Source organism: Streptomyces sp. NPDC005004 (genome assembly GCF_053600675.1).
On record NZ_JBSGAH010000003.1, the window covers coordinates 115,344 to 170,702 of the forward strand.

53 protein-coding genes (2 of these 53 running past the window's edge) are annotated in these 55,359 nt (G+C 71.9%); 28 read left to right on the forward strand and 25 right to left on the reverse strand.

What is annotated here, in order from left to right; translation table 11 throughout:
• Positions 1–325 carry the 5' portion of a hypothetical protein gene (locus tag ACWEEU_RS04885; protein ID WP_451728525.1) on the reverse strand. The gene continues 353 nt to the left of window position 1, outside the view, so the window shows 325 of its 678 coding nt (coding positions 1–325); it begins with the start codon at positions 323–325; the stop codon falls past the left edge of the window.
• 116 nt (positions 326–441) lie between these two features.
• Between ACWEEU_RS04885 and ACWEEU_RS04890 the strand changes: the two genes are divergently transcribed.
• On the forward strand, positions 442–1,086 hold the full coding sequence (locus tag ACWEEU_RS04890; protein ID WP_451728528.1) for a LysE family translocator: 645 nt from the start codon (positions 442–444) through the stop codon (positions 1,084–1,086).
• 21 nt (positions 1,087–1,107) lie between these two features.
• Here ACWEEU_RS04890 and ACWEEU_RS04895 read toward each other — a convergent pair whose 3' ends face one another.
• From ACWEEU_RS04895 to ACWEEU_RS04915, 5 genes are all read right to left on the reverse strand, one after another.
• On the reverse strand, positions 1,108–1,548 hold the full coding sequence (locus tag ACWEEU_RS04895; protein ID WP_385740357.1) for an SRPBCC family protein: 441 nt from the start codon (positions 1,546–1,548) through the stop codon (positions 1,108–1,110).
• A gap of 304 nt (positions 1,549–1,852) precedes the next feature.
• Complete coding sequence (locus ACWEEU_RS04900) at positions 1,853–2,644, reverse strand: S1 family peptidase (protein WP_385740354.1); 792 nt, start codon at positions 2,642–2,644, stop codon at positions 1,853–1,855.
• A gap of 234 nt (positions 2,645–2,878) precedes the next feature.
• On the reverse strand, positions 2,879–5,710 hold the full coding sequence (locus ACWEEU_RS04905) for an ATP-binding protein (RefSeq protein ID WP_451728533.1): 2,832 nt from the start codon (positions 5,708–5,710) through the stop codon (positions 2,879–2,881).
• A gap of 157 nt (positions 5,711–5,867) precedes the next feature.
• Positions 5,868–6,716 carry a response regulator transcription factor gene (locus ACWEEU_RS04910; protein ID WP_451728536.1) on the reverse strand — a complete coding sequence of 283 codons (849 nt, stop codon included), beginning with the start codon at positions 6,714–6,716 and terminating at the stop codon, positions 5,868–5,870.
• A 183-nt stretch (positions 6,717–6,899) separates the two neighbouring features.
• The gene (locus ACWEEU_RS04915) at positions 6,900–8,108 is read right to left on the reverse strand and encodes an RNA-guided endonuclease InsQ/TnpB family protein (RefSeq protein WP_451728539.1); all 1,209 of its coding nucleotides are present in this window, start codon (positions 8,106–8,108) and stop codon (positions 6,900–6,902) included.
• 161 nt (positions 8,109–8,269) lie between these two features.
• Between ACWEEU_RS04915 and ACWEEU_RS04920 the strand changes: the two genes are divergently transcribed.
• The 4 genes from ACWEEU_RS04920 (at position 8,270) to ACWEEU_RS04935 (ending at position 12,305) form a co-directional block, all read left to right on the forward strand.
• Positions 8,270–9,943, forward strand: a complete 1,674-nt coding sequence (locus ACWEEU_RS04920; RefSeq protein WP_451728543.1) for an AMP-binding protein — start codon at positions 8,270–8,272, stop codon at positions 9,941–9,943.
• A complete protein-coding gene (locus ACWEEU_RS04925; protein WP_451728546.1) occupies positions 9,940–11,562 on the forward strand; it encodes an AMP-binding protein in 1,623 nt (540 codons plus the stop codon). Before ACWEEU_RS04920 ends, ACWEEU_RS04925 begins: the two co-directional genes overlap by 4 nt.
• 291 nt (positions 11,563–11,853) lie before the next feature.
• Positions 11,854–12,036: a hypothetical protein gene (locus ACWEEU_RS04930; protein WP_451728549.1), complete on the forward strand. Its 183-nt coding sequence runs from the start codon at positions 11,854–11,856 to the stop codon at positions 12,034–12,036.
• A complete protein-coding gene (locus ACWEEU_RS04935; RefSeq protein WP_451728552.1) occupies positions 12,027–12,305 on the forward strand; it encodes a hypothetical protein in 279 nt (92 codons plus the stop codon). Before ACWEEU_RS04930 ends, ACWEEU_RS04935 begins: the two co-directional genes overlap by 10 nt.
• Positions 12,306–12,456: 151 nt before the next feature.
• Here ACWEEU_RS04935 and ACWEEU_RS04940 read toward each other — a convergent pair whose 3' ends face one another.
• Positions 12,457–12,693, reverse strand: a complete 237-nt coding sequence (locus tag ACWEEU_RS04940) for a hypothetical protein (protein WP_385740332.1) — start codon at positions 12,691–12,693, stop codon at positions 12,457–12,459.
• Between the two features lie 389 nt (positions 12,694–13,082).
• Between ACWEEU_RS04940 and ACWEEU_RS04945 the strand changes: the two genes are divergently transcribed.
• The 7 genes from ACWEEU_RS04945 to ACWEEU_RS04975 all read left to right on the forward strand — a co-directional run bounded on the left by ACWEEU_RS04945 (position 13,083) and on the right by ACWEEU_RS04975 (position 19,678).
• Positions 13,083–15,497 (forward strand): GH92 family glycosyl hydrolase, encoded by a 2,415-nt coding sequence (locus ACWEEU_RS04945; protein WP_451728556.1) that lies wholly within the window; start codon positions 13,083–13,085, stop codon positions 15,495–15,497.
• A 168-nt stretch (positions 15,498–15,665) separates the two neighbouring features.
• Entirely contained in the window at positions 15,666–15,923 is a 258-nt protein-coding gene (locus tag ACWEEU_RS04950) for a hypothetical protein (RefSeq protein ID WP_199584663.1), read from the forward strand.
• Positions 15,920–16,288 (forward strand): helix-turn-helix domain-containing protein, encoded by a 369-nt coding sequence (locus tag ACWEEU_RS04955; RefSeq protein WP_451728559.1) that lies wholly within the window; start codon positions 15,920–15,922, stop codon positions 16,286–16,288. The genes ACWEEU_RS04950 and ACWEEU_RS04955 overlap by 4 nt, the downstream gene beginning before the upstream one ends.
• A gap of 148 nt (positions 16,289–16,436) precedes the next feature.
• Positions 16,437–16,949, forward strand: a complete 513-nt coding sequence (uraD, locus tag ACWEEU_RS04960) for a 2-oxo-4-hydroxy-4-carboxy-5-ureidoimidazoline decarboxylase (RefSeq protein ID WP_451728562.1) — start codon at positions 16,437–16,439, stop codon at positions 16,947–16,949.
• A gap of 3 nt (positions 16,950–16,952) precedes the next feature.
• Positions 16,953–17,303, forward strand: a complete 351-nt coding sequence (gene uraH / locus ACWEEU_RS04965) for a hydroxyisourate hydrolase (protein ID WP_385740319.1) — start codon at positions 16,953–16,955, stop codon at positions 17,301–17,303.
• Between the two features lie 4 nt (positions 17,304–17,307).
• Complete coding sequence (pucL, locus tag ACWEEU_RS04970) at positions 17,308–18,231, forward strand: factor-independent urate hydroxylase (protein WP_385740316.1); 924 nt, start codon at positions 17,308–17,310, stop codon at positions 18,229–18,231.
• 67 nt (positions 18,232–18,298) lie between these two features.
• A complete protein-coding gene (locus ACWEEU_RS04975; protein ID WP_451728567.1) occupies positions 18,299–19,678 on the forward strand; it encodes an 8-oxoguanine deaminase in 1,380 nt (459 codons plus the stop codon).
• A 30-nt stretch (positions 19,679–19,708) separates the two neighbouring features.
• Here ACWEEU_RS04975 and ACWEEU_RS04980 read toward each other — a convergent pair whose 3' ends face one another.
• From ACWEEU_RS04980 to ACWEEU_RS04990, 3 genes are all read right to left on the reverse strand, one after another.
• On the reverse strand, positions 19,709–20,131 hold the full coding sequence (locus ACWEEU_RS04980) for an acyl-CoA thioesterase (RefSeq protein WP_451728570.1): 423 nt from the start codon (positions 20,129–20,131) through the stop codon (positions 19,709–19,711).
• Positions 20,132–20,184: 53 nt separating this feature from the next.
• Positions 20,185–20,802, reverse strand: a complete 618-nt coding sequence (locus tag ACWEEU_RS04985) for a hypothetical protein (protein WP_451728573.1) — start codon at positions 20,800–20,802, stop codon at positions 20,185–20,187.
• A gap of 107 nt (positions 20,803–20,909) precedes the next feature.
• Positions 20,910–22,118 (reverse strand): pyridoxal phosphate-dependent aminotransferase, encoded by a 1,209-nt coding sequence (locus tag ACWEEU_RS04990; protein ID WP_385740304.1) that lies wholly within the window; start codon positions 22,116–22,118, stop codon positions 20,910–20,912.
• Between the two features lie 86 nt (positions 22,119–22,204).
• Here ACWEEU_RS04990 and ACWEEU_RS04995 point away from each other — a divergent pair, with 86 nt between their 5' ends.
• Positions 22,205–22,843 (forward strand): winged helix-turn-helix transcriptional regulator, encoded by a 639-nt coding sequence (locus ACWEEU_RS04995; protein WP_451728577.1) that lies wholly within the window; start codon positions 22,205–22,207, stop codon positions 22,841–22,843.
• Positions 22,844–22,909: 66 nt separating this feature from the next.
• Here the strand turns inward: ACWEEU_RS04995 and ACWEEU_RS05000 are convergent, their stop codons facing one another.
• The 3 genes from ACWEEU_RS05000 to ACWEEU_RS05010 are packed head-to-tail and all read right to left on the reverse strand — an operon-like array spanning position 22,910 to position 26,502.
• On the reverse strand, positions 22,910–23,710 hold the full coding sequence (locus ACWEEU_RS05000) for a hypothetical protein (protein WP_385740298.1): 801 nt from the start codon (positions 23,708–23,710) through the stop codon (positions 22,910–22,912).
• On the reverse strand, positions 23,710–24,978 hold the full coding sequence (locus ACWEEU_RS05005) for a VWA domain-containing protein (protein WP_385740295.1): 1,269 nt from the start codon (positions 24,976–24,978) through the stop codon (positions 23,710–23,712). The genes ACWEEU_RS05000 and ACWEEU_RS05005 overlap by 1 nt, the downstream gene beginning before the upstream one ends.
• Positions 24,979–24,987: 9 nt before the next feature.
• On the reverse strand, positions 24,988–26,502 hold the full coding sequence (locus ACWEEU_RS05010) for an IucA/IucC family protein (protein ID WP_451728581.1): 1,515 nt from the start codon (positions 26,500–26,502) through the stop codon (positions 24,988–24,990).
• 171 nt (positions 26,503–26,673) lie between these two features.
• On the opposite strand from ACWEEU_RS05010, the gene ACWEEU_RS05015 reads away from it, so the two are divergent.
• The 5 genes from ACWEEU_RS05015 (at position 26,674) to ACWEEU_RS05035 (ending at position 33,395) form a co-directional block, all read left to right on the forward strand.
• On the forward strand, positions 26,674–28,188 hold the full coding sequence (locus tag ACWEEU_RS05015; RefSeq protein WP_451728584.1) for an IucA/IucC family protein: 1,515 nt from the start codon (positions 26,674–26,676) through the stop codon (positions 28,186–28,188).
• 699 nt (positions 28,189–28,887) lie between these two features.
• A complete protein-coding gene (locus ACWEEU_RS05020) occupies positions 28,888–29,949 on the forward strand; it encodes a sodium-dependent transporter (RefSeq protein WP_451728587.1) in 1,062 nt (353 codons plus the stop codon).
• Between the two features lie 220 nt (positions 29,950–30,169).
• Positions 30,170–30,823, forward strand: coding sequence for a response regulator transcription factor (locus ACWEEU_RS05025; RefSeq protein ID WP_451728590.1), 654 nt, complete (start codon positions 30,170–30,172; stop codon positions 30,821–30,823).
• Positions 30,814–32,082, forward strand: coding sequence for a sensor histidine kinase (locus ACWEEU_RS05030; protein WP_451728593.1), 1,269 nt, complete (start codon positions 30,814–30,816; stop codon positions 32,080–32,082). Before ACWEEU_RS05025 ends, ACWEEU_RS05030 begins: the two co-directional genes overlap by 10 nt.
• 38 nt (positions 32,083–32,120) lie before the next feature.
• The gene (locus tag ACWEEU_RS05035; RefSeq protein WP_451728596.1) at positions 32,121–33,395 is read left to right on the forward strand and encodes a COG4705 family protein; all 1,275 of its coding nucleotides are present in this window, start codon (positions 32,121–32,123) and stop codon (positions 33,393–33,395) included.
• A gap of 48 nt (positions 33,396–33,443) precedes the next feature.
• Here the strand turns inward: ACWEEU_RS05035 and ACWEEU_RS05040 are convergent, their stop codons facing one another.
• The 4 genes from ACWEEU_RS05040 to ACWEEU_RS05055 all read right to left on the reverse strand — a co-directional run bounded on the left by ACWEEU_RS05040 (position 33,444) and on the right by ACWEEU_RS05055 (position 36,548).
• Positions 33,444–33,815 carry a DoxX family protein gene (locus ACWEEU_RS05040; RefSeq protein ID WP_385740283.1) on the reverse strand — a complete coding sequence of 124 codons (372 nt, stop codon included), beginning with the start codon at positions 33,813–33,815 and terminating at the stop codon, positions 33,444–33,446.
• 71 nt (positions 33,816–33,886) lie between these two features.
• On the reverse strand, positions 33,887–34,738 hold the full coding sequence (locus ACWEEU_RS05045) for an alpha/beta fold hydrolase (protein ID WP_451728600.1): 852 nt from the start codon (positions 34,736–34,738) through the stop codon (positions 33,887–33,889).
• A gap of 136 nt (positions 34,739–34,874) precedes the next feature.
• Positions 34,875–35,783, reverse strand: coding sequence for an NAD-dependent epimerase/dehydratase family protein (locus ACWEEU_RS05050; protein WP_385740277.1), 909 nt, complete (start codon positions 35,781–35,783; stop codon positions 34,875–34,877).
• A gap of 12 nt (positions 35,784–35,795) precedes the next feature.
• Entirely contained in the window at positions 35,796–36,548 is a 753-nt protein-coding gene (locus ACWEEU_RS05055; RefSeq protein ID WP_385740274.1) for an SDR family NAD(P)-dependent oxidoreductase, read from the reverse strand.
• A 135-nt stretch (positions 36,549–36,683) separates the two neighbouring features.
• Between ACWEEU_RS05055 and ACWEEU_RS05060 the strand changes: the two genes are divergently transcribed.
• Entirely contained in the window at positions 36,684–37,190 is a 507-nt protein-coding gene (locus tag ACWEEU_RS05060; protein ID WP_385740270.1) for a MarR family winged helix-turn-helix transcriptional regulator, read from the forward strand.
• 270 nt (positions 37,191–37,460) lie between these two features.
• Here ACWEEU_RS05060 and ACWEEU_RS05065 read toward each other — a convergent pair whose 3' ends face one another.
• Positions 37,461–38,195 (reverse strand): flavodoxin family protein, encoded by a 735-nt coding sequence (locus tag ACWEEU_RS05065; protein WP_385740267.1) that lies wholly within the window; start codon positions 38,193–38,195, stop codon positions 37,461–37,463.
• Positions 38,196–38,414: 219 nt separating this feature from the next.
• Between ACWEEU_RS05065 and ACWEEU_RS05070 the strand changes: the two genes are divergently transcribed.
• A complete protein-coding gene (locus tag ACWEEU_RS05070; RefSeq protein WP_451728606.1) occupies positions 38,415–40,112 on the forward strand; it encodes an acetolactate synthase large subunit in 1,698 nt (565 codons plus the stop codon).
• 172 nt (positions 40,113–40,284) lie between these two features.
• Positions 40,285–41,208: a restriction endonuclease gene (locus ACWEEU_RS05075; protein WP_451728609.1), complete on the forward strand. Its 924-nt coding sequence runs from the start codon at positions 40,285–40,287 to the stop codon at positions 41,206–41,208.
• Positions 41,209–41,374: 166 nt separating this feature from the next.
• Here the strand turns inward: ACWEEU_RS05075 and ACWEEU_RS05080 are convergent, their stop codons facing one another.
• Positions 41,375–42,304, reverse strand: coding sequence for an NADP-dependent oxidoreductase (locus tag ACWEEU_RS05080; protein WP_385751381.1), 930 nt, complete (start codon positions 42,302–42,304; stop codon positions 41,375–41,377).
• Between the two features lie 74 nt (positions 42,305–42,378).
• Here ACWEEU_RS05080 and ACWEEU_RS05085 point away from each other — a divergent pair, with 74 nt between their 5' ends.
• Both ACWEEU_RS05085 and ACWEEU_RS05090 read left to right on the forward strand, forming a co-directional pair.
• Positions 42,379–42,759: a winged helix-turn-helix transcriptional regulator gene (locus tag ACWEEU_RS05085; RefSeq protein ID WP_451728612.1), complete on the forward strand. Its 381-nt coding sequence runs from the start codon at positions 42,379–42,381 to the stop codon at positions 42,757–42,759.
• A 249-nt stretch (positions 42,760–43,008) separates the two neighbouring features.
• Positions 43,009–44,013 carry a hypothetical protein gene (locus ACWEEU_RS05090; RefSeq protein ID WP_451728615.1) on the forward strand — a complete coding sequence of 335 codons (1,005 nt, stop codon included), beginning with the start codon at positions 43,009–43,011 and terminating at the stop codon, positions 44,011–44,013.
• Between the two features lie 79 nt (positions 44,014–44,092).
• Here ACWEEU_RS05090 and ACWEEU_RS05095 read toward each other — a convergent pair whose 3' ends face one another.
• The 3 genes from ACWEEU_RS05095 to ACWEEU_RS05105 form a co-directional block, all read right to left on the reverse strand.
• A complete protein-coding gene (locus ACWEEU_RS05095; protein WP_451728618.1) occupies positions 44,093–45,043 on the reverse strand; it encodes an NADP-dependent oxidoreductase in 951 nt (316 codons plus the stop codon).
• Positions 45,044–45,333: 290 nt separating this feature from the next.
• Positions 45,334–46,278: an SDR family oxidoreductase gene (locus ACWEEU_RS05100; RefSeq protein ID WP_451728621.1), complete on the reverse strand. Its 945-nt coding sequence runs from the start codon at positions 46,276–46,278 to the stop codon at positions 45,334–45,336.
• Between the two features lie 274 nt (positions 46,279–46,552).
• Positions 46,553–47,392, reverse strand: coding sequence for a helix-turn-helix transcriptional regulator (locus tag ACWEEU_RS05105; protein ID WP_451728624.1), 840 nt, complete (start codon positions 47,390–47,392; stop codon positions 46,553–46,555).
• A 461-nt stretch (positions 47,393–47,853) separates the two neighbouring features.
• Between ACWEEU_RS05105 and ACWEEU_RS05110 the strand changes: the two genes are divergently transcribed.
• The gene (locus ACWEEU_RS05110; RefSeq protein ID WP_385750720.1) at positions 47,854–48,768 is read left to right on the forward strand and encodes a HipA family kinase; all 915 of its coding nucleotides are present in this window, start codon (positions 47,854–47,856) and stop codon (positions 48,766–48,768) included.
• 49 nt (positions 48,769–48,817) lie between these two features.
• Complete coding sequence (locus tag ACWEEU_RS05115; protein ID WP_385750717.1) at positions 48,818–49,117, forward strand: SelT/SelW/SelH family protein; 300 nt, start codon at positions 48,818–48,820, stop codon at positions 49,115–49,117.
• Here the strand turns inward: ACWEEU_RS05115 and aceB are convergent.
• Both aceB and ACWEEU_RS05125 read right to left on the reverse strand, forming a co-directional pair.
• Complete coding sequence (gene aceB / locus ACWEEU_RS05120; protein ID WP_451728629.1) at positions 49,107–50,732, reverse strand: malate synthase A; 1,626 nt, start codon at positions 50,730–50,732, stop codon at positions 49,107–49,109. The genes ACWEEU_RS05115 and aceB overlap by 11 nt on opposite strands.
• Positions 50,733–50,860: 128 nt before the next feature.
• Positions 50,861–51,472 (reverse strand): nucleotidyltransferase family protein, encoded by a 612-nt coding sequence (locus ACWEEU_RS05125; RefSeq protein WP_451728632.1) that lies wholly within the window; start codon positions 51,470–51,472, stop codon positions 50,861–50,863.
• Between the two features lie 160 nt (positions 51,473–51,632).
• Between ACWEEU_RS05125 and allB the strand changes: the two genes are divergently transcribed.
• Both allB and alc read left to right on the forward strand, forming a co-directional pair.
• Positions 51,633–52,964 (forward strand): allantoinase AllB, encoded by a 1,332-nt coding sequence (allB, locus tag ACWEEU_RS05130; protein ID WP_451728635.1) that lies wholly within the window; start codon positions 51,633–51,635, stop codon positions 52,962–52,964.
• A 27-nt stretch (positions 52,965–52,991) separates the two neighbouring features.
• Positions 52,992–54,110, forward strand: a complete 1,119-nt coding sequence (gene alc / locus ACWEEU_RS05135) for an allantoicase (RefSeq protein ID WP_451728638.1) — start codon at positions 52,992–52,994, stop codon at positions 54,108–54,110.
• 42 nt (positions 54,111–54,152) lie between these two features.
• Here alc and ACWEEU_RS05140 read toward each other — a convergent pair whose 3' ends face one another.
• On the reverse strand, positions 54,153–54,800 hold the full coding sequence (locus ACWEEU_RS05140) for a TetR/AcrR family transcriptional regulator (protein WP_385750705.1): 648 nt from the start codon (positions 54,798–54,800) through the stop codon (positions 54,153–54,155).
• Between the two features lie 136 nt (positions 54,801–54,936).
• Here ACWEEU_RS05140 and ACWEEU_RS05145 point away from each other — a divergent pair, with 136 nt between their 5' ends.
• A protein-coding gene (locus ACWEEU_RS05145) for an MDR family MFS transporter (protein ID WP_385750703.1) crosses the window boundary here: on the forward strand, positions 54,937–55,359 show its 5' end (the start). It continues 1,080 nt past the right edge of the window; 423 of the gene's 1,503 nt are visible here — the first part of the coding sequence; the start codon lies at positions 54,937–54,939; its stop codon lies beyond the right edge, outside the window.

The window sequence follows — 55,359 nt, forward strand, 5'->3', positions numbered from 1 at the left end:
CTCTGCCGTTCACCCCGGACGGGGTGATGGCCGAGGTCAGTGTGCGAAGGGGGGTGAGACGGTAGGTCCAGCTCTCCGTCCTCCCCGCCGGTATCTCCTCGTGGTGGGCGTCGGACACGGCCACCAGCGTGTCCCTTCGACGCACCGGCCCCCAGTGGAGATCTCCGCCCCGGCAGGTCCGCCTCTTCGAGAGCGTGCGGTCGGTGGTCGCCTTGCCGTCGGACGCCTGCTTCGCGGGCGGCGCCGTGGATGCCGTACGAGCCGTGCAGGAGGAGACGGCCAGGATGGCCAGTGCCGCGGCGACGCAGCGAAGTGCCGTGTTCATCAGGGGGATTCCTTGCTGGTGTGATCACCGGACGGGGCCCGGTGTCCCGTAATTCCGGTGATCGTAAGGGCATAATCGCTTGCCGTCCCTCGGTGCCCCCGTGCTTGCATGGGCCCATGGTCTCCACCGACCGGCTGCTGGCGTTCGCGGCCCTCTCCCTCGTGCTCATCGTCGTGCCCGGCCCGAGCGTGCTCTTCGTCGTCGGGCGGGCCCTCGCGCACGGGCGCCGGGCCGCGCTGACGACCGTCGCGGGCAACACCCTCGGGGCCTATGTGCTCGTCGCCGCCGTCGCCCTCGGGATCGGCTCGGTGGTGGAGCGCTCGGTCCTCGCGTTCACGGTGCTCAAACTGGCGGGCGCCGCCTATCTCGTGTATCTGGGGGTCACGGCCTGGCGGCGGCGCGGCTCGCTGCGGGACGCGGTCACCGCCGCCGAGCCAGGTCCTGAGCGCGGCGCGCTGCGCACGCTGGGGGAGGGGTTCGCGGTGGGTGTGGCGAACCCCAAGACGATCGTGTTCTTCGCCGCCGTACTGCCCCAGTTCGCCGACCCGGGCCAGGGGCACGTCCCGGCCCAGATGCTGCTGCTCGGCCTGGTCTTCAACGCCATCGCGCTGGCCTCGGACAGCGTGTGGGGGCTGGTCGCCTCCGCCGCCCGGGACTGGTTCGCCCGCTCGCCCCGGCGGCTCGCGGCGGTCGGCGGCGCGGGCGGCCTCGCGATGATCGGCCTGGGAGTGACCGTCGCGGTCACCGGCCGCAAGGACTGACCGGGCCCCGCCCGGGCGGGATCACTCCCGCCGCAGCAGCCCGTTGATCGCGCGCCCGAACATCGACTGCGCCGCGCTCGTCGTCACCCCGTCGAAGGACCGGGGCAGGAAACCGACCCGCAGCTCCTCCCGCCACACCACCCGGGCCCGCCCGCCAGGACCGGGCCGCACCTCGATCTCGGCCCAGCCCAGCACCACACGGCCGCGCTTCTCCAGTCGGCACAGCCCGGGTTCGTCGTCCACCGGCGGGCGCCAGACGGTGACTTCCATCGGGTCGTCGAAGGTCAGCGGACCGACACCGGTACGGGCGACGAAGCGGGTGCCCACCCCGGTCGGCGGGGGCGTGGCCACCGTGACCCGGGTCAGCGGTACCACGTCGGCGTGGCGGGGCCAGTCGGTGAGCCGGCGCCACGCCTCCGCGAGGGGAAGGGGGACCGTGCGTTCGAGCGTGAAGAGAGGCACGCCACGATCGTAGGGAATCACCGGCGCCCACCGGCCCGCCGGCTCCCGCACTCACCTGCCCGGCGCAGCGTCCGCAGCGACGACGGCGCCCCGGCGCGTCCGCCGGGTGGTCCCGCGCCCTCGGTCACCACCTTCGGTGGGCCGTACACGCGCCTTCGTCCGGCGGGCGCTCCGGGGCGCCCTCACCGGTCCTTCCCCCGCGGGAGGGACCGTAGTGGACAGGGGGACGCTGCGGGCCGCTCGTGGTCGCTCGCAGCGTCCCCCTGGTTTCGCACCCGGGGCAACCCCCGGGAAGTTCCCCGGGTTACGAGTTGACCTGAGCGGTCACCAGGTTCGAGAAGGTGGTCAGCCGGGTGTAGACACCCGGGTAACCCGCCTCCGCGCACCCCTCGCCCCAGGAAGTGATCCCTGCCAGGACGCCCCCGATGATCAGGGGACCGCCGCTGTCGCCCTGGCAGGTGTCCACGCCACCGGAGCTGAGTCCGGCGCACACCATGTCGGACTGCACGTAGTCCGAGCCGTAGGAGGTACGGCAGCTCGAGTCGGACACGATCGGAACGGTCGCGGTCCGGAGCTGGTTGGAGGAGCTGCCGTTCTCCCGGGTCGTGCCCCAGCCGAGAATCCGCGCCGTCGTGCCGGCCGCGTAGACGCTGGTCTGGGAGGAGGAGACGTACGAGGCCGGGGAGTACGGCATCGACGTCGACAGGGTCAGCACGGCCACGTCGTCGCCGTTGGTCGCGTCGGTGTAGTCCGGGTTGATCCAGATCTTGCCGACCCGGCTCACCGTGCCGTCGGTGCCGTTCAGATAGGTCCGGCCGCCGACCACGCGCACGCTGCTCGTCGACTCGCCGACCATGCAGTGCGCCGCCGTCACGACCTTCTTGGCCGCGACCAGCGTGCCCCCGCAGAACTGACTGCCCGACGCGTCCGTGATCTGCATGACGTACGGGTACGCCGACGCGGTGGTCGTCGTGCCGCCCACGATGGGCTGGGGCGCGGCGCTCGCCGCGGGGGAGGCGATCAGCGCGGTGGCCGCGGCGGCGGCGGTCGCCACCAGGGTCGCGGCGGTCTTTCTGGCACGAGTGAGCCCGAACATGAGTCTCCTCAGTGGGGGTTGCCGGTGGGGGTCGCGCGGGTGTGGGGGTGAGGCACGGGACTGGGTACCCCCTGCTCCAGCGGAGCGGAGAGCGGGAGGGACCGACCCCGTGTGCCCGGGCGAGCGGCACGCCCTCACGCTAGGACCCGCAACTCCCGCCTCCCAATGAGGGAACCCCCTAGGGGGACAGGGGAGGGAAAACCCTCGGTCCGGCTCAGTTAACCTGGCGTGCCGTCACTTCGCGCGGCGACCTGCGGCCAATCGGACGATGTCCACCCGGGACCTGATGCCCAGCTTTCGGTAGACCCGGGTCAGGGTCGCCTCCACCGTCTTCACACTCACGAACAGCCGCGCGGCGATCTCCCGGTTCGTCGCCCCCTCCATGACCAGCGCGGCCACCTGACGCTCCATCGACGCCAGCCCCGCGAGCGCGTCCAGCGCCTCCGGCGCGGCGGGCGCCGACTCCGGCTCCGGCGCGGTGCGCGCCTCCTCCACCTGGCGCAGCCAGGGCAGCGCCCGGCAGCGCCGGAACAGCCGGGTCGCCTCGTCGTACGCCGCCTGCGGCCGCCTGCGCCCGCCCTCCGGGCGCCGGGCGCGCAGCCGGGCCAGCGCGAACGCGGCCCGCGCCTCCTCCAGGCCGTAGCCGAGCTTGGCCAGCCGGTCCTGAGCCGACGTCAGCCGGGCCACCGCCCCCTCGTGATCCCCGCGCGCCGCCCTGACCTGGGCCTCCGCCCGGTCCAGGACCGCGAGGACGCTCTCCCGGCCGAGCCGGAGGGCGTGTTCGCGGCTCGCGTCGATGACGTCCTGCGCCTCGTCGGGTTCACCGATCCGGACCAGCGCCTCCGCGAGGTCCCCCTGCCAGCGGCCGCGCGCCGGGTCGGTGATGCCGAGGTCCCGCTCCAGGGCGCGCACCCGGCGCAGCGAACGCACGGTGCCCGCCGGATCGCCCGCGACCAACTGGGCGTATCCGAGCGCGCCGAGCGCCCGGGAGAGGTACATCTGGTCACCGTCCCGCTCGGCCTGCTCCGCCGCCTCCCGGGCGAGCGCCAGCGCCCGCTCCACGTCGCCGCCGGACGCCTCCGCCAGCGACGTGAGCATCGCCGAGGCGGTCTCGCCGATCCCGGAGTCGCGGGCCAGCCGCAGCGCGTCCCGGGCCACTTCGAGGGCGCGTCCGCAGTGACCGGCGCGCAGCTCGGTCTCGGCCAGACCCCGCAGGAAGTGCACCTCGCTCTCCACCGAACCGCGCCGGCGCACCTCGCGCAGCAGCGCCGTCACCGTCGTACGTGCCTCGGCGAGGCGGTCGCCCATGACCAGCCAGCGGAATCGGGCGCTTCCCGCCCCGTTGTGATGGCAGGCCACCTCCGACAGCTGCGGCTCGGTCAGGGCCCGCTTGATGGTGCGGGGTGCCTCCGGATGGCCCATCAGGGTCTCGGTCTGCGCCTGGAAGGCCAGCGCCAGCAGCTCGGTGCGCCGGTCGCCGCCGCGCGCGGCCAGCTCGGCGGCGTGCGCGGCGGCGGTCCGCGCGTCGGTGAAGTCGCCCTCCACGATGAGCGCCCGCCAGGCGAGCTGGTAGTGGACCTGGGCCAGCAGCCGGGCGTCGTCGCCCGCGTCGGCCAGCGCCTGCGGGAAGACGGCCTCGACCTCGGCCATGGTGTGCCCGGCGGTGTCGATCACCACGATCCAGGCCCGCACCCGGTGCGCGGGCACGGTCGCCCGGGTCAGCACCTCGCGGGCGATGTCCCGCGCCAGGTCGACCTCGCCCGCCGTGATCGCGTCCTCGGCAGCCTGCAACCGCCGCTCGTCCGGCCCGGGGACGCTGTCGGCCGGGGTGCGCCGGGCGGCGAGCAGTCCGAGCTGGGCGGCGACGGACGGCGCGCCCCGGTCGCGGGCGAGCGCCGCCGCCTCCGCGAGCCGGGTGGCCACCTCGGGGTCGGCGCCCGTGGTGGCCAGCGCCAGATGACGGGCCCGCTCGATCGGGTCGGAGGCGGTCGTGGACAGCGCGGCGTGCGCGGCACGACGTTCGGGCGCCGGTGCCTCGGCGTAGAGCGCGGCGGAGATCAGCGGGTGCGCGAACCGTACGGCCGGGGCGTCCTGCTCGGTGGCGAGCAGCCCGAGTTCGCCCGCCTGGGCGCACTCCGCCTCGGCGTTCTCCCGCCCGGCCGCGTACAGCAGCGCCGTGGTGGGGCGGGCGCCGGCGCTCGCCACGAGCAGGGTGCGGCGCGCCTCCACCGAGAGCATGTCCAGCCGGCTGAGCACCAGCGCGCGCAGCGAGGTCGGCACCGGCAGCGGCTCGCCGGGACGCGGCGGGGTCGGGCTGTCGGCGAGCGCGCGGCCCAGCTCCAGGGCGAACAGCGGATTGCCGCCGCTGGTGCGGTGGATCTCGCGCACGGTGGAGCGGGGCAGCGCGCCGTAACCCCGGTGGTCGAGCAGCCGGGCGACCTGGGCGCGGCCGAGGGGGCCCAGCCGGAGCGCGGCGGTGCCCGGCGGACACGCGCGCAGATGACGGTCGTACTCCTGGGAGTCCGGGCCCTCCGTGCGCACCGCGCACAGCATCTGCACCGGCGTGCCCTCCAGCCGGCGGGCGGCGAAGCCGAGCAGTTCCGCGCTGGCCGGGTCGAGCCACTGGAGGTCGTCGGCGACGACCAGGACCGGGCCCTGCGCGGCGAGCGCGCGCAGCGCGGAGAGCACCGCGAGCCGCAGGGCGAGACCGTCGCGCTGGAGGCTGGACTCGCCGCGCCCGGTGAGCGCCGACTCCAGGGCGGTCAGCTGGGCCGCCGGCAGTCGCGGCGCGATCTCGTCGAGCACCAGTCCGAAGAGGTCGGCGAGCGCGAGGAAGGGCAGATGCGATTCGGACTCCGTCGCCGAGCAGCGCAACACGGTGCGCGCATGCGCCCCGTATTCCTCGGCCAATGCCCGCAGCACGGTCGATTTTCCTATTCCGGCGGGACCGTGCAGCAGCACACTGCCTCCGGCGCCGAGATGGTCCTTCGCGGCAGCGAACAGTTCCTCGTGGCCGATGACCAGGTCGGAGCGGCATCGGGCAGGCTCCTGGAAGTCCCGTCGCACGGTCGCCGCTCCCCTCGTGTCGTGTCCTGGCCAAATTCTAGGCAACAGAGCCCCGAATTCGGCCGGAAGTGGGGGTGAGGGAAATTACAACCGGCCGCGACCCGGAATTCAATCGGGTCCGGTAACTCCCCCAGGGGATGTTCCCCCGGGGAGCCCCCTACGGCAGCACCCCCGCCCGCCGGGCCGCCGTCACCGCCTCGCCCCTCGTGTGCGCGCCGAGTTTCCGCATGGCCGATCTCAGATAACCCTTCACCGTCTCCGTGCCGAGCCCCAGCCGCGCCGCCACCGCCGCGTTCGTCGCGCCCGTGGCGACCCAGGCCAAGACGTCCAGCTCGCGCGGCGCGAGCAGCGGACCGGCGGCCTGATCAGCGGCGGGACCGGGTGCGGACAGCAGATCACAGGCCGCGAGAAGCTCCGCGCGCAGACCCGGATCGGCCATGCGCGGCGCCAGCGCACGCAGCGCCGCGTGTGCCTCGCGCACCTGCTCCCACCCCGCCCCGGACTCCGCCCGCACGGCGGCCGGCAGCCCCCGCGCCTCCTGACCCGGCGCGGCCGCCGCCTCTCGTACGGCCAGCGCCCGCTCGACCTCCCGAGCCGCCGCCACCGCCCCGCCGAGCACCCGGTCGCCCAGCGGCTGTGCCGTGCGCAGCGCGCCGTAGAGCACCCCGCGCACCCGGCGCCGCACCACCACCGGCACCGCGAGCACCGAGCGCAGACCCTCGGCGGCCACCGGGGCGTCGTACTCGTGGCTGATACGGCGCGAGACGGAGTAGTCGGTCACGGCGCACACCCGGCCGAGCGCGACCGCCTTGCCGCCGAGCCCGGTCCCGGAGATCACCGCGAGCGAGCGCAGCGCGGCGGTCTCCGTCCCGCTCAGCTCGCTGATCCGGATGCGCGAGCCGCCCGGTTCGACCAGCCCGCCGAACGCGACGGGCAGGCCCGTGGTGTGCCGCAGCCGGTTCAGCGCAGCCCGGATCTCCGCCGTCGCCACCGCTTCTGCCGCCACTTCCCCTGCCCTTTCGGCCCGGCCTCCCGTGTCCGTCCACCCCCGTTCGGGGGTATCGGGACCCGCAACACGGATTAGACGATGGCAACGAGCCGCCCGGCAATGGCCCGGGACGCGGGAGTTCCGCCCGATTCGGCGGGCGACCGCAGCCGCGAGGAGGACACGGTTGACTTCATCCCCCGCCTAGAGGCAGGGGATTCCAGCGGTCGCCCGCTGGGTTTCCTGCTTCACCGACGACTGCCCCGTCCGGGAGGACTCCCGTTGAGGTCTTACACCGTCTCCACAGGCAGATGCCGCCAGCCCGGCGGCCAGGATGTTGCGTGCCGCGTTCACATCGCGGTCGTGCACGGTGCCGCAGTCGCACGTCCACTCGCGGACGTTCAGCGGAAGTTTCCCGCGGACCGTGCCGCACGCCCCGCACAGCTTGGAGCTGGGGAAGAAGCGGTCGATCACGACGAGTTCACGCCCGTACCAGGCGCACTTGTACTCCAGCATGGAGCGCAGTTCCGTCCACGACGTGTCCGAGATGGCACGCGCCAGTTTGCCGTTCTTCAGCAGGTTGCGGACGGTGAGATCCTCGATCACGACCGTTTGGTTCTCACGGACGAGCCGAGTGGTCAGTTTGTGCAGGAAGTCCCGGCGGCAGTCGGCGATCCGCGCGTGGACCTTCGCGACGCGGCGCCGGGCCTTCTCCCGATTCGCCGATCCCTTCGCCTTCCGCGACAGCTCCCGCTGCGCCTTGGCGAGCCGGGCGCGGTCGCGGCGCTCGTGGCGCGGGTTGGTGACCTTTTCTCCGGTCGACAAGGTCACGAGGCTTGTTATGCCTGCGTCGATGCCGACTGCGTCCGTCGTGGCGGGGGCCGGAGCGATGCGGTCGTCGCACAGCATCGAGACGAACCAGCGTCCGGCACTGTCGCGGGACACGGTCACCGTCGTCGGCTCCACCCCCTCGGGCAGGGGGCGCGACCGGCGGATGTCCAGCGGGGCAGCCATCTTCGCCAGGGTGAGGTGCCCGTCGCGCCACTTGAAGGCGGAACGGGTGTACTCGGCGGACGCGCGGGACTTCTTTCGGCTCTTGTACCGAGGGTACTCGGCGCGCTTGGCGAAGAAATTTACGAACGCCGTCTGAAGATGCCGCAGCGCCTGCTGAAGCGGAACGGAGGACACCTCCGCCAGGAAGGCGAGTTCCTCGGTCTTCTTCCATTCTGTCAGCGCCGCCGAGGACTGTGGGTACGAGATGCGCCGCTGCTCGCCGTACCAGGCGCGCGTACGTTCCTCCAGCGCCTTGTTGTACACGAGGCGGACGCAGCCGAACGTGCGCGACAGCTCAGTTGCCTGCTCGTCCGTGGGGTAGAAGCGGTACTTGAAAGCCGGCTTGACCTGCTCCGCCATGCCTCACATGCTATCGACTCCCATGTGAGCAGGAGTTGTTGGGCGGTGGTCGGTGGACACCGGTCCGCTCTGGAGGCAGACGGCCTTTCCCTGCCCTGCTCCGCAGGAGCTTCGTTTCCTCCCCGGCCTGAAGGCCGGGGTATCCCCGAAGGAGAACTCCGATGACGACGCCGACGGAGCTGTTCCGCAGCGCCCGCGATTTCCTGCTGGAGAACCGGGAGGACTACCAGGCCGCCTACGAGGGCTTCCGCTGGCCCCGGCCCGAGCACTTCAACTGGGCGCTGGACTGGTTCGACGTGATCGCGGACGGCAACGACCGCACCGCCCTGCACATCGTCGAGGAGGACGGCGGCGAGACCCGGCTCTCCTTCGCGGACCTGGCCACCCGCTCGTCCCGGGTCGCGAACCATCTGCGCGAGCGGGGCGTCGCCGCCGGTGACCGTGTCCTCGTCATGCTCGGCAACCAGGCCGAGCTGTGGGAGACCATGCTCGCCGCGATGAAGCTGCGCGCCGTGGTCATCCCCGCCACCCCGCTGCTCGGTCCCGCCGACCTGCGCGACCGGGTCGCGCGCGGCGACGTCAAGCACGTGGTCGTACGGGCCGCCGACACCGCCAAGTTCGACGAGGTGCCCGGGACTTACACCCGCATCTCGGTCGGCGGCCTGCCGGAGGAGGGCTGGGAGCCGTACGAGGACGCGTACGCGCTCGCGCCGGAGTTCCTGCCGGACGGCCCGACCCTCGCCGACGACCCGCTGATGCTGTACTTCACCTCGGGTACCACCGCCCAGCCCAAGCTGGTCGAGCACACCCACACCTCGTACCCGGTCGGCCACCTCGCGACCATGTACTGGATCGGCCTCAAGCCCGGGGACGTGCACCTCAACATCTCCTCGCCCGGCTGGGCCAAGCACGCCTGGTCGAACCTGTTCGCGCCGTGGAACGCCGAGGCGACCGTCTTCGTCGTCAACTACAGCCGCTTCGACGCCGGCCGGCTGATGGCCGAGATGGACCGGGCCGGGGTCACCACCTTCTGCGCGCCGCCCACCGTGTGGCGGATGCTCATCCAGGCAGACCTCACCCAGCTCGCCACGAAGCCCCGGGAGGCGGTCGCCGCGGGGGAGCCGCTCAACCCCGAGGTCATCGAGCAGGTGCGGCGCGCCTGGGGCGTCACCGTGCGGGACGGCTTCGGGCAGACCGAGACCGCCGTCCAGATCGCCAACAGCCCCGCACAGGAACTCCGTTCGGGATCCATGGGCCGTCCCGGACCCGGCTACCGCATCGAACTCCTCGACCCGGTGACGGGCGCGCCCGGCGCCGCCGAGGGTGAGATCGCGCTCGACCTGTCCGAGAGCCCGGTGGGCCTGATGACCGGTTACCACGGTGACCCGGAGCGCACGGAGGAGGCGATGGCCGGCGGCTATTACCGTACGGGGGACATCGGGTCGCGGGACGAAGACGGCTATCTTACGTATGTCGGGCGCGCGGACGATGTCTTCAAGGCGTCCGACTACAAGATCAGCCCCTTCGAGCTGGAGAGCGCGCTGCTGGAGCACGAGGCGGTGGCCGAGGCCGCCGTGGTGCCCGCGCCGGACGAACTGCGGCTCGCCGTGCCGAAGGCGTACGTCGTCCTCGCCGAGGGCTGGGAGCCCGGACCCGGCACCGCGAAGACCCTCTTCGAGCACTCCCGTGAGGTGCTCGCGCCCTACAAGCGGCTGCGCAGGCTGGAGTTCGGCCCGCTGCCCAAGACCATCTCCGGCAAGATCCGCCGCATCGAACTGCGCGAGGCCACGGCGGCGGGTTCGGACAACGAGTACCGCGAGGAGGACTTCCGGTGACCGCTGCCCTGTCGTACACGCACGGCACGGGCGGCACCGCCCTGCTCGGCGACACCATCGGCGCGAACCTCCCGCGCACGGCGGCCACTTGGCCCGACCGGGAGGCGCTGGTCGACGTGCCCTCGGGGCGGCGCTGGACCTACGCCGAATTCACCGCCGACGTCGACCGGTTGGCGTGCGCCCTGCTCGCGAGCGGGATGGCCAAGGGTGACCGCGTCGGCGTCTGGGCGGTCAACTGCCCCGAGTGGATGCTGGTGCAGTACGCCACCGCCCGCGTCGGCGCCGTGATGGTCAACATCAACCCGGCCTACCGCACCCACGAGGTCGAGTACGTCCTCAGGCAGGCGGGCGTCTCCCTGCTGTTCGCCACCCCGGCTCACAAGACCAGCGACTACCGCGCGATGGTGGAGGAAGTGCGCGGCAGGTGCCCGCAGTTGCGGGAGGCGGTGTACTTCGGGGAGCCGGGCTGGGAGGAGTTCGGCGCACGGGGTGAGCGGTTGGGCACCGTCGAACTGGACTCCCGTGACGCCGAGTTGTCCTGCGACGACCCGATCAACATCCAGTACACCTCGGGGACGACCGGTTTCCCGAAGGGGGCCACCCTCTCCCACCACAACATCCTCAACAACGGCTACTTCGTCGGGGAGTTGGTTTCTTACACGGAGCGGGACCGAGTCTGCGTTCCCGTCCCGTTCTACCATTGTTTCGGCATGGTGATGGGCAACCTGGCGGCCACCTCGCACGGCGCCTGCATCGTCATCCCCGCCCCGTCCTTCGAGCCGAAGGCGACCCTGGACGCGGTCCAGCGGGAGCGCTGCACCTCGCTGTACGGCGTACCCACCATGTTCATCGCGGAGTTGAACCTCCCCGACTTCGCGGAGTACGACCTCTCCACCCTGCGCACCGGCATCATGGCGGGCTCCCCCTGCCCCGTCGAGGTGATGAAGCGGGTCGTCGCCGAGATGCACATGGCGGAGGTCTCCATCTGCTACGGCATGACCGAGACCTCCCCGGTCTCCCTCCAGACCCGAGTGGACGACGACCTGGAACACCGCTGCGGCACCGTCGGCCGCGTCCTGCCCCACCTGGAAGTGAAGGTCGTCGACCCGGCCACGGGCGTCACCCAGCCCCGTGGGACGGCAGGCGAGTTGTGCACCCGTGGCTACAGCGTGATGCTGGGCTACTGGGACGAGCCCGAGCGCACCGCCGAGGCGATCGACGCGGGGCGCTGGATGCACACCGGGGACCTCGCGGTCATGCGCGAGGACGGGTACGTCGAGATCGTCGGGCGCATCAAGGACATGATCATCCGGGGTGGCGAGAACGTCTACCCGCGCGAGATCGAGGAGTTCCTCTACGGCCACCCCAAGATCCGCGACGTCCAGGTGGTCGGCGTCCCCCACGACCGCTACGGCGAGGAGGTCCTCGCCTGCGTCGTCCCGCACGACCCGGCCGATCCGCTCACCCTGGACGAGCTGCACGCCTACTGCCGCGACCGGCTCGCCCACTACAAGATCCCGAGCCGTCTCCAGATCCTGGAGGCGTTCCCGATGACCGTCTCGGGCAAGGTGCGGAAGGTGGAGCTGCGCGAGACGTACGGGGAGGTCCGCGGGGACTGATCGGGGCTTGCCCGGCCGGGGCCGCCGAGGGGTCAGGCATCCCGTGGGGCCGCCGAGGGCCCGGCATCCCGTGGGGCGCGGCCACCCCCGTGGCCCGACCGGCCGGGCCGCGCCCCACGAGTCCCCCGTGCGGGACCTCGCCGCCCCCGTCCCGGCGGGCCCCGCGTGGACGTAATCTGCCCGTCCCGGAGGGCGGTTGAAGCATTCTCGGGCGGGTTCAGAGGTTGATTTGAGGTTGGGTGGTCCGTCGTCGCGCCGGGCGTCGTCAGTGGCGTGTGTCACGCTCCGCGCATGGGATTCTTCGACGATCTGGTCCTGGCGGACGAGCCGGTCGAGGCGCGTGCCGTACTGGCCGCGCTGCGGCCGCCGCACCCGGACGACGGGCGGTACACCCCGCCCGTGGGCCGGTACGCGCCGGTGCGCGTTCCCCAGGCCGAACCGGCCGGGTCCGGACCGGGAGCCGTGTGCTGCTGACCGGCTGGTCCGTGTGGCCCCGGTCGGTCACCCTGCACCTGGCGGTCTTCCGCCGCACCCGTCGGCAGGACGCGCCGGCACGACGGCAGTCCGGCCTCCGCGTGGGTCTGCTCCTGTCCGACGGGCGCCGGGTGACCTCCCTGGACGGCACCATGACGGTCTGGCGGTATCAGGCCGCTCGCTCCATCCGTCTGGACCACTCGCGTCTCGCCCTGCGGACCCGTGTGGGTGATCCGCCGCCCGGGGAGACCGAGCTGGTGCTCGAGTGACCCTACGAGGCGATACCGGAGGCGTGCGTCGTCGTGTACACGCCTGCCCCCGGGGCCGTCGGCAATGGACTTCGACGTGGCCGCGAGCGTCTGATCAGGCGTGGCCAGGTGCGGTGACCGGCTGATGTGGAGCGACGTGTCGGGCCGCCCGTCAGGGCTCCGGCTCCGGCTCCGACAACCCCGGCCACTCGTCCGGCCCACCCCCCTGCCAGTCGATCAGGTCGCTCTCCTCGACCTCGACGCGGTCCAGGTCGGCCATGCGGAGGATCTCGATCACGTCGTCGAGGTGGGAGGCGAGGCCGAGGGTGACGTCGCCCTCGGTGACCCGGCGGGAGCCGTCGAGGGCGGGGGCGTGGACGACGATGTGGGGGTGGTGCGGTGCGGCCATGGGTCCAGCCTCCTGCCGACGACGGGGGCGCGCACGTCGGAGGGGTCCGTACCGCGCGCCTCGGCGCAGACCGGCCAGGGAGGGCGACCCGCAAGGGTTCGCCGCGCGCGTCGCGGCACTCCACGCCGTGCGCCGGTCACCTCCCACCCCGGGGGCCGCGAGAGTTCGCCACGTACCCGCCCGAGCAGTCCACGCCGTGCGCCCGGCGCACCCCACTCCGGGGAGGGCACGGAAGAGTTCGCCGCGCGCTCGGCGCAGACCACCCCCGGAGGGCCACCGCAAGAGTTCGCCCAGGCTTCATCGTCCGCAGCTCCCGCACCCTTCCCCCGCACCGGTCCCCCCTCTAGCCTCGCGACGCCCACTGTCCTTTCCCGAAAGGTGACTTGACGATGCGTCATCTGCTAGCGCGTGCGACGAGACGGCTCGGTACGCGCACAGCCGTAGCGGCGGTCACCACCGCCCTCGCCGCGGCGGCACCCTTCCCGGCCGTGGCGGCGACCGGCCAGGAACCGCTGTCACGGCTCGTGGACCCGCTCCTCGGCTCCGCCAACGGCGGCAACACCTTCCCCGGCGCCACTCTCCCCCAGGGCATGATCGCCTGGTCGCCTACCAGCACCGCCGGAGACCAGACCAACACCGCGGCGGCGAACGGCTACGCGTACAACACCACCCGGATACGCGGACTGAGCCTCACCCACGTCAACGGCGCCGGATGCCACCCCGGTGCGGCGGGGGACGTGCCGATCATGCCGTTCGTCGGGGACGTGACCTCCTCGCCGAGCGCCGACACCAGAGACGCGGTGTACGCCGCCGACTTCTCCCACGCCGACGAGAAGGCCGTACCCGGCCGCTACACCCTCGGCCTCGCCTCCGGCGCCTCCGCCGACCTGGCCGTGAGCGAGCGCGCGGGGGTCGCCGACTTCAGCTTCCCGGCGGACCGCCCGGCCAGTCTGCTGTTCCGCGTGTCCAACTCCCTCAACGGCAGCGAGGACGCGCACGTCGAGATCGACGCCGCCCACCGCAAGGTGACCGGCTGGGTGCTGACCGGCGCGTTCTGCGGCCGCCGGGCCAACGGCGGGACCAACAACCGCAAGAGCTACTACCGCCTCCACTTCAGCGCGACCTTCGACCGCGACTTCGCCACCACCGGCACCTGGCACGACGGCACGCTCTCCCCGGGCGGCACCTCGGCGGACGGCGGCGAGGGATACGCCACCGGCAACGACCGGGCGGGACGCGGCTCCGGCGGCTGGGTCGGCTTCGACACGCGCGCTGACAACGATGTCCACATGCGGATCGGCATCTCCTACGTCAGCCTCGCGGGCGCCGAGGCCAACCTCCGCCACGAGATCGTCCCGCACGCGAGCGTGTCCGACGTGGCAGCCGCCGGGGCGCGCGCCTGGGACCGCGAGCTGAGCACCGTGCGGGTGCAGGGCGGCAGTACGGCCCGCCGCACGACGTTCTACACCGCGCTCTACCACTCCCTGATGCAGCCCAACCTGATCAGCGACACCGACGGCCGCTACGTCGGCATGGACCAGGCCGTGCACCGGCTCGCGCGCGGACAGCGGGCGCAGTACGGCAACTTCTCCGGCTGGGACCAGTACCGCGCGCAGATCCAGTTGCTCGCCCTGCTACGGCCCACCGTCGCCGGCGACTTCGCGCAGTCGCTGTACAACTTCGCCCGGCAGAACGGGGGAGTGTGGGACCGCTGGGTCCACATCAGCGGCGCGACCCACGTGATGACCGGCGACCCCTCGGCCGCCACCCTGGCGACCTTCTACGCCATGGGAGTGCGCAACTTCGACTACGACGGCGCCTACGCCTCCCTCGTCCACCAGGCCACCGTCCCCACCCCCGCCGACCTCTCCGACGCGGGCTGCCCCGGCCAGTGCGAGGGGCAACGACCGAACCTCGCCCAGTACATGACCTCGCACTACGCCGCCCAGGACGTGTGCCACTGCTGGGGCGGCGCCGCCGAGACCCTGGAGGACTCGGTCGCGGACTTCGGACTCGCCCGGTGGGCGAAGCTGCTCGGCCGCACGCAGGACGCGGGGTCCTTCACCGAGCGCGCCGGTTACTGGCGCAACGTCTTCAACCCGGACACCGGCTACATCCAGGCCCGCCGCCTCGACGGCTCCTGGGTCACGCCGTTCAGCCCGGGCGGCGACCTCGGCTTCGCCCAGGGCACCAGCGCCACGTACACCTGGATGGTCCCGCAGGACGTCCAGGGTCTCGCCGAGGCGATGGGCGGCCGCGCGCAGGCCGAGGCCCGGCTGGACGGGTTCTTCCACAAGCCGGACGGCTCATGGTCGGTGCGCGGCGGCGACCCCCTGCGCTACGACCCCACCAACGAGCCCGGTATCCACGCCCCCTGGCTCTACAACGCCCTCGGCGCCCCCTGGAAGACCCAGGCCACCGTCCGCCAGATCCTCGACACCGTCTACACCACGGGCCCCGGCGGGCTGCCCGGCAACGACGACCTCGGCACCATGTCCGCCTGGTACGTCTTCTCCGCCCTCGGCGTCTACCCCGAGACCCCGGGCCGCGCCACCCTCCTGCTCGGCGCCCCGCTCTTCCCCAAGGCGACCGTCGCCCGCCCGCACCACCGCGACCTCGTCGTCACCGCCCCCGACGCCGACGACACCCACCTCTACATAGACGCCGTACGCCGCAACGGGCACCCGCTCACCCGCTCCTGGCTCGGCCCGGACGTCCTCCGCTCGGGCGGCAGGCTGGACTTCCGCCTGGCCACGGTGCCCGACACCACCTGGGCGACCGACGAGAGCGAGCTGCCGAAGTGACGTGGCCGGCCCCGCGGACCGCACTCCGCGGGGCCGGAGTTCCACCGGTCCTCGGTAACGGCCGCCGGCCCCCGCCCCCGCGCCCTCCGTTAAGGTCGTCACCGAACGGCAGGGGCACGCCACGCCGGCCGGGGCCCACTGCGCGATCCACCACGTCAGGGGGCGTACGTGAGACTGAGGGCGGAGTTCACCACCGAACCCTTCGACCTGGACGAGGCTCCCGCGCACGCGCTGGTGGCCCGCGAGGTCATCGAGGGCGCCGGGCTCGACGCCGTGGACGTGGGGCCGTTCGGCAACACGGTCGAGGGCAGCGCCGACGGGGTGCTCGCCGCCCTGGACGAGGTGCTGCGCCGCACTCTCGGCGCGGGCGCCACCCGGATCTCCCTCCAGGTCAACGTGATCGGCGCGGAGGAGGAGGGCAGATGACCGGCACACCGGACGAGCCCTTCATCGCGGCCGTGAAACCGCTGGTCGACGCCATGGGCGGCCGGCTCCTCCCGCCGGACGAGGCGGGTCCCGACGACGTGGTCCTCGCCTGGGCGGGCGCCGACGTCGTCGCCGTACGGCTGCCCCAGCTCGCGGACTCCCTGGACCACATCCTCGCCGCCATGGAGCGCGGACAGGGCCGTCCGCTGGCCGACCTGGACCGCAAGGCCAAGCAGGAGGTCGTACGGACGCTGGAGGCGCGGGGCGCCTTCTCCGTACGGCACGGGGTGGAGACCGTGGCCGGAGCGCTCGGCGTCAGCCGCTTCACCATCTACAACTACCTCAACCGGGAAAAGGGCCGCTGAGGGCGTCGTGAGCCGTGCGGGGACCGCGCCGCCTTCCGGGCTCTGTTAACCCGGAATTTTCAACAAAGTGTTGACGTGCCGTCGCCGCCGGGCGTTAGCTGACCGCACCTCGTCCGGCACGACGGCCCGAGCGGCCACGGAGGCGCCCGTGACTTCGCCAGCGACACCCCCGGGTCTGGCCCGGTTCAACGCCCTGGAGGAACCGGCGGCCCGCGCCGCCCTCCACGAGGTCTGCGCCGCCACCGAGTGGGTCCGCCGCCTGCTCGCCGCCCGGCCCTACGCCGGCCCGGACGAGCTGTACGCCGCCGCCGACACCGCCCTGGCCGAGCTGGACGAGACCGGCCTCACCGAGGCCGTCGCGGGCCACCCCCCGATCGGCCGCCCCAAGCCCGGCGACCCCGCCTCCGCCCGCGAGCAGCGCGGCATGGCGGGCGCCTCCGACGACCTGCGCGCCGAGATGCTGGAGCTGAACCTCGCCTACCAGGAACGGTTCGGCCACGTCTTCCTGATCTGCGCCACCGGACTGACCGCCGAGCGGATGCGCGACGCCCTGAAGGAGCGGATCGGCAACACACCGGAGCGCGAGAGGGAGATCGCCCGCGCCGAACTGGGCAGGATCAACCGCATCCGGCTGACCCGCCTCGTCGCCAAGGACGCGTGACCCATGCCCACGACCTCCGTCTCCACCCACGTCCTCGACACCGCCGCCGGGCGTCCCGCCGAGGGCATCGCCGTACGGCTCCTCGCCCGCGCCGCGCCCGACGCCCAGTGGCGGGAGGCGGGCACCGGGGCCACCGACGCCGACGGCCGCTGCCGCGACCTGCCCGATCCGCCCGAGGGCACGAGCGCGGTACGGCTCGACTTCGCCGTGGAGCCGTACCTCGCCAGGACCGGGGCGGGGGCGTCCGCCTTCTTCTCCGAGGTCACCGTCACCTTCGCCGTACGCCCCGGCGAGCACTACCACGTACCGCTGCTGCTCAGCCCGTTCGGCTACTCCGTATACCGAGGGAGTTAGCACCATGGCAGATGTGTCCCGCCCCGCCGGTCCCGCCCTGCTGGGGCAGAACCAGTACGGCAAGGCCGAGAACCGGGTCGTCCGGATCACCCGCGACGGCTCCACCCACCACATCAAGGACCTCAACGTCTCCGTCACGCTGAGCGGCGCGATGGACGAGGTCCACTACTCCGGCTCCAACGCCAGCGTCCTGCCGACCGACACCACCAAGAACACGGTGTACGCCTTCGCCAAGAAGCACGGCGTCGAGTCCGCCGAGGCGTTCGGCATCCTTCTCGCCCGGCACTTCGTCACCTCGCAGGAGGCGATCGGGCGCGCCCGTATCCGCATCGAGGAGTACGCCTGGGAGCGGATCGCGCTGCCCGGCGCCCCGGACGGCGGCCACTCCTTCGTCCGCAAGAACCAGGAGACCCGGCTCGCCCAGATCACCTACGACGGCTCGGCGTGGGAGGTCGTCTCGGGCCTCGCGGACCTGGTGGTGCTCAACTCGACCGACTCCGAGTTCTGGGGATACGCGAAGGACGAGTACACGACCCTCCCCGAGGCGTACGACCGCGTGCTGGCCACCGAGGTCACCGCCCGCTGGCGGTACGGCTGGACCGGCGAGGGCAAGGCACCCGACTGGGACGTCTCGTACGAGGAGACCCGGCGCCATCTGCTGACGGCCTTCGCGGGGACGTACTCGTACTCCCTCCAGCAGACCCTCTACGCGATGGGTTCCCAGGTGCTGAAGACGCGCGACGAGATCGACGAGATCCGGCTCTCGCTGCCGAACAAGCACCACTTCCTGGTCGACCTCGCACCCTTCGGGCTGACGAACGACAACGAGGTGTACCTCGCCGCCGACCGGCCCTACGGCCTCATCGAGGCGACCGTGCTCCGGGAGGGGCGCGAGGCCGCGATCCCGGTGGACCTCACCAACCTCTGAGCCAACCCGAGCCATCCCCGAGCCGTCTTCCGGCTCTCTCGGCTCTCCGAGCGCAAAGGACGCACCCGTGGCAGCAGCCGAGCGCATCGTCATCGAGAACTGCGCGATCGCGACCGTCGACGCCGACGACACCGAGTACGCCTCGGGGCATGTGGTCCTCGTGGGCGACCGGATCGAGTCGGTCGGCGCGGGACCGGCGCCCGAGGGGCTGAGCGACGTCGGCCGTCGCATCGACGCCACCGGGCACCTCGCGACCCCCGGCCTGGTCAACACCCACCACCACTTCTACCAGTGGCTCACCCGGGGTCTGGCCACCGACCACAACCTCTTCGACTGGCTGGTCGCGCTCTATCCGACCTGGGCGCGCCTGGACGAGGACATGGTCCGTGCGGCAGCGCAGGGCTCCCTCGCGATGATGGCGCGCGGCGGCGTCACCACCGCGATGGACCACCACTACGTGTATCCGCGGGGCACTGGCGACCTCTCCGGGGCGATCATCGGGGCCGCCCGCGACACCGGTGTGCGCTTCACCCTGGCCCGGGGCTCGATGGACCGGGGCGAGTCGGACGGCGGGCTGCCCCCGGACTTCGCGGTGGAGTCCCTGGGCGACGCGCTGGCGGCCACGGAGGCGACGGTGCGCGAGCACCACGACGCGTCCTTCGGCGCGATGACGCAGGTCGCGGTCGCGCCCTGCTCACCCTTCTCCGTCTCGACCGAACTGATGCGGGACGGCGCCGAGTTGGCGCGACGGCTCGGTGTGCGGCTGCACACGCACGGCTCGGAGACGGTGGAGGAGGAGAAGTTCTGTCACGAGCTGTTCGGCATGGGCCCGACCGACTACTTCGAGTCCACCGGCTGGCTCGGCGAGGACGTGTGGATGGCGCACTGCGTCCACATGAACGACTCCGACATCGCCGCCTTCGCCCGCTCCGGCACGGGCGTCGCCCACTGTCCCTCCTCCAACGCCCGCCTCGCGGCCGGCATCGCGCGCGTCCCCGACCTGCTCCGCGCGGGCGTCCCGGTGGGGCTCGGCGTGGACGGCACGGCGTCCAACGAGTCCGGCGAACTCCACACCGAACTGCGCAACGCCCTCCTCGTGGGCCGCCTCGGCCCCCACCGCGAGTCCGCCCTCACCGCCCGCCAGGCCCTCCGCCTCGGCACCTTCGGCGGTGCCCAGGTCCTGGGCCGCTCCCGGGAGATCGGCTCCCTGGAGCCCGGCAAGCTGGCCGACCTGGTCCTGTGGCGTATGGACACCCTCGCCCACGCCTCCATCGCGGACCCGGTGGCCGCCCTGGTCCTGGGCGCGGCGGCCCCGGTCACGGCGTCGTTCGTCGGCGGGCGGCAGATCGTGGCGGACGGGCGACTGCTGCACGTGGACGAGGAGGCCGTCGCCCGCGCGACCCGGGCCGAGGCACGGCGGCTGGCACGGATCGCGGACGGGGAGTGAGGGTGCCCGGACGGCTGACGCGTGGGGTGCTCAGAGACCGAACACGTCGAGGTCCGTGGCCAGTTCCTTGAACACCTCGCGCGGGTCGGTGACCAGCTTCCGCCGCTCCAGGTCCATCAGACCGCCCACCGCCGTGACCTCGGCGGCGAGGGTGCCGTCGAGTTTGCGTATCTCCTGGCGGATGCGGAAGGTCTTGCCCTCGGACCACTCGAACGCGCAGGTCACGTCGGTCTCGTCACCGGCGAGCAGTTCGTGCCGGAAGCGGATCGTGGTCTCCAGGGCGACCGGTCCCACACCCCGGCCGACGAGGCGAGCCTGGCTGATCCCGGCCGCCTGGAGCAGGGACCAGCGGGCGTGCTCGGCGTAGTTGAGGTAGACCGCCTGGTTGAGGTGGCCCTGGGTGTCGGTCTCGTAGCCGCGGACGGTCACACGGACGGAAAACGGTTCGGGCACTGCGTCCCCTTCTCGCGTCGGACTTCTCCGGTCACCCGATCTTGGCACGCGGCTCACACCCGGCGCGGGGACGCCAGCAGATAGCGCACGCGGGTACGGGGCTCGGTGTACACGCCGGGCTGCCAGCCGGCCTCCTCCAGGGTGGCCGCGCAGGCACGCAGCGCCTCCTCGTCCGGGGCGTACACGGCGACCGCCTCCGGCTGCGGGGTGGCGCGCACCCGGTAACCGGACATCTCCGGGCCCTCCGGCTCGTGCCCGGCCGCCTCCAGCGCGAGCGCGGCGGCCCGTACGAGATGGGTCCGCTCCCAGCCGCACGGGCGGTCCGTGGCGCCGTCCCGGTTGGTCATCCGGCGCATCTCCAGGAGCCCCTGCCAGGCGCCGCGCACCTCGCGCAGCCGCGCGGGACCGGAGACCGGCGCCTCCTCGCCGCCGAGCCGCGCCGCGAAGACCCCGCCGGAAGCAGGTGCCTCCGTGGTGGCGGCCGGCTCCTGCTCCCGTATCCGCTGCCCCGCCGGGGTCAGGAAGTGATCGTGCGGCGGCCTCGGGTGCCGGAACGCCAGCCCCCGCTTCACCAGCGCGGCGAGCTGCGTCCGCGTCCCCCGCAGCCGCCCCGTCTCCGGATCGGCCCCCTCGATGACCCGCCGCTGCGCGGCGCTCGGCGGTCCTCCCACGACCGGCTCCCTCCGCTCCCGCACCACTCCGAACGGGCCTGCCCGTACGGCGGACCCGTCTCGAAGCGTACGGCCGGGGTCCGACAACGCCGGCCGCGCCGGTCCGGCTACTGCCGGTACCCGCTCAGGAACCGTCCGATCCGGCCGATCGCCGCCTCCAGGTCGTCCGCGTGGGGGAGGGTGAGGATGCGGAAGTGGTCGGGGGTGGGCCAGTTGAAGCCGGTGCCCTGGACGACCTGGATCTTCTCGCGGAGGAGGAGGTCCAGGACGAAGCGCTCGTCGTCGTGGATCTTGTGAACCTTGGGATCGAGGCGCGGGAAGGCGTACAGGGCGCCCTTGGGCTTCACGCAGGAGACACCGGGGATCTCGTTCAGCTTCTCCCAGGCGACGTCGCGCTGCTCGTGGAGGCGCCCGCCGGGGCTGGTGAGGTCGCGGATGGACTGCCGGCCGCCGAGCGCTGCCTGGATGGCGTACTGCGCGGGGGCGTTGGCGCACAGCCGCATGGAGGCCAGCATGGTCAGGCCCTCCAGGTAGTTCTTCGCGTGCTGCTTGGGTCCGGTGACCACCAGCCAGCCCGAGCGGAAGCCCGCGACCCGGTAGGTCTTGGAGAGGCCGCAGAAGGTGAGGACGACCAGGTCGGGGGCGAGGGCGGCGGCCGAGTGGTGCACGGCGCCGTCGTAGAGGATCTGGTCGTAGATCTCGTCGGCGAAGACCATGAGGCCGTGGCGGCGGGCGAGGTCGAGGATGCCCTCGACGATCTCCTTGGGGTAGACCGCGCCGGTCGGGTTGTTCGGGTTGATGATGACCACGGCCTTGGTGCGGTCCGTGATCTTGGACTCCATGTCGGCCAGGTCGGGGGTCCACTCGGCTTGTTCGTCGCAGATGTAATGGACCGCTTTTCCGCCGGCCAGCGTCGTGACGGCGGTCCACAGCGGGAAGTCCGGGGCCGGGATGAGGATCTCGTCGCCGTCCTCGACCAGGGCCTGGACGGCCATGGAGACCAGTTCCGAGACGCCGTTGCCCAGGAAGACGTCGTCCACGTCAACCTCCAGACCGAGGCCCTGGTAGCGCTGGGCGACGGCGCGGCGGGCGGAGAGGATGCCGCGCGAGTCGGTGTAGCCGTGCGCCTGAGGCAGCATCCGGATCATGTCCTGGAGGATCTCCTCAGGTGCCTCGAACCCGAAGACGGCCGGGTTGCCGGTGTTCAGGCGCAGCACGCTGTGCCCCGCCTCCTCCAGCGCGTCGGCGTGCTCTATCACCGGGCCACGGATCTCGTAGCAGACCTCACTGAGCTTGTTCGACTGCCGGAACTCCATGCGCCGCAACCCTTCGCCGTCTGGTGTCACTTGGTTTTACCAAGCAGGAGCTTGGAAAGTCCAACGAACTGTCTAGACTGCGTCCCATGCCACCTCGCCGACGCTACGACCAGTACTGCTCCGCGGCCCGCGCCCTCGACCTCGTCGGGGACCGCTGGACCCTGCTGATCGTCCGGGAACTGCTGGCCGGTCCGCGCCGCTACACCGATCTGCACGCCGACCTCCCCGGGGTGAGCACCGACGTCCTCGCCTCCCGCCTGAAGGACATGGAGCGCGACGGCCTCGCCGCCCGCCGCCGCCTCCCGCCGCCCGGCGCGGCCTACGTCTACGAACTCACCCCGCACGGAAGCGGGTTGCTGCCCGTGCTCCAGGCGCTGGGGGAGTGGGGCCGGGACGGCCTGGAGGAGCGGCGCCCCACCGACGCCGTGCGCGCCCACTGGTTCGCGCTGCCCCTGCTGACCGCGCTGCGCGGAGTGGACACCGGACCCGGGACGCTGGAAGTCGGCCTGGATGAGGGGAACTTCCACCTGAACCTCGGCACCGAAACCGGACCGGTCTACGGCGACGGCCCCGCGCCCGGCGGCGCCGACGCCCGGCTCGTGATGGACGAGGGGACGTGCACGGCCGTCGTCCGGGGGGAGTTGACGGTCCCCGAAGGGATACGGGCCGGGCGGATCGCCGTGACCGGCGACAGCCCGCTGGGCAAGGCGCTCCGGGAGGAGTGAGCCCCGGGAACGACCGAAGGCCCGCCACGGGGGCGGGCCTTCGGCCTCGATCACCGGCTGCGGACCTCAGGCGCCCGGCGGCACCCGGTACGGCCGTCCCGAGCCGCGCGTCAGCGCGTACCCGCCGATGCCGGCGAGCGCGGCCAGCACGCCGCCGATCGCCGTCCACACCCAGCGGTCGGACCACCAGTTGGAGGACCAGCCGTCGTCCGGCTCGATGCCGGAGAGCACGGCCGGCTTCGAACCGTCGTCCTCCGCCCGCGACGTGACCGCGATGCCCGGCACCAGCGGCTTGGCGAGCGAGCCGTCGACCGCCGCCGCGCCGCCGATGTCCTTGGAGTCGGCGCGCACTTCGGTGCTCACCGGCTTGCCGAGGTCGGCGGAGGAGAGGTTCAGCGCCGTCAGGCGGATGTAGTACGTGCCCGGCAGCGGGTCGTTCGCCCACGGCTCGGACCAGGCCCGTACCGTGCGCAGCACACAGGCCAGTTCGACCGTGGGCGCGTCCTGCGCGGCGGTGCGCGTCGCGGCGCCGTACTGGCACGCCTGGCGGCGGCGCAGACCGTCGTAGACGTCGATCTGCCAGGTCTGGCCCGCGTGGGACTGCGGCAGCTTCACCGTCGCCCGCACGGTGGGACGCTGTCCCGCGTCCGCCGCGAACGACCAGTAGAAGTAGTCGCCGGTGGAGCCGGAAGCGGTGGCCCGCTGCCCCTGGTCCATCTCCGCCGCCGTACGGAACGACGTGCCCGCCTGGGTGGGCGCCTTGGCGTCGGAGGACGCGCTCGGCGAGGGGGAGGAGTCGGCCACGGCCGGGGCGGCGGCGAGTCCGAGCGCCAGCGCGGCGGTGCTCAACACATGAGTGAAACGCATCAGTTGGTCCTCCAGACCGCGACCCGCCAGCGCGACAGCCAGCCCCACAGCAGACCGGCGACGAAGCCGGTGAGCACCAGCGCGCCCAGCAGCCACCAGCCGCGCCCGAGACCGAAGGCGGCGACGTCGTGCGCCGCGGACGGACCGTCCACCACGTCCACCGTCAGCTCCAGCGGCAGACCCGGCGTGGTCTTCACACCCGGCGCCGCGGAGAAGGAGTTGGTGACCTGGAGGCACACGGGCTCGGCGGTCGCGGTGTCGTCGTCACTGTCCGGCTTGGGGTAGCGCAGACCGGTGGAGATCACGTCCGTGCGGCCGGTGCCGGCCGCCTCGCCGCGCACGATCTCGCGGCCCTTCGCGGTCACCGCGCGCAGCAGCACGCCGTAGTCGGGAGAGACCGCGCGGTCGTCCGCGACGCTCACCGAGGCGCGCAGCTCCTGCCCGGGCCGCACGTCGACCTTGTACCAGCGCTCGCGGCCGAACTCCTCGCGGTCGGTGAAGAGTCCGGACTTCAGCGTCGGGGCGGCGGCACAGGAGGCGGCGCCGTCGGTGGCCACCGGGGTCACCACGGGGTCGGCGGCGCGGTCCACCAACTGGCCGACACGGTCGGACAGTTCTTCCTTGTGCTGGACGGAGGTGTAGGTGCCGCCGGTGGCGTCCGCGATGCAACTGAGCTGGTCGCGGGTCTTGGCGTCCGGCACCAGGCCCAGGGTGTCGATGGTGAGCCCGATGCCCTTGGCGGCTATCTCGCGGGCCACCTCGCACGGGTCGAGCGGCTGGCAGGTGTCCTCGCCGTCACTGATCAGGACGATCCGGCGGGTGCCGTCGCCGCCCTGGAGGTCGTCGGCGGCCTTCAGCAGCGCGGGGCCGATCGGTGTCCAGCCGGTCGGCGAGAGCGTCGCCACCGCGGTCTTGGCGTCGGTCCGGTCCAACGGGCCCACAGGGTAGAGCTGTTCGGTGTCCTTGCAGCCCGTCTGGCGGTCGTTGCCCCGGTAGTTGGCGCCCAGGGTGCGGATGCCGAGTTCCACCTCCTTGGGCGTCGCGTCGAGAACCTCGTTGAACGCCTGCTTGGCCGCGGCCATTCTGGAGCCGCCGTCGATGTCCCGGGCCCGCATGGAACCGCTGACGTCCAGGACGAGTTCGACCTTCGGGGCCGCCGCCTGTGGCTCCGTCTCGTCCGCCACAGCTCCGCCGGGAAACGCGATCCCGGCTCCCAGGGCCGCGAGCAGGGCACAGACGCCCGTCGCCAGCCGATGTCTTCTGATCATCGGCGGATCCTATTGACCGGACGCGCCACGCTCCAAAACGAACGGGTGTGGCAGTGCCGCCCATTGGTCACCCGGCGACTCGGGCGACAGCCGCATCAGCGTCAACGCCTTGGCGGGCAGCGGCTCGTCGCACAGCGCGGCCAGATCCGGCGTACGGGGCAGGTGGGGCGACGCGCCCCGCAGCGCGGCGGCCAGCGCCGGGCCCGAACCGGCCGTCCCGGCCAGCGCGCCCGCCACCAGGGAGCCGAACAGCTTGCGTCGCAACACCGTGACGTCGTCCGAGATCAGACGCCCGGTCAGCGCGGGCGGCGCGATGCCGTGCCGGGCAAGCCGCGCCGGGCTGATCCGGATGTCCGCCAGATCGCGGTAGACCAGCCGCAGCGGCGTGTCGTCCGCCGCGAGCACCACGAGCAGGTTCTGCCCGTGCGCCTCCAGCGCGACACCGAGGTCCAGCAGCCGCAGACCGGTGGTGAGCGCGAGCCGGGTGAAGGCGGTCATCCAGGCGGCGGACCGGGGCAGTTCCGTCGCGGCCAGCGCCGCCACCGGCACCACTCGCTCACCCGGACCCGCGTACGCCTCCGGCGACTGGCGCAACTGCGCTGCCAGGTCCGGGGAGTGGGCGGTCGCCGCGCCCAGCGTGCGGGTGACGTGCAGCAGACCGTTGGTGCGCTCCGCCAGTTCGGTCACGAACGAGGAGAGCGTGGCCGACGCCCGCACCGAGTACACCGAGATGTCCCGCACCGAGGAGGTCAGCCGGGCGCTCAGCGCGGTCTTCACATGAGGACCCCCCGGGATGGCCAGCGTGCGCAGCGCCATCAACGGGTGCGCCGCGCGCCAGGGTTCGGTCGACCGCTTCAGCACATGCGTCGCCTGCCAGGGATGCACCGGCAGCAACAGATCTCCCCCGGAGCGCAGTTCCTCCGGCCAGTCGCCCGACACCAGGCACTCCGACGCCGGTACCGCGACCGTGCCCAGCCGCACCACCGGCCGGTGCTCCGGACCGTACGCCAGCTGGTCCGCCACCGAGAAACCGGGCCGGGAACGGCAGTTGGGGTGGTACGGGTGGCCGTCGACCACGCGCTGCTCCCACTCCCAGTCGTGCGCGGGCCACTCCCCGGACTCCTCGGTGTCCGCCCGCGACAGCGCCAGCGAAGCCACGCTGCCCGCGAGTTCCCCGGCGAAGGCGGCCGCGTGCGGCACCGCGAGGTCCGCCGTCAGGCGCGCGGGATCGTCGTAGCGCTCGCGGTCCAGCCACAGCGCGCGCACGTGGTCGCCGGTCGCGTACGGGTCGGAGCGCGGGCCGCGCAGCGTCCGGCCGCCGGTTAGGCGCAGGGCGTGCCCCTCGGCGTCCGTGGCGCGGCCGGTGATCCAGGGGAGCGGCTCGTGGACCAGCGCCCGCCACAGCCGGGTCAGCACCGCCGCCCGGGCCCCCGGCAGCGCGGCCGCGTACCGGCCGAGCAGGGCGGGCCGGACGGCGGCCAGCTCCTCGGCGATCCCGGCCTCGGCAGTGGGAGAGTGGTACACGTCGGCTCCTCGGGGACGGGCAGCTCAGAGCACGATTGTCGGATACGCGGGCCATACTGAGCGCGACCGGTCCCCGGACGAGAACCGGCGGACAGCGCGGTCCGCCTCGGCGCGGACACCGGCGTCGAAGAGCCCGACGAATTCGGCCGAAGCGCCGACGAGCACGAACGAATGGATCGCGTGGACCTCCAGCCTCACACCGACGACGCCGGCCGGCGCGCCGACGCCTACGCGGCGGCGCCCCTGCTCAACTGCCTGCTGCGCGAGGTCGCCACACCGGTCCCGGACCCCGGCGAGCGGCCCGTCTACCGGCTGCCCGGCACCGGCCGGCTGCTGCGGGTGCGCCCCGGCCGCCGCCCGGCGGAGCCCGAGGTGCGCGCCGGGGACCGATGGCACCGCATCGGCCACACCGAGCTGGTCAAACTCGTCGCGGAGGAACTGCGCCGGCACACCGGCCTGACCGGCGGCGACCTGCCCGCCGAGATGATCGACAGCCGGGACACGGTCGCCGCGCTCCTCGCCGCCCGCAGCCGCACCGTCGCGCCCGAGGACCCGTATCTGCGCTCCGAGCAGTCGCTGATCACCGGCCACCCGCACCACCCCGCCCCCAAGGCACGCGGCGGCGGGCCGGCCAACGCCTGGCTGCGCTACGCCCCCGAGGCCCACGGTCGCTTCCCGCTGACGCTGCTCGGCGTGCGCGAGGACCAGGTGGCCGGGGAAGGCGACACCGGTGCCCTGGACGCCCTCGGCACCGCGCCGCCCGGCTACCGGCTGCTGCCCGCCCACCCCTGGCAGCTCGACCTCCTCGCCCACGACCTTGCCCCCGCCTTCGAGGACGGCCGCCTGGTCCGGCTCGGCGAGACGCCCTTCGTGGTGTGGCCGACGGCCGCCGTCCGCACCGTTTACGAGCCCGAGCGCGACCTGTTCCTGAAGTTCAGCCTCGACGTCCGCATCACCAACGACATCCGCCGTCTGTGGCGCCACGACCTGGCCAGACTCCGCCGCACCGACACGGCCGCCACCGGCGCCTTCGCGGCCATGGCCGGCCCCGCCGCCTGGCTGAGCGACCGGGGCTACCGCACCGCCGCCTTCGCCTTCGAGGAACTGGCCGTCCTCGTCCGCGACGGCCTGCGCGGCCATCTGGTGCCGGGCGCCACTCCGCTGCTCGCCGCCGGGCTCGCCGAGGGCTTCGACGGCAGCCCGCTGACCGCCACGTCCGACCCCGACGCCTGGTGGACGGCGTACCTGCGCGCGGTCGTCCCGCCCGCGCTCACCGCCTTCGACACCCACGGCGTCGTCCTGGAGGCCCACCTCCAGAACACCCTGGTCGCCGTGGACGCCGGTGGTACGCCCGTCCAGGCGCTGTTCCGCGACGCCGAGGGGGCCAAACTCCTGCCCGAGGTTCCCCGTGCGGCCGGTTGGGAGCGGCTCGTCTACTGCCTGGTCGTCAACCACCTCACCGAGATCGCCGCCGCCCTCGCCGAACACCACCCCGGCTTCGCCCCCTGGCCCACCGCCCGCCGCGAACTGGCCCGCCACGGCGTGCCGGAGATCCCGGCCCTGCTCACCACGCCCAGCCTGCCGGGCAAGACCAACCTGCTGCTGCGCTGGACAGCGGCGGACGGCGCGGACGCCCGCTATCTGCCCCTGCCCAACCCCCTGGCCGACGGTCCCGCGGACGTGTGATCCAGGCTCGCCGGTGTCGTTCCCGCATCCGCGGGGGTTGCTTCGAGCCGAGCGACGGCTACGTGACCAACCTGCTGTCGTCTCCGCGCCGGGGTGTACTGGGCCGTGATCCGCTGGAGGTACGCCCCTCTCATCGATCGCAGCAGCGCCTGCTGACCGTGCCGCACACGCCGGACCCGGTCTTCGCATGGCAGACGCCGAACTCCTGCGCCGTGAGACTCATTCAATTCTTCGCCCGGTCGGCCCACAGACCTTCCAGGGATCGAGCCGTTCTTCAGCAGTGCAGGGCCTCCGTTCGGGAGGTCCACGGCAGAAAGAGCGAGAGATGATCGGCGACGTCACCTCTACCGACATGCTCGGTGGCAGAGTCACCTTCACCCAGACCACGGACTCCACCGTGCGCATGACCGGTCAGTTCAACGACGGCTTCGACGACCCCAACGCACGCTGCCTCCTCTACGTCGGTGACCTGCCTCCGGCGGACCACCTCGACGTCACGGTGTCCCCCTTGGCGCTCGCAGAGTGCGGGGGGAGGACGCCGGATGACGGTTGCCCACCGTGGCGCCGGCTGCCTGAACACACCCTGACTGCCGCTCCGTCCGTTCCGTGGGCCCACCACGGTTCACCGCACACACGCGTACGGTCTGCGCATGGCGGTCTTCCGTCCCGCTCCCCCCCCCGCGACGGAAGCAGACCGCGATGCACCCACCCGATCCCACCGCCCGTCCGGCGCCCACGGACCGTGCGAGCGCCTGGCTGCGCCGCCGTCTGGGCCGGGCCGTCGTCCTCTCCTACGCCGCAGCCCTGCTCGTGCCGGGCCCCGGCCTGTGGCTGCGCCACCTACACGAACTGCCGCTCGGACCGCTGATCCGAATGCCCGTGTCCACCGCACCATGTCTGCTGTGGCTGGTCTTGTTCTCATCCGGACTCCAAGTCTCCCTCCGGGAGTTGGGCCGAGTACTGCGGCGCCCGAGTGCACTGCTGGCCGGGCTCGCGCTGCATCTGGCGATCCCGTTGCTGGTCATCCCGTGCGTCGCGGTCCTGCTGCACGCCTCGCCGGACACCGACGGCGGCAGCGGCCTGATCGCCGCGATGATGCTGATCGTCGCGATGCCCGTGGCGGCCGGCGCCACGGTGTGGTCCGGCAAGGGCGACGGCGACCAGCCGACCATGGTCGGACTGGTCCTCGCCTCCACCCTCGTCAGCCCCCTCACCACACCGCTCGTGGTCGAGCTGCTGTCTCCGCTGCTCAGCGGCGGCTACGCCGGCTCGCTCGCCATGGGTGTCCGCACCGCGGGCCGTGGCTTCACCTTCGTCGGCGTGGTTCTGCCCTGCGCGGCGGGCATCCTGGTCCGGCTCGTCCTGCCCACGTCGTGGCACGGCCGGGCGCTGGGGGCGGTGGTGCCCGCGGCGCTGGCCGGCTCGCTGGTGCTGACGTACGTCAACGCCAGCGGCGCCCTCGGCACCTTCGTCGCCCGGCCACGTCCGCTGTTGCTGGGCGCCGCGCTGGGCGTGGCGGCACTGGTCTGCCAGCTCTCGTTCGTGCTCGGCCGCTGCGCGGCGCGGCTGCTGCGGCTGGACCCGCCCGCCGCGTCCTCGCTCACCCTCGCCTGCGGCATGAACAACAGCAGCGCCGGCGCCGTACTGATCACCGCCGTGCTCCCGGACAAACCGCACCTACTGCTCCCGGTACTCGCCTACGGCCTGTTCCAGAAGACAGCCGCCAGCCGAGTCGTACGGGTCGGTCCCTCCGCGGGGTGACCCATCGCCCAGCCCATCGCGGGCCCCGGCCGGCCGCCGGAAAACCGGTGCGTGCAGCCTCTCACCGGAGTGCGGCGGGCGTACCGATGGCTGCGACCGCGCGGGTGAAGGGGGTCGTGGCACAGGACAGGGCCGTGCGGCACCAGCGGACTACTCCTGACCATCAGGCTGCTGACCAGGGAAGATGGAGAACCGGGAGGGGAGTATCTAGGGTCGGCGGGTGGCTTTCATCATGGTGTGTGAAGACGACGCGGCGGTCCGCGGCGTCCTCAAGCGCGCCCTGGAGCACGATGGCCACACGGTCTCCGTCGCCGCCACGGCCGACAGCCTGCTGCGGCAGCTCGCACCGGCACCCCATCTGGTCGTCCTGGATCTCGGGCTCCCGGACGCCGACGGCCGCGACGTCTGCCTGGCCCTGCGGGCTCGCGGGGTCGACGCACCGGTGTTGATGCTCACCGCCTTGGACGGCCTGCATCACAAGGTGGGCGGCTTCGAGGCCGGCGCCGACGACTACATGACCAAACCCTTCGACATCCCGGAACTGCTGGTCCGCGTCCGTGCGCTGCTGCGGCGGGCCGCCGTGGCGCCCTCACCGCGCGAGGTCTTCCTCGATCCGGCGAAGCACGTGGTGACCCACGGGTCGGTGACCGAGAGCCTGACGCCGACCGAGTTCCGGCTGCTGGGCCGCCTGATCGCCTCGCAGGGCGACGTGGTGCGCCGCCACGCCCTCGTCGCGTCCGGCTGGCCGCACGGGGCGCGGGTGAGCGACAACACCCTCGACTCCTATGTGCGGCGGCTGCGGGCCAAGCTCGGTCCGCTGGGTGTGGCCGAACGGCTGGCGACCGTCCGCGGCGTGGGCTACCGATGGCAGTGACGGGATTCCGCAAGCGGGTCGTCGCGCTCACCATGCTGATCGCCACCGCCGTCGTGGCGATCCTGGTGGTGGTCTCGCACGTCCTGCTCAGCCGCGTGACGGACGCCGACGCGCACGACCTGGCGCGCACTCGCGCCGAGGCGGTCGCGGCGAACGTCACCGCCGAAGGCGGCCGTGTCGTACTGACGGAGAACAGCAGCGAGGCGCTGGACGAGGTCGCCTGGGTGTATGGCGACGGCCGCCTGATCGACGGAGACGTCCCGCCGAGCCTGGTCGGCCGCGTCGAGGAGCTGGCGGACTCGGGGCGATCACGGACCGCGTCGGTCGGCGATTACCTCTTGTACGCGCGAAAGGTACCGGTCGACGGTCACCACGTCATGGTGATCGTCCGGGTGGACCTCACGCCCTACGAGACATCCGAGCAGCGCAGCCTGACCCTGTCGCTGGTACTGGGCGGCCTCACGGTCCTCCTCGCGGGCGGTGTCGCACACCTCGTGGTGCACCGCGCGCTGCGGGTCGTGCACGAAATGGCCGCCCTCGCCGACGACTGGGGCCGGCACGAACCCGGGCGCCGCTTCGACCTCGGTGTGCCCCGCGACGAGTTCGGGGAACTGGGGCGAACCCTGGACAACCTCCTGGAGCGCGTGGACAACGCGCTGGCGGACGAGCGCCGGCTCACCGATGAGATCGCCCACGAGCTGCGGACACCGCTCACGGTCCTGCGGGCCGAAGCGCAGCTGGCGCAGATCTCCGGCGAGCCAGTGCCGCCGGAGGCGGTGCTGAGCGAGGTCGACCGCCTCGGTACGGCGATCACGACGCTTCTGCGCGCCGCGCGAGCACGGACGGACAAGGGAACCCGGTGCGACCTGCGCTCCGCCACGCGGCAGGCGATCGCCGGCCGTGCGGTCGAGGTCGCCTTTCCCGCGGCGGTCGAGGTCGCCGTGGCGGCCGACGTCGCCGTGTCGCTGCTGTCACCCCTGCTGGACAACGCCCTGCGACATGGGAAGTCCCGGGTGTGGATCACCGCACGCGACCAGGGCGAGGCCGTCGTTGTCGATGTCCTGGACGACGGCCCCGGATTCGATCCGGCGGACGTCGACCGGGTCTTCGAAGCGGGGGTGACCGGCGGCGACGGGTACGGGCTGGGGCTGCCCGTGGTCCGGCGTATCGCCGCCTCGGCCGGTGTGGAGGTCCGCGCGGTCGCTGACCGCCGCGGTCATGTCGAGGTGACGTTCCCGGCCGCCCGAGCAACCGCGTAGTCAGGTTAAGTGCAGACTCCCCGCGTCACTCTCCCCGCATGACAACGACAACGGAAGCACGCGCGCGCAGCGGGCGTCTCCTCCTCAACAAGGTTCCCGAGGTCACCATATGGTTCTGGGCGATCAAGATCCTTTGCACGACCGTCGGTGAGAGCTTCGCCGACTGGATCAACATGAAACTGGGCGTCGGCCTGGTCGACACGGCGTGGATCTTCACCGCGGTGTTCGTGGTGGTCCTCGCCGTCCAGCTGCGGCTGAAGCGGTACGTTCCGTTCCCCTACTGGCTGACCGTGGTCGTTGTCAGCGTCACGGGCACCCTGTACACGGACATCCTGACCGACCAGATGAACGTGCCGTTGTGGATCAGTTCCGCGGTCTTCTCGGTGCTGCTCGCGGTGGTCTTCGGCGTGTGGTGGCTGCGGGAGCGCACGCTGTCGATCCACTCGGTCACGACGCTGCCACGTGAGTCGTTCTACTGGCTCGCCGTTCTCGTCACCTTCGCGCTCGGCACCGCGACCGGCGACTGGACTCTTGAGCTGACCGGCTGGAGCCCGGGCGTCTCCGTGTTGCTGCCGCTCGGACTCATCGCGGCGATCACGCTGTTGTGGAAGTCCGGCGCCAACCCGGTGCTGTCCTTCTGGCTCGCCTACATCCTGACCCGTCCCCTGGGCGCGAACATCGGGGACTGGCTCGCCTCTCCCAAGGTCGCCCAGAGTCCGGGCGAGCCGACCGGTCTCGCGCTCGGCACGTTCACCACCAGCCTGATCTTCCTCGGGCTGATCCTGGCGACGGTGGTCTACCTGACGGTGACGCGCTCGGACGTGACCGAGACCCACGAGGCGACCCACGCCGTACCGGTCACCCGCAACCCGCGCAGGGAGCGCACCGCGCTGGCCGCCTTCGGACTGTTGGCCGTCGCCACCGCGGGCCTGCTGGTCTGGGCCCATGGCCGGCCGCACGTCGGCCCGGCGCCGGAGGAGGACAACACCTCCGCCGTCCACATGGCTCCCGGCCAGGCGGTGAAGAAGTTCCCGCCCGCCAAAGTCACCGCGCTGAAGAGCCTCGCCTCCACCTCGCTCGAGGACGCACGCTCGGGGAACGCGGCCGGGGCCCACGCGGCCGCCCAGAAGCTGCGTGACCTGTGGGACGCCGACCAGCCTTCGCTGCAGCCGCTCGACCAGACCGGCTGGACCTCCATCGACGCCCAGATGGACAAGATGCTCAAGACGTTCGGCATCGATCACTCGAACCCGCCGATGCCGCCCGCGCAGCAGGAGAAGGAACTGAACGCCCTCCTGACGGACATGGGCTGACGGAGCGACGGGCGGCGCGACCGTGATCGTGCCGCCCGGCGCTCCGCATCAGAACGCGTAGGGTCCGAACCGGCCCCAGGCCACCGTCACGGCCAGGATCAGCAGTGCTCCGCTGGGTGCCAGCGCCGGTATCTCTCTGCGTCGCAGGTGCATCGCCACGGCGCCGGTCATCACGAGGGCCAGTCCGGTTGCGGAGATCGGGACCAGGACCGTCGCGATGTCGGCCATGGCGGGGAGGGTCACGCCGATCGCGCCCAGGACCTCCAGCGTGCCGATCGCGTGCGGAGCCCAGCGCGGTGCGCCTGCGGCCCAGTCCTGGGCGGCGATGTACTTCTCATGGGACAGGACCAGCTTGAAGAGGCCGGAGAAGAGGAAGGCCGCGGTGAGCAGCGCGGCGACGACCCACAGGACAGCGTTCATGGTTTCCCGTTCGGAGTAGGGACGTACACACGGAGGTCGACCCGACCGGGCGGACGGGGGTGGGCCGGAGGTCAGGCGAGGAAGGCGGCCACCGTCTTGGTGAACCAGCCGGGGTCTTCCTCCGCGACGAAGTGTCCGGTCGGGGCGACCACGCCCTGGACGGTGTCGGCGTGGGGAGCCAGGGCCTGGGCGTTGGTGGTGCCGGACGGGGTGGAGCCGATGGCGAGGACGGGCATGGGAAGCTTCCGCTCGGCGAGCAGGGCGAGGTTCTCGCGGCCGTCGGCCAGCAGGGTGCGGTAGTGCTCGAAGCCGCCGCGGAGTCGTTCGTGGCCCGTGTACGCCTGGGCGTAGGCGGCGAGGTCGTGGGCGCTGAAGGTGCCGGGGTTGGACATGGCGGTGAACGTGGCGGTGAAGAACTCCAGTTCGTGGCCGTCGAAGAGCATTTCGGGAAAGTGGGGGCTCATGAAGAAGCCGAAGTGCCACATGCCGCCCTCGGCGACGTTCATCGCCTCCTCCAGGCCGAGGCCGGGCAGGAGGGAGTCGACAAGGATCAGGTGGGAGACGTCTTCGGGGTGGGCGGCGGCCCAGGCGAAGGCGACCATGGAGCCGATGTCGTGGCCGGCCACGGGGCCGGTGAGGCCGAGGCCGGTGAGGACGCCTCGTATGTCGTCGGCCTGACGGGTCTTGGCGTAGCCGTCCTCGGGCCGGTCGCTGTCGCCGGTGCCGCGCAGATCGGGTGCGACGACGGTGTGGTTCCGGGCGAGTTCGGGCATGACGCGAGCCCAGGCGCGCGAGGTCTGGGGCCAGCCGTGGAGCAGGACCAGGACCGGTCCGCTGCCGCCGACAGCGACCGAGAGCCGGGTGTGGTTGGTGTCGATCCGCTGCACGGTGAAGCCGTCGGGAAGCCAGTCGGCAGTGCTCATGGCAGGGGCCCTTCGTCGAGGAAGTGGTCGAGCAGGTGCGCTGAGGGAAGGCCGTGCTGAGGGAAGGCCGTATCGAGGCGCATCGGGGTGAGGGGCTCCGCCACCGCAGGTGACGCGTGCGGTGGCGAAGCCGTGGTCACCCCGCGGGGGCGGCCAGGCGGCGCAGGCGCTCTTCACCGATCATGGTCAGCATGTCGGTGTGCTGGGGCTGCCAGCCGAGGTCCCGCTGCGCGCGGACGGCGCGGATGCGGCCGGAGACGCCCATGACGAGGGCGCCGAATTCGCCCCACACGTCGGCTGCCTCCCGGGGGGTGAGGCTGCGGGTCTCGACGCCGAGGTCGGCGGCGACGCGTTCGGCGATCCAGCGGTTGGGGGTCTCTCCGGCCACGGCGTGGTACAGCCCGCCGGGCCGGCCCCTTTCCAGGGCGAGGGAGAACAGGCGGGTCACGTCGTCGATGTGGACGTGGCTGTAGGTGTTCAGCCCTTCGCCGATGTAACAGGCCGCCCCAGTCGCGGCGACCGACCGGTAGACCATCGACACGTGGCCGTGATCGCCGGGCCCCCAGATCAGACCGGGCCGGACGACCATCGCACGCGTGCCGTCCTGGGCGGCGGCCCGGACGGTGTCCTCGGCGGCCTTGCGGTAGGCGGCCAGGGGCTCGGGCGTGACCGGGTCGTCCTCGGCGAAGACGTCCGGGCTCCAGGCGCCCCCGGTGCGCTGTACCAGGACCCCGTTGCCGGAGAGGAAGAGCAGTGTCCTGTCCGTGCCGGTCAGGGCCCGGACGAGGTCCTGGACGGTCGCGGTCTCCTGTTCCGGTCCGGCGTGTGCGGCGTAGACGACCGTGTCGGCGGCCCGGGCCGCCTCGACGACGGTGGGGCGGTGCTCGTCCAGGTCGCCTGCCACGGGGGTGATGCCCTGGGAGGCGAGGGTGGCGGCGGCGCTCTCGGTACGGGCCAGGCCGGTGACCGTGTGGCCTTCGGCGGACAGGTGCCGGGCGAGGGCGCCGCCGACGAAGCCGGTGGCGCCGATGACGAATATGTTCATGGTGAGGCTTCGTCAGGAGGGCAGGGCGCTGAGCTCGCCGCCGTCGGCGAACAGGACGGCGCCGTTGACGTAGGAACTGGCCGGGCTCACCAGGAAGGAGACGATCTCGGCGATCTCGCCGGGGTCTCCGGCGCGGCCACGGGCGGTGGCCTTGTCCAGCATCGAGGTGTGCTCGCCGAGCATGGCCTTGGTGCCCTCGGTGTGCACGGGACCGGGCGAGACGGTGTTGACCCGCACGCCGGACGGGCCGAACTCGGTCGCCCAGTAGCGGGTGAGGATCTCGGCACCCGCCTTGGAGGCGCCGTAGGCGGCGCCGACGGGAGCGGGCATACGGGCGGCACTGGAGCCGACGATCACGATCGAGCCCTGGCCACGCTCGGCCATACCGGGCGCCAGCGCGCCGACCAGCAGGAACGGGGCGCGCGTGTTGACCGCGACCTGCCGGTCGAAGCTCGCGGCGTCGGTCACCGCGGTCGGGGCGAACTCGTACAGGCCCGCGCTGTTGACCAGGATGTCCACCGCTCCGGCCTCGGCGGCCAGGCGCAGCGTGTCCTCGGCGTCGGTGAGGTCCGCGGCGACGAAACGGGCACTGCCGCCCTCTGCCGCGATCTGCTTGACCAGAGCTTCGCCCCGGGCCTGATCGCGGCCGTGCAGGACGACGTCCGCGCCCTGGCCGGCCAGGTTCTGCGCGATTGCCTTGCCGATGCCCGAAGTCGCTCCCGTCACGAGTGCGGTGCGGCCCTGCAAAGCGGTGCTGGCGGTCATGGTGATCTTCCTTAGCCATCGTGTGTTCGGCGCGCGGCATGGGTCTCGCCGGCGCCCTTCCCGCATCCACTATGCATCGCAGATGTTCTGTTGACAAGAACATCTGTCGTTGCGCGTATGTAGTACGATGGGCGGGTGAGTGCATCCGCGTCCGAGAACAAGAAGCCGCGCGCCGAGGCGGAATCCCGGGCGCTGGACACCGACCTGGGCTGGGCGATCCGCATGGTCTCCACGGCGTTCCGCCGCGTCGCCACCGACTCGGTCGCGGACCTGCCCGGCGGAGCGCGCGGCTACCTGGTCCTGGTCGCACTGGCCGGCGGCAGCGAGCCGCCGTCACAGCTCGCTCTGGCCAAAGAGGTGAGTCTCGACCGCACCGTGATGACCTACCTCCTCGACGACCTCGAAGCCCACGATCTGGTGACCCGCAAGCCGGACCCCCGCGACCGGCGCGCCCGCCAGGTCCTCATCACCGACACCGGACGCGCCCGCCTCGCGCAGGTACGCGAAAGCCTCGGTGCCGCCGAAGCGCGCCTCCTCGCCGACCTCGGCCCCAAGGACACCGAGCAACTGCGGACGCTGCTGGCCCGCGTCGCCCAGACCGCGCAGCGCGACGTCGTCGCCCCCGACGAAGCGGAGTGCTAGCCGCTCACGACCATGCGGCGCAGCGGCTGGAACAGGGCGCGACTGCCTGTTCCCTCTCCGCTCGCATGGCCGACGGGTTCGAACAGCGGCCTGGTTCGGGTGAGTTGGCCGGTCCGCGGGCGTTGAAGAGGAGCCTCTTCGCGGCTCACGGTTGTCGAGTCCAGCGAGAGGCACGGGGCGCGTCGTCGACGAGCAACCCCGTATACGGCCCAAGCGGCGTCCTCCCGGATCGACCCTTCACTCCGGAGGAACCGCACCCATCGCCATTCGCTATCGGTGCTCGGGGTTCTCGTAGTCGTGGCGGCAGCCGGCGTCCCAGGCGGTGCGCTGGTTGCCGAAGGCCGGGATACCGCCCAGGTCCTTCAGCGCCCGGGCCAGGTGCAGCAGGTTCCAGGTCATGAAGGTGGTGTTGCGGTTGGTGAAGTCGTTCTCCGGGCCGCCCGATCCGGGGTCGAGGTAGGAGGGACCGGGGCCCGCCTCGCCGATCCAGCCGGCGTCCGCCTGGGGCGGGATGGTGTAGCCCAAGTGCTGCAGGCTGTAGAGGACGTTCATGGCGCAGTGCTTGACGCCGTCCTCGTTGCCGGTGATCAGGCAGCCGCCGACACGGCCGTAATAGGCGTACTGGCCTGCCTCGTTGAGCAGGCTGGAGCAAGCGTACAGACGCTCGATCACCCGCTTCATCACGGAGCTGTTGTCCCCCAGCCAGATGGGACCGGCCAGCACGAGGATGTCGGCCGCCATCACCTGCCGGTACAGATCCGGCCAGTCGTCCCTCTCCCAGCCGTGCTCCCTCATGTCGGGCCACACGCCGGTGGCGATGTCGTGGTCCACGGCGCGCACGACGTCGACGTGCACACCCTGGCCGGTCATGATGGCGGTGCTCCGGTCGATGAGCCCCTGGGTGTTGCTCGGCTCCGGGGAGCGCTTGAGGGTGCAGTTGATCACCAGGGCGCGCAGGTCGTCGTAACCGGCCGGCGGTGCGTCGGCGGGCGGCGAAGCGGTCACACGGTCCTCCCCAAAGCCCTGCCGCCGCTCGGTGCGACGGCGCGTTCACATCCGGGTCCAGCCTGCGAGCCGCACGAGACCGGTGCCAGCGCAACGCCGCCGAACGGCTCCGGCCGTGCCCGCGGCCAGGACCGAAGCCCGGAACGAGGTCCCCACCGGGGACACCCGGCCGGACCCCGATGACTGGCCGGGGCAGAAGGGCGTGCCTACCGTCCTGTCATGGGCAGAGAGGGCGAGAGCGGGTCGCAGAACACGTCGGCTGTGGAGGATGTCGCGCACCTGTTGGCGCGTTGCCTGCGGGCCGAGGGGGTGGAGTACGTCTTCGGGATTCCCGGCGAGGAGAACATCCGGTTCGTCGACGCGCTGGACGGCTCCGGCATCCGGTACGTCCTGGTGCGCCACGAGCAGGCCGCCTCGTTCATGGCGGAGATCTACGGGCGGCTGACCGGCCAGGCCGGCGTGTGCTCGGCGACGCTGGGTCCCGGCGCGATCAACCTGCTGCTGGGCACCGCGGACGCCACGACCAACAGTGCGCCGGTGGTAAGCCTCGCGGCGCAGGGGGCGCTGCGGCGAATCCACAAGGAGTCGCATCAGGTCATCGACCTGGTGTCGATGTTCGCTCCGGTCACCCGGTGGGCTGCCCGGATCGAGTGTCCGGACGCGGTGCCGGAGATGACCCGCAAGGCATTCAAGACCGCGCAGAGCGAACGGCCCGGAGCCGTGTTCCTGGCCGTGCCGGAGGACATCGAGGCCGCACGTCCCGCGGAGTCCCTCGCACCCCTGCAGATCGACGTGGTGCGCGCCGACGCACCCTCACCCACCGAGATCACACGGGCGGCCGAGGTGCTTGTCTCGGCTCGCAATCCCATCGTGCTGGCGGGCCACGGCGCCGCCAGGGCCCGGGCGTCGGCCGCTCTGGTTCGATTCGCCGAGCGGCTGAACATCCCGGTCGCGACCACGTTCCACGGCAAGGGTGTCTTCCCCGACGACCACCCGAACGCCCTCGGCGCAGTGGGCTTCATGCGCCACGACTACGGCAACTTCGGCTTCGACGCCGCCGACGTGCTGGTGTGTGTGGGCTACGAGGTCCAGGAGTTCGACCCCGTCAAGATCAACCCGAACGGCGACAAACGGATCCTGCACGTGCACCGGTTCCCCGCCGAAGTCGACAGCCACTACCCGGTCGCCGTGGGCGTCGAAGGGGACCTGTCAGAGGCTCTGGACGCCCTCGCCTCCGCGCTGCCCGAAGGACTCGCCTACCGCGGCTCCTCGTCGAGCAGCGCGAAGATCCGCGCGCTGCTCGACGAGGAGCTGCGGTACGGACGCGACAGCGACGCCTTCCCGTTGGTGCCCCAGCGCGTGGTGCACGACATCCGGGCCGCCCTGGACCGCCACGACATCGTCCTCGCCGACACCGGGGCGGGAAAAATGTGGATGTCCCGCCTCTACCCCACATACGAACCGGACACCTGTCTGGTGTCCAACGGCCTTTCGACGATGGGTTTCGCGTTGCCCGGTGCCATCGCCGCCAAGCTGGCCCGGCCGGACCGGCGGGTGCTGGCGGTGATGGGTGACGGCTCGTTCCTGATGAACTCCCAGGAACTGGAGACCGCCGTCCGCGAACGCGTTCCGCTGGTCGTCCTCGTCCTGGTGGACGAGGAGTACGGTCTGATCACCTGGAAGATGGAACTCGAACTCGGCCGCCACAGCCACACCCGGTTCACCAACCCCGACCTCGTCGCGTACGCCGAGAGCTTCGGCGCACGCGGCTACGCCGTCGAAACCGCCGCTCAACTCCTGCCCGTGCTACGCCGTGCCCTCGACGACGACACGGTCTCGGTGATCGCCTGCCCCGTCGACTACTCGGAGAACTTGCGCCTGACCGACAAACTGGGCGAGCTCCACGGTCCGTTCTGACGGAGTGGCCAGCGGCGGTCACGTCGAGGCAACTGCTTGATCGCCCGGCTCGGCGGCGGCCCACTCATGTATCGGCGCTGCGGGACGGGTCTTCCCCCTCCCCGCCGGTGAATTCGGTGATCTTGGGAACGAGGACATGAACGATCTTCGTTCTCGGGAGGGGAAGACCGGCATGACCGTACCCGCACCACGCGACCCACGCCTGTACCGCGACCGGCGGTTCGACCTCCGTACCACCACGCTGTTCTTCGTCCTGCTGGCGCTCGTCCTGTGTCTCGTGGCATCGGTGGCCCGACTCGCGATGGGCATGGTCGAACGCCGCCCGGAATGGGCCGGACTGCTCGCCGTACTGATCGTCGCGTCCCTGCTCGCCTCCCGGTCCCGGTGGCGCAGGCTGTCCGCCGCGAGATGCGCGCGCCGCGCGGCCGAGGCGCTGGAGGCCGCGGCCGAGACCGCGTCCGACAGCCTCCGCGACATGCGCCATACGGCGCCGGAGGGCGTGCGCGGCATGGCGGTTGCCGAGGACGTCAGGGGCGCGGCGGCGGCCGTGGCGGTACCGGCCGTCGAGTGCCCGGCAGGCGCGGCGGAACCGGCCTCCGGGTACGGTGCCGGCCCCTTCCGCCCGGAGGCGCCGCCGGCGCCCAGCCCGGCGGCGGCAGCGGGGGAGGAGGCCACCGCCGTTCTCGACCTGCCGGTGGACTGCTCCGAACTCGACCCCGACGCCTTCGAGCGGACCGTGGCCGACCTGTGCCTGCGTGATGGCTGCGGGGACGTCGAAGTGGTCGGAGGGGCCGGGGACTTGGGCGCCGACGTCACGGCCGTCACCCCGGACGGGCGGCGCCTGATCGTCCAGTGCAAGCGCTACGCCGAGACCAACAAGGTGGGCTCGCAGGATCTCCAGCGGTTCGGCGGCACCTGCTTCACCGTCCACGAGGCCGACATCGCCGTGGTCGTCACGACGAGCGACTTCACCGCCCCCGCCCTCGAATACGCCGAACAGTGCGGAATACTGTGCGTGAACGGCGACGAACTGAGTGCCTGGCACGACGGCACCGGGCCCCGGCCGTGGGACTTCACGGTCATGACCGCTCCCTGAGCGGCCCGGCGGACACGAGCGGTCCGCTACGTGGTGGACCGACATCGCCGTACACGTCGCCCCACTCCTCTCACCAGCGGCACCGCCGTCGCGGCCGTCGGGGTGTACGAGGCCGTCGCCGGCGGCCCTCAGTGGGGCCCCGTTTTCGCGAGGCCCCACGACGGGATCAGACGGTGAGGACGAGCTTGCCCTGGAGGTGACCGCCGTCGAGCAGCCGGTGCGCGTCGGCGACGCGCTCGAACGGGAACGTCTCCTGCACGTGGACCCGGAGCCTGCCCTGTTCGACGAGTTCGACCAGACCGCGCAGGGCCACCGGATCGGGTTGGACCGCGATGCCGCTGAAGCGCATACCGGCCGCCTCGTACCTGGCGATGAGCTCCACATCCTCCTCGGCGACCGCCGTCACCAGGTGACCGCCCGGGCGGAGCACTTCGAGGGACCGCTCGACGGTGTCGCCGCCGATCGTGTCGAGCACGACGTCGATGTCGCGGACCGCCTCGGTGAAGTCGACCGCCGTGTAGTCGATCACCTCGTCGGCGCCGAACCCCTCGACGAACTTCCGCTTGCTTGCGCCGGCGGTGGTGATCACGTGAGCGCCGAGTGCCTTCGCGATCTGGATCGCGACGTGGCCCACCCCGCCACCACCGCCGTGGACCAGGACGCGGTCGCCCTCCCTCACGCCGCCGAGGTCGACGAGGCCCTGCCACGCCGTCAGCCCGACGACCGGCAGCGCCGACGCCTCGACGTGCGAGAGCGACGCCGGCTTGTGTGCCAGGTGCAACGCCGGCGCCGACACGACCTCGGCGTACGCGCTCGCCGCCCGCGGGAACAGCGGCATCCCGAACACCTCGTCACCGGGCCGGAACCGCCACGTCCCCGGTGCCTCCTCGACCACGCCGCTGATGTCCCAGCCCAGAATGAACGGCGGCTGGCCGATCAGCGGGAACTCGCCGGCGCGCAGGCGCGCCTCCAGCGGGTTCAGCCCGATCGCCTTGACGCGGACGAGGACCTCGGTCGGAAAGGGCAGGGGCTCGGGCGCGTCCACGATGGTGAGCACCTCGGGACCGCCGAGCGTCTGCTGGGTGATGACTCGCATGACTCTCCTGGCTTGGGAAGGGGAGAGGACCCAGGCTACGAATCCGACAGGAACCGGCAGGTACCTTTGGCGCCATGAGCGGTTTCGGTCCCGGGGATTGCTTTCTCGCCGACTGTCCGGCGCGTCTTGCGGTCGAGCTGATCGCCGACAAGTGGACGGTGGTCGTGCTCTACGGCCTCAGCAGGGGCCCGGTGCGCCATGGCCGGCTGATCGAGCTGATCGGCGGCATCTCCCGCAAGATGCTCACCCAGACGCTTCGACGGCTCGAGGCGCATGGACTCATCCGCCGCCACGCCTACCCCGAGGTGCCGCCCCGCGTCGAGTACGAGCTCACCCCGCTCGGGGCGACACTGATCGATCCGATCCACATGCTGACCGAGTGGGCGAGAGCGAACGGCGACGCAGTGCTCGATGCGCTCGACGCCGGCCCCGAGACGGTCGCCCACGGCGACTGAGGCCCCCCACCAGGGACAGCCCCTCCGGAATCCGCCCCAGCCGGTACCGCCATCCAGCACCCCCCAGCCCATTCACCCAGCGGAGTGGATCGGTCCGACACTCTTGGCGGTGTACGTCCAACTGGACGGTGTGGTCTCTAAGCTCGCGGTGGCGTGACGGGCGGCGCGGCGGTTGGCGGCGCCGCGGGAAAGCACGGTCGACGCGCAACCCGGGTTTTCCCGGCGGGCGCACGGCAGAGGGTGATGCACATGGACGGCGCACTACTCAACGGTGCCCCCTACGAGCCGAACCTGTGGGGAGAGGGGAACGCGAGCAACAGCACGCCGATGTCCTCCGACGACGCGGCGACCAAGGGCGTCGCCGTCTGCGCCGCGGCCAACAGCTGCCACTCGGGCGGCAAGGACTACCCGATGTTCGCGGACGGACTCGCCGTCTTCGCCCAGGACGGTCCCGGCAGCCAACTGGCCGATGCCATCCAGCTGATGCGCTTCGAGGGCGTCTTTCGGGCGTGGGCCGGGGGGAAGGCGGCGCTGTCCAACAAGGAGATCGCGGACAAGACCGTTGCGGAGGTGGCCGCCGCACCCCGGCTCGGGCCGCTGCTGGTCCTGGCGGAGTGGGACACGCTGACCGAGGACGAACGACGGGGCCCGAGCGTCGCGTCCCGGGCAACCTCGCCCGAGCAGAGCGACGCGGCCGGCTACGGCCCGGACACGTACCGGTTCGAGCTCGCCCACCCCGGGACCCTCGCCCCCTACCTCGTCGCCCTGCGCTGGCCCACGACCGCGGAGATGGCGGTCACCCCCGACACCTGGTACGCCGACCGCGAGAAGGAGCGGCGGCTGGCGGCACGCATCGCCCCGAGCGGGCCACGCGACGGGGTGACCGTCTACACCGAACCCGGCTGCCGGGGCAACAACTGGCACTTCCTCGGCGGCAACTACGACATCGACGCCCTCAAGGCCACCATCGGCAACGACACGATCGCCAGCATCTCCGTCGGCTACAAGGACCAGGTCACCCTGTACCCGGACGCGGGCTTCCACGGCACCCCGAAAACCTTCCAGGGCAGCACCAGGATCCTGCATTCCGTCACCTATGACCTGCCCCCGGGCCTCCTACGGGAGGTCTCCTCGATGAAGGTCACCGAGTACCGGATCCCGGAAGACCCGGCGCTGGCCCACTGGATCAGGCCGGGCCAGAAGGCCGGCGCCTCCACCGGATACACCCTGCTGGACGACGGCCGCTACCGATGACCCGGCCTCCGCGCCCGCCCCGCCCCGCCGCCGCCCACTCGACTCCCGCGGAGCGTCAGCACGTCCTGGCCTCGTACAGCTAGTCCACCACCAGCACCAGCTTCCCCGTCGTCCGGCCGGTTTCGCCCAGCTCGTGTGCCCTGGCGGCCTCGGCCAGCGGGAAGGTCTTCGCGATCGTCGCCTTCAGCTGCCCCGCCTCCGCCATGCGGGCGATCTCCTGCATCCCGTGCCGGTCGGAGTCCACCAGCATCCGCACGGCCCGCACCCCGAGCCGCTCGGCCTCCTCGAAGAAGTCCTGGCCGCCGAACGGCACGATCGACACCACGATCCCGCCCGGCCGCAGGACCTCCAGCGACCGCACGGACGTCTCGCCGCCGAGGGTGTCGAGGACGACGTCGACGTCCCGCACCGCCTGCGTGAAGTCCGTGGACCGGTAGTCGACCGGCTCGTCCACGCCGATCTCCCGCAGGAAGTCGTGCTTGCCCGCGCTCGCCGTGCCGATCACGTACGCGCCGAGTGCCTTGGCGATCTGCACCGCCACGTGCCCGACCCCGCCGGCCGCGGCGTGGATCAGCACCCGCTGCCCGGACCTCAGGCCCGCGTGCTCGGTCAGCGCCTGCCACGCCGTCAGCGACACCAGCGGCAGCGCGCCCGCCTGGACGTGGTCGATCGAGGCGGGCTTGTGCGTCAGGGCACGGACCGGGGAGATGACGTACTCGGCGTGCGAGCCGTGGCCGAAGGGGTAGGGGAGCATACCGAAGACCTCGTCGCCGGGCCGGAACGCGGCCACGCCGACGCCGGTCTCGACGACCTCGCCGGAGACGTCCCAGCCGAGCACGAACGGGGGGTCGCCGATGAATCCGCCGGTCGCCCGGTGCTTCCAGTCGGTCGGGTTGACCCCGGCGGACCGCACCCGGACGAGCACCTCGTTCGGACGTGGCGTGGGCCGCTCCATCGTCACTTCCTTCAGGACCTCGGGCCCGCCGAGGACGTCCTGGCTGATGGCACGCATCGTGTTCATGTCGTTCATGGTCACCCAGCCTGCCGTGGTCCGCCTGCTCGGGAAATGGCGTGAAGGTTGTCCTCCGACGGGACCGTGCCAGGCGTGGCGCCTTCCCGGTCCGGCCATGGCCTGTTCCTCCGGGCCGTCGCGGTCTGGGGGATCACGGCCGTGCATCCCGGGCGTGATCCCCCAGACGAGGCCGAAGCGTTGCCCCGGGCAGCGGAGCGTTCCGAACCGCCGTCGAGGCTCGGTGGCACGGAACACCTCGTCGGTCTCCTCGGCGATGCCCGTGCGGCCCGGTGGGGTCCCTGCCCCTCTCAGACGGCACCGATAGTCGTCGTCGTCAGCTGCTCGGAGACTTCCCAGACGCGTGCGGCCTCGTCCGTGCCGCGCAGCCGCGAGTAGAGCTTCTGCTCGGCGGGCGGCCCCCCGAGGCGTCCGGGCCATCGCGGACCGTAGAAACCCCCGGGCTTGGCATGGGGGTCCGTGGCGGCCATGAGCGCGGGCAGTTTCGCCGTTTCCACCGTCCCGACCAGGATGCCCTTCCCGGACAGGAGACGGATCACCTTTCGGCCCGCCACCTCCTTGTCACGGCCCAGTTCCGGGCGCGCCGCGAGCAGGTTCGTCGGAGCGATTCCTGGCTGTGAGAGGTTGCTGGTGATGCCCCATCCGCCCGCGCGGCTGCGTCGGTCGAGTTCCAGACCGAACAGTCCGAATGCGATCTTCGACTGACTGTAGGCGCGCGCCCCGACGTAGCCGCGTTCCCAGTTCAGGTCGTCCCAGTTGATGGAGCCCTGATTGGCGGCGATGCTCACTTGTGAGGTCACCCGCGCGTGGCCGGCCCGCAGCAACGGCATCAAGTGTGCGACGAGCGCGAAATGGCCCAGATGGTTCGTGCCGAACTGCAGCTCGAACCCGTCGGCCGTCGTCTGCCGCTCCGGTGGGGTCATGACGCCCGCGTTGTTGATCAGGAGATGAATCGGTCGCCCCTCCGCGCGCAACGTGTCACCGAGTGCGGCGACGGACGCGAGCGACGCCAGGTCGAGATCCCGCAGGGAGACCTTCGCAGTGGGCACGGAATCCCGGATCACCTTGATCGCGGTCTGCCCCTTGCGCCGGCTGCGCACGGGCATGATCACTTCTGCACCTGCCTGCGCGAGGCGCGCGGCCATCCCCAGCCCCATGCCGTCGCTGGCGCCGGTTACCACGGCGAGCTTCCCCGACAGGTCGGGGATGGTGATGTCGATGGGTGTGCGTGACATGAGTCCACTCCTAGAGGTCAGGCCGTCGCTTCAACTGTCGCGGAGGCGGACCGTGTTATTCAGGGCCTGACGATCCACCCCTACGGTCCGTGCTCAACGACGGAGCGTCGATCGTCCTGACCGGTTCGACGGCCGCGGCCGCCGCGCGTCGCCCTGTTGGATGCCGCCGCACCGCTCCCCGACCGGGGACGCCGGACGGTCGGAGATCGAGTCGATGCCGGCCTCACACGCCGTCATGGCGGCATCGGGCCGATCAGGTCTTCGGGTCGTCGGTTCAGTGCAGCGTCTGTGTGCCGATCACGGACAGGACCTGCAGCTTCTCGTAGCTCTCCGTGCCGGGGACCGCGGTGTAAACCATCAGGGAGTGGGCCTGGTCCGGATCGATCAGGTGCTGGCAGTTCAGCTCCAGAGCGCCGACCTCGGGGTGAACGAAGCGCTTGACGTCGCGCGGGCGGATCCCGATCTCGTGGTCGTCCCACACCCGTCGGAACTCTTCGCTGGAGTCGAGGAGCAGATCCGCCAGATACGCGGCTCGGGAGCCGGGGCCCCGGAGGGTGACGATCCCGCGCAAACCGGCGACGTACATCCGGGTCATGAACGCGTGCTGCTCCGGAGCGTACAGGTCCCGGGTGCTCGGGTCCGTGAACCACCGGTAGCCCATGCTGCGAGCAGGCCCCGTGTACTGCGTCGTGTCGCCGGTGAGGGCGACGCCCATCGGTGTCTGCCGCAAGGTCTCACCGAGCTCGGTGACGATCTCCGCGGGTGTGTCCTGCAGCCGGTCGAGAACACGCAGCAGCCCGGGGCTGATGTGCTCACTGGAGCTGTCACGGGGCGGCGGGTTGTGCCCGGCCAGCCGGAACAGATGGTCACGCTCGGCCAGGGACAGGTGGAGTCCCTGGGCGATCGAGGCGAGCATCTGCGGTGACGGTTGCGGACCACGTTCGCGCTCCAGACGGGAGTAGTAGTCGGCCGACATGTTGCACAGCGCCGCGACCTCCTCCCGCCGTAGCCCGCTGGTTCTGCGGCGCCGTCCCCGAGGCAGGCCGACGTCCTCCGGCTGCAGTGCCTCGCGACGGTTGCGGAGAAAGCCCGCCAGCCCCGGGCGATCGATCACGACGCTCCCCCTTCTGAGAGTTCCGCCTCGTTTCTAACCCGTGCGCTCGAAGGCAGCCACGGCCTGGCGATCCCCCCTTGTGGAACCCAATGGCGCCGGAGAGGTACTGCCGCACGAGCCAGAACCCCCCTGGAGGCGGTCTCCGCCGCCCCGTGTTCCCGCCCCCGTACGCCAGGGACACCAGCAGCCCGATCCGCTCCGCCGGCTCGACCGGGTCCGGGAAGCGGTCCACGCGGCTCACACTCCTCACCCGCCATCACCCTCGGTTACTATGCTCACTTCATGCCAGGCTGGGAGCAAAGGGCGCACCGTCATCGACGGATTGCCCGGGGAGCGGAGAGACCGGCAGGTCGGCCGGAACTCCCCGGATTCTCCGCGGGCTCGTCGACAGGTGGTTTCCCGCTGCGCCCCCTGAAGGCGGCTATGGATTGCAAGGTTGAAGAGATGGGCGTCCTGGGAAAATGCTGAAAGAGGTCGTCGCAACCCGCTATGTCGCACCCCTGAGGTCAGGCGGCTCCGTACCCGGGGTCGTCGAGGCCGACGACCTGGGGACCTATGTCGTGAAGTTCACCGGCTCCGCCCAGGGGCACAAGGCGCTGGTCGCCGAGGTGATCGTCGGGGAGCTGGCCCGGGCGCTCGGGCTGCGCTTCCCCGAACTGGTCCTGGTGCACTTCGACCCGGCCATCGCGGCCTCCGAGCCGCACCAGGAGGTGCGCGAGCTGCACGGCGCCAGCGCAGGCGTCAACCTCGGCATGGACTATCTGTCCGGAGCCGTGGACCTCACCCCCGAGCTGGCCCGCGACTTCCCCGTGGACCCGCTGGAGGCGGGCCGGATCGTCTGGCTGGACGCGCTCACCGCCAACGTGGACCGCACCGTCCACAGCTCCAACCTCATGCTCTGGCCCACGCGCGGCACCGTGCCCCCGCGCCTGTGGCTCATCGACCACGGTGCCGCCCTCGTCTTCCACCACCGCTGGGACACCACCGCACCCGGCAAGAAGTACGACTTCCGCCACCACGCCCTCGGTGTCTACGGCCCCGACGTACGGGCCGCCGACGCCGAACTGGCCCCGCTGGTGACCGAGGAACTGCTGCGCCGCGTCGTCGCCGAGGTGCCGGACGCCTGGCTCGCCGAGGACGCGGGCTTCGCTACGCCCGACGACGTACGCGCCGCCTACGTCGCCTACCTCCTCGACCGCGTCGGGCTGTCCGAGCAGTGGCTCCCCACCGAGTTCCCCAGCCGCGAGGAGATCGCGGCCGAGAACGCCGCGCGCGCGGAACGCACCCAGCGGGGGCGTCCGGACTGGCTCAAGGCGGTGCCCGATCTGCACGGCAGACCGGCGGCGGAACAGGATTGGTCGGTGCATCTGCAATGACCGGTGCGTCCGCAACGGGCCGTGTGTCTGCCGCAACGAAAGGGCCGCGATGAGTCACCGTCTAGTGATCGAGTACTGCACCCAGTGCCGCTGGCTGCCCCGTGCCGCCTGGCTGGCGCAGGAACTGCTCACCACCTTCGAGAGCGAGCTGACCGAGCTGGCCCTCAAGCCCGGAACCGGCGGTGTCTTCGTCGTCCGGGTCGACGACGAGGTGGTCTGGGACCGCCGCGAGCAGGGCTTCCCCGAGCCGACGGCGGTCAAGCGGCTGGTCCGCGACCGGGTGGCCCCGGGCCGCTCCCTCGGCCACTCGGACAAGGGAGGCGACCCGGCCCCCGAGGTCAGCCCTTGAGGCGGCGGTAGGCGGGCAGGGTCAGGAAGTCGGCGTACTCCGCGTCCAGGGCCACCTGGAGGAAGAGGTCGTGCGCCTCCTGCCAGCGGCCCGCAGCGAAGGCGTCCTCGCCCAACTCCTCGCGGACGGCGTCAAGTTCACTGGCCGCGATGGAGCGGACCAGCTCGGGCACGGCCCGCTCGCCGTTCTCGAACTCCACTCCCGCGTCGATCCACTGCCAGATCTGCGAACGTGAGATCTCCGCCGTGGCCGCGTCCTCCATCAGGTTGAAGATGGCCACCGCGCCCAGACCGCGCAGCCACGCCTCGATGTAACGGATGCCCACCTGAACGGCGTTGACGAGCCCGCCGTACGTCGGCCGTGCCTCCAGCGCACCGACCGCCAGCAGGTCCGCCGCCGTCACCCGGACGTCCTCGCGCAGCCGGTCCTTCTGGTGCGGGCGGTCGCCGAGCACCTTGTCGAAGGACTCCAGGGCGATCGGCACCAGGTCCGGATGCGCCACCCAGGAGCCGTCGAAACCGTCCCCCGCCTCACGGTCCTTGTCCGCGCGCACCTTCTCGAAGGCGACCCGGTTGACCTCCGCGTCCTTGCGGGACGGGATGAACGCCGCCATCCCGCCGATCGCGTGCGCGCCCCGCTTGTGGCAGGTGCGGACGAGGAGTTCGGTGTACGCCCGCATGAACGGCGCGGTCATCGTGACCGCGTTGCGGTCCGGGAGCACGAACTCCGGTCCCGCGTCACGGAAGTTCTTGATGACGGAGAACAGATAGTCCCAGCGGCCCGCGTTCAACCCCGAGGCGTGTTCGCGGAGTTCGTAGAGGATCTCCTCCATCTCGAAGGCCGCGGTGATGGTCTCGATCAGCACCGTGGCGCGTACGGTGCCGCGCGGGACGCCCAGGTAGTCCTGCGCGAACACGAACACGTCGTTCCACAACCGGGCTTCGAGGTGCGACTCGGTCTTCGGCAGATAGAAGTACGGCCCCTTGCCGAGGTCGAGCAGCCGTCGCGTGTTGTGGAAGAAGTACAGCCCGAAGTCCACGAGCGCGCCGGGCAGCGGGGTGCCGTCGGCGTCGGTCAGGTGCCGCTCGTCCAGATGCCAGCCGCGCGGCCGCATCACGACGGTCGCCAGCTCCTCGTCCGGGCGCAGCGCGTAGGACTTGCCGGTGCGCTCGTCGGTGAAGTCGACGCGGCGCGCGTAGGCGTCCTTCAGGTTGAGCTGCCCGAGGACCACGTTCTCCCAGGTGGGCGCCGAGGCGTCCTCGAAGTCGGCCAGCCAGATCCGGGCGCCCGAGTTCAGCGCGTTCACCGTCATCCGGCGGTCGGTGGGACCGGTGATCTCCACCCGCCGGTCCTCCAGCGCGGGCGGCGCCGGGGCGACCCGCCAGGACTCGTCCGCGCGCACGTCCGCCGTCTCCGGCAGGAAGTCCAGCGTGCCGGTCCGCGCGATCTCCTCCCGCCGCTCGGCCCGCCGGGCCAGCAGCTCGTCCCGCCGGGGCGTGAAGCGCCGGTGCAGCTCCCCGAGGAACGCCAGCGCCTCCTCGGTCAGCACCTCCTCCTGCCGGGGCAGCGACGGGGCGTCCACGACCGTGGGCGGGGACGACGCGGGTGCGGACATGAGCGGTCACTTCCTCAACTCGCGGGCGGTCGCTTCTGACGCCTCCGAGAAGCGGATCGTAGGTTTTTCCGGGGGGAACCTCAACGGGTGGCGGATCTTCGGCGGGGCGGCGCCCCCGGGCGAGCGGGTCACTCCAGCAGCTTCAGATCGGCCTCGGTGTCGATGTCGTACGCCTCCGCCACGTCCCCGCACTCCACGAGCCGCAGCTCCGCCGTGTGCTCCCGCAGATGGGCCCGTGCGCCCCGGTCGCCGGTGGCGCTCGCGGCGACGCCGGGCCAGTGGGCGGAGCCGAGGAGGACCGGGTGGCCGCGTACGCCGTCGTAGGCGGCCGAGGCGAGGGAGTGCTCGTCCTCGAAGGCGGCCAGGACCCGGGCTGTCGCCGTCGGGCCGATGCCCGGCTGGTCGACCAGGCTCACCAGGGCAGCGCGGACGCCCGTCCCCACGAGGGAGCGGAGTCCGGCGCGGAGGGAGGAGCCCATGCCCTCGGACCAGTCGGGGTTGTCGACGAGGACGCAGCCGTCGAGGCGGGCGCGCTCGCGGACCTCGGCGGCCCGCGCGCCCAGGACCACGTGGACTCGTGCGCACCCCGCGGCGCGCAGGACTCCGGCCGCGTGCTCGACCAGAAGGCGCCCCCGGTAGTGCAGCAGTGCCTTGGGCCGGCCGCCGAGCCGGCTGCCGCCGCCGGCGGCGAGGAGCAGCCCGGCGATGTCGCCGCGGGGGGCCGGTGGGGTCGGTGTCATGGGTCCTTTCTATCCGGCGTCGCGGGCCACACCTTCGCACCCTTGACGCGGCACCCCCCGCCATGAAGACTCCTTCAACAGAACGTTGAATTCCGTTACATGGGTGTAAATCCCGTTTCCGGAAAGTGAACCGCCTGGTCGACGGCCGAGAGGGGTCCGGGTGTCCGACGCCGAACTGGCGCTGCGTTCGACGCGCGTCGTCACGCCGGAGGGGGTGGGGCCCGCCACGGTCACCGTCGCCGCCGGGACCGTCACCGCCGTGCTGCCGTACGACGCGCCGCTGCCTGGCTCGACCCGGCGGGAGGAGCTGGGCGACCACGCGCTGCTGCCCGGCCTGGTCGACACGCATGTACACGTCAACGATCCCGGCCGGGCGGAGTGGGAGGGCTTTCGGACCGCCACGCGCGCCGCTGCCGCCGGGGGCATCACCACGCTCGTGGACATGCCGCTCAACTCCCTGCCGCCGACCACCACCACGGCCCACCTGGATGTCAAGAGGGCCGCCGCGCAAGGACGTACGCACGTGGACGTCGGTTTCTGGGGCGGCGCGCTGCCCGGCAACGTCAAGGATCTGCGCCCGCTGCACGAGGCGGGCGTATTCGGGTTCAAGGCGTTCCTGTCGCCGTCCGGCGTGGAGGAGTTCCCGCATCTGGGGCGGGAGCAACTGGCGCGTTCACTCGCGGAGATCGCCGGATTCGACGGTCTGCTGATCGTGCACGCCGAGGCCCCGTCCCGCCTCGCCGACGCCCCCGCCGGGACGGCGTACGCGGGCTTCCTCGCCTCCCGCCCGCCCGCGGCCGAGACCGAGGCGATCGCCCAACTGATTCAGCTGGCAGCGAAGTTCAAGGCCCGGGTCCACGTACTCCACCTCTCCGCCGCCGCCGCGCTCCCGCTGATCGCCGCCGCCAGGGCCGAGGGCGTCCGCCTCACCGTGGAGACCTGCCCGCACTACCTCACCCTCACCGCGGAGGAAGTCCCGGACGGCGCCAGTGAGTTCAAGTGCTGTCCGCCCATCCGTGAGGCCGCCAACCAGGACCTGCTCTGGCAGGCGCTCGCGGACGGCACGATCGACTGCGTGGTGACCGACCACTCCCCGTCCACCGCCGACCTCAAGACGGCGGACTTCGCGACCGCCTGGGGAGGGATCTCCGGTCTCCAGTTGAGCCTCCCCGCCGTGTGGACCGAGGCGCGCCGCAGGGGGCACGGTCTCGCGGACGTGGTCCGCTGGATGTCCGCGCGCACCGCCGCCCTGGCCGGCCTCGACCGCAAGGGTGCCATCGCCCCCGGCCGTGACGCCGACTTCGCCGTCCTCGCCCCCGAGGAGACCTTCACCGTCGACCCGGCCCGGCTCCAGCACCGCAACCCGGTCACCGCGTACGCGGGCAGGACACTGCACGGCGTGGTGAAGTCGACCTGGCTGCGCGGCGAACGGGTCTACACGGACGGGGAGTTCGGCGAGCCGAAGGGGCGCCTGCTCACCCGTACCCGATGAGCCGCCCCCGTGAGTGAAAGGAACCCCGTGACGGAGTCCACGACCCGATTCATCGGCCCCGCGGCCCCGTTCGGCGGCGGCGACCCCTACGCCGACTACCGCACCGCCGACTTGCCCTTCACCGCGTACACCGACCTCGCCGACCGGCGGCTCGGCGCGGGGGTGATCGCGGCGAACGACGAGTTCTTCGCCGAGCGGGAGAACCTGCTCACGCCGGGCCCTGCCGTGTTCGACCCCGGGCGGTTCGGCCACAAGGGCAAGGTGATGGACGGCTGGGAGACCCGGCGGCGCCGCGGTGCGGACGCCGGACATCCGTGGCCAACCGCCGAGGACCACGACTGGGCGCTGATCCGGCTCGGCGCGCCCGGGGTGATCCGGGGGATCGTCGTGGACACCGCCCACTTCCGGGGCAATCACCCCGAGGCCGTCTCCGTCGAGGCCGTCTCGGTGCCCGGCGCCCCCTCACCGGAGCAGCTCCTCGGCGACGACGTGAAGTGGACGGCGCTCGTCCCGCGCACCCCGGTCGGCGGCCACGCGGTCAACGGCTTCGCGGTGTCGGCCCGGCAGCGCTTCACCCATCTGCGCCTCAACCAGCACCCCGACGGCGGGATCGCCCGGCTGCGGGTGTACGGCGAGGTCGTCCCGGACCCCTCGTGGCTCGCCGCGCTCGGCACCTTCGACGTGGTCGCCCTGGAGAACGGCGGCCGGGTCGAGGACGCCTCCGACCGCTTCTACTCCCCGCCCGCCCACACCATCCTGCCGGGCCGCTCCCGCCGTATGGACGAGGGCTGGGAGACACGCCGGCGGCGCGACCGGGGCCACGACTGGATCACCTACCGCCTCGCCGCCCAGTCGGAGGTCCGGGCGGTCGAGATCGACACGGCGTATTTGAAGGGCAACAGCGCGGGCTGGGCGTCGGTGTCGGTGCGGGACGGCGAGGGCGCCGAGTGGACGGAGCTCCTGCCCCCTGCCCGCCTCCAGCCCGACACCCTCCACCGGTTCGTCCTTCCGGCCCCGGCCGTCGGGACGCACGCGCGGGTGGACGTCTTCCCGGACGGCGGGATCTCCCGGCTGCGGCTGTACGGCTCGCTCACGGAGGCGGGCGCGTCGCATCTCGCGGCGCGGCACCGGGAGCTGGGCGGCTGAGCGGACCCGCCGTACCACCCGTTCCCGCCTCGTCCGGGAACGTCACTCCGCCGCGTAGGCCCGCAGGAACGTGTCCACGGCCGCCTCCGCCAGCGCGCGCATCTCCGCCGTGCCGGGCTTGCGGGTGCCGAGGCGGGAGCGGGTCTCCAGCGGGCCGGTGATCAGGGCGAGCAACTGCTCGGCGGCGAGCGCGGGGTCGCAGGGGCGCAGACGTCCGGAGAGGGTGAGCCGGGCGAGCCGGTCCGCCATGGCCTCGGCGATGCGCACCGAGGTGCGGTCCTGGACGACCTCGATCAGGTCGGGGAACCGGGTCACCTGCGCGTAGGTCAGCCGGCGCAGGGAGCGGGAGCGCACGTCGCAACAGGAGCGCACCAGTTGGTAGGCGACGTCGTTCAGGGCCGCGCGAAGGTCGTCGCCCGGGGAGCGCATCCGGTCGAGCACCGCGATGTTGCGGTCCATCACCGTGCGGGCCGCGGCCGTGAGGGTCTCCCGGAACAGGGTCTCCTTGTCCGTGAAGTGGTTGTAGACCGTCGGCTTGGCGACCTTGGCCCGCTCCGCGATCTCCTGCACCAGGGCGTCCGCGTAGCCGTGCTCCGAGAAGACGCCGAAGGCCGCGTCGAGGATCGCCTGCCGCTTGTCGATGCGGCCGCGTGAGGCCGTCCGCGCTTCCGTCGCCGCTGCTGATGCCATGCCCTCAGGGTAACCGCCGACGGCCTGGACCGTACCCGTCGGTGCAGTATTCCGAACTCGACTGTTTCTATCCTCGTGAGGTTGGTAAATTGAACCCGCAGGTTCATTTCGCAAGCGACTCCGTCGGGAGACGACGATGACCACCCCCTTGGACGACAAGCTCGACCCGGCCTTACGGCGGATGATCGGTGTGATCCTCATCGGCGGGATCATGGGCATCCTCGACGGGTCGATGACCGCCGTGGCCGTGGACACCCTGTCCACCCGCTTCGACGCCTCGCTCACCACGACCGGCTGGGTGTCGACCGGCTATCTCCTGGCACTGACCGTGACCATCCCCGTCACCGCGTGGGCGGTGGAGCGTGTCGGCGGCAGGCGTCTGTGGCTGTCCGGCCTGGTGCTGTTCATGGCCGGGTCGGTCGCCTCGGGGCTCGCCTGGAACATCGGCAGCCTCATCGTGTTCCGCGTGGTGCAGGGCGCCGGCGCCGGCATCCTCGACCCGCTGATGCTCACCCTGCTGGCCCGCGCCGCGGGACCCGCCCTGATCGGCCGGGTCATG

What these genes read in the sequence shown, in the direction of transcription:
- ACWEEU_RS04890 (WP_451728528.1), top strand. Translation starts at nt 442, where the DNA reads ATGGTCTCCACCGACCGGCTGCTGGCGTTCGCGGCCCTCTCCCTCGTG.
- ACWEEU_RS04900 (WP_385740354.1), bottom strand. Translation starts at nt 2,644, where the DNA reads ATGTTCGGGCTCACTCGTGCCAGAAAGACCGCCGCGACCCTGGTGGCG.
- ACWEEU_RS04915 (WP_451728539.1), bottom strand. Translation starts at nt 8,108, where the DNA reads ATGGCGGAGCAGGTCAAGCCGGCTTTCAAGTACCGCTTCTACCCCACG.
- ACWEEU_RS04920 (WP_451728543.1), top strand. Translation starts at nt 8,270, where the DNA reads ATGACGACGCCGACGGAGCTGTTCCGCAGCGCCCGCGATTTCCTGCTG.
- ACWEEU_RS04930 (WP_451728549.1), top strand. Translation starts at nt 11,854, where the DNA reads ATGGGATTCTTCGACGATCTGGTCCTGGCGGACGAGCCGGTCGAGGCG.
- ACWEEU_RS04940 (WP_385740332.1), bottom strand. Translation starts at nt 12,693, where the DNA reads ATGGCCGCACCGCACCACCCCCACATCGTCGTCCACGCCCCCGCCCTC.
- ACWEEU_RS04945 (WP_451728556.1), top strand. Translation starts at nt 13,083, where the DNA reads ATGCGTCATCTGCTAGCGCGTGCGACGAGACGGCTCGGTACGCGCACA.
- ACWEEU_RS04955 (WP_451728559.1), top strand. Translation starts at nt 15,920, where the DNA reads ATGACCGGCACACCGGACGAGCCCTTCATCGCGGCCGTGAAACCGCTG.
- uraH (WP_385740319.1), top strand. Translation starts at nt 16,953, where the DNA reads ATGCCCACGACCTCCGTCTCCACCCACGTCCTCGACACCGCCGCCGGG.
- pucL (WP_385740316.1), top strand. Translation starts at nt 17,308, where the DNA reads ATGGCAGATGTGTCCCGCCCCGCCGGTCCCGCCCTGCTGGGGCAGAAC.
- ACWEEU_RS04990 (WP_385740304.1), bottom strand. Translation starts at nt 22,118, where the DNA reads ATGGAGTTCCGGCAGTCGAACAAGCTCAGTGAGGTCTGCTACGAGATC.
- ACWEEU_RS04995 (WP_451728577.1), top strand. Translation starts at nt 22,205, where the DNA reads ATGCCACCTCGCCGACGCTACGACCAGTACTGCTCCGCGGCCCGCGCC.
- ACWEEU_RS05000 (WP_385740298.1), bottom strand. Translation starts at nt 23,710, where the DNA reads ATGCGTTTCACTCATGTGTTGAGCACCGCCGCGCTGGCGCTCGGACTC.
- ACWEEU_RS05005 (WP_385740295.1), bottom strand. Translation starts at nt 24,978, where the DNA reads ATGATCAGAAGACATCGGCTGGCGACGGGCGTCTGTGCCCTGCTCGCG.
- ACWEEU_RS05015 (WP_451728584.1), top strand. Translation starts at nt 26,674, where the DNA reads ATGGATCGCGTGGACCTCCAGCCTCACACCGACGACGCCGGCCGGCGC.
- ACWEEU_RS05020 (WP_451728587.1), top strand. Translation starts at nt 28,888, where the DNA reads ATGCACCCACCCGATCCCACCGCCCGTCCGGCGCCCACGGACCGTGCG.
- ACWEEU_RS05030 (WP_451728593.1), top strand. Translation starts at nt 30,814, where the DNA reads ATGGCAGTGACGGGATTCCGCAAGCGGGTCGTCGCGCTCACCATGCTG.
- ACWEEU_RS05035 (WP_451728596.1), top strand. Translation starts at nt 32,121, where the DNA reads ATGACAACGACAACGGAAGCACGCGCGCGCAGCGGGCGTCTCCTCCTC.
- ACWEEU_RS05040 (WP_385740283.1), bottom strand. Translation starts at nt 33,815, where the DNA reads ATGAACGCTGTCCTGTGGGTCGTCGCCGCGCTGCTCACCGCGGCCTTC.
- ACWEEU_RS05045 (WP_451728600.1), bottom strand. Translation starts at nt 34,738, where the DNA reads ATGAGCACTGCCGACTGGCTTCCCGACGGCTTCACCGTGCAGCGGATC.
- ACWEEU_RS05050 (WP_385740277.1), bottom strand. Translation starts at nt 35,783, where the DNA reads ATGAACATATTCGTCATCGGCGCCACCGGCTTCGTCGGCGGCGCCCTC.
- ACWEEU_RS05055 (WP_385740274.1), bottom strand. Translation starts at nt 36,548, where the DNA reads ATGACCGCCAGCACCGCTTTGCAGGGCCGCACCGCACTCGTGACGGGA.
- ACWEEU_RS05070 (WP_451728606.1), top strand. Translation starts at nt 38,415, where the DNA reads ATGGGCAGAGAGGGCGAGAGCGGGTCGCAGAACACGTCGGCTGTGGAG.
- ACWEEU_RS05075 (WP_451728609.1), top strand. Translation starts at nt 40,285, where the DNA reads ATGACCGTACCCGCACCACGCGACCCACGCCTGTACCGCGACCGGCGG.
- ACWEEU_RS05080 (WP_385751381.1), bottom strand. Translation starts at nt 42,304, where the DNA reads ATGCGAGTCATCACCCAGCAGACGCTCGGCGGTCCCGAGGTGCTCACC.
- ACWEEU_RS05085 (WP_451728612.1), top strand. Translation starts at nt 42,379, where the DNA reads ATGAGCGGTTTCGGTCCCGGGGATTGCTTTCTCGCCGACTGTCCGGCG.
- ACWEEU_RS05090 (WP_451728615.1), top strand. Translation starts at nt 43,009, where the DNA reads ATGGACGGCGCACTACTCAACGGTGCCCCCTACGAGCCGAACCTGTGG.
- ACWEEU_RS05095 (WP_451728618.1), bottom strand. Translation starts at nt 45,043, where the DNA reads ATGAACGACATGAACACGATGCGTGCCATCAGCCAGGACGTCCTCGGC.
- ACWEEU_RS05100 (WP_451728621.1), bottom strand. Translation starts at nt 46,278, where the DNA reads ATGTCACGCACACCCATCGACATCACCATCCCCGACCTGTCGGGGAAG.
- ACWEEU_RS05110 (WP_385750720.1), top strand. Translation starts at nt 47,854, where the DNA reads ATGCTGAAAGAGGTCGTCGCAACCCGCTATGTCGCACCCCTGAGGTCA.
- ACWEEU_RS05115 (WP_385750717.1), top strand. Translation starts at nt 48,818, where the DNA reads ATGAGTCACCGTCTAGTGATCGAGTACTGCACCCAGTGCCGCTGGCTG.
- aceB (WP_451728629.1), bottom strand. Translation starts at nt 50,732, where the DNA reads ATGTCCGCACCCGCGTCGTCCCCGCCCACGGTCGTGGACGCCCCGTCG.
- ACWEEU_RS05125 (WP_451728632.1), bottom strand. Translation starts at nt 51,472, where the DNA reads ATGACACCGACCCCACCGGCCCCCCGCGGCGACATCGCCGGGCTGCTC.
- ACWEEU_RS05140 (WP_385750705.1), bottom strand. Translation starts at nt 54,800, where the DNA reads ATGGCATCAGCAGCGGCGACGGAAGCGCGGACGGCCTCACGCGGCCGC.